The sequence below is a fragment of the Bacteroides mucinivorans genome (genome assembly GCF_034654355.2).
Classification (GTDB): domain Bacteria; phylum Bacteroidota; class Bacteroidia; order Bacteroidales; family Bacteroidaceae; genus Bacteroides; species Bacteroides nordii.
The window spans coordinates 2,076,177-2,133,847 of sequence record NZ_CP178179.1; the positions used below are offsets into that span (position 1 = coordinate 2,076,177).

54 protein-coding genes and 3 pseudogenes (1 of these 57 only partly in view) are annotated in these 57,671 nt (G+C 38.1%); 47 read left to right on the forward strand and 10 right to left on the reverse strand.

The features are described from left to right. Positions 1 to 113: 113 nt before the first annotated feature. A complete protein-coding gene (locus VCM39_RS07380; RefSeq protein WP_025867616.1) occupies positions 114 to 578 on the reverse strand; it encodes an HU family DNA-binding protein in 465 nt (154 codons plus the stop codon). A gap of 232 nt (positions 579 to 810) precedes the next feature. Here VCM39_RS07380 and VCM39_RS07385 point away from each other — a divergent pair, with 232 nt between their 5' ends. After that, positions 811 to 1,047 (forward strand): DUF4248 domain-containing protein, encoded by a 237-nt coding sequence (locus tag VCM39_RS07385; RefSeq protein ID WP_221649412.1) that lies wholly within the window; start codon positions 811 to 813, stop codon positions 1,045 to 1,047. Between the two features lie 263 nt (positions 1,048 to 1,310). On the opposite strand, the gene VCM39_RS07390 is transcribed toward VCM39_RS07385, so the two are convergent. Both VCM39_RS07390 and VCM39_RS07395 read right to left on the reverse strand, forming a co-directional pair. After that, the gene (locus VCM39_RS07390; protein ID WP_322933483.1) at positions 1,311 to 3,536 is read right to left on the reverse strand and encodes a VapE domain-containing protein; all 2,226 of its coding nucleotides are present in this window, start codon (positions 3,534 to 3,536) and stop codon (positions 1,311 to 1,313) included. Between the two features lie 140 nt (positions 3,537 to 3,676). Continuing rightward, positions 3,677 to 4,024 carry a hypothetical protein gene (locus VCM39_RS07395; RefSeq protein ID WP_321028665.1) on the reverse strand — a complete coding sequence of 116 codons (348 nt, stop codon included), beginning with the start codon at positions 4,022 to 4,024 and terminating at the stop codon, positions 3,677 to 3,679. Positions 4,025 to 4,778: 754 nt separating this feature from the next. On the opposite strand from VCM39_RS07395, the gene VCM39_RS07400 reads away from it, so the two are divergent. The 20 genes from VCM39_RS07400 to VCM39_RS07495 all read left to right on the forward strand — a co-directional run bounded on the left by VCM39_RS07400 (position 4,779) and on the right by VCM39_RS07495 (position 23,736). Further along, positions 4,779 to 5,315, forward strand: coding sequence for a UpxY family transcription antiterminator (locus VCM39_RS07400; RefSeq protein ID WP_321028664.1), 537 nt, complete (start codon positions 4,779 to 4,781; stop codon positions 5,313 to 5,315). Positions 5,316 to 5,334: 19 nt separating this feature from the next. After that, the gene (locus VCM39_RS07405) at positions 5,335 to 5,823 is read left to right on the forward strand and encodes a UpxZ family transcription anti-terminator antagonist (protein WP_322933482.1); all 489 of its coding nucleotides are present in this window, start codon (positions 5,335 to 5,337) and stop codon (positions 5,821 to 5,823) included. Between the two features lie 170 nt (positions 5,824 to 5,993). Further along, positions 5,994 to 7,445: a lipopolysaccharide biosynthesis protein gene (locus VCM39_RS07410; RefSeq protein WP_322933481.1), complete on the forward strand. Its 1,452-nt coding sequence runs from the start codon at positions 5,994 to 5,996 to the stop codon at positions 7,443 to 7,445. 4 nt (positions 7,446 to 7,449) lie between these two features. Beyond that, entirely contained in the window at positions 7,450 to 8,829 is a 1,380-nt protein-coding gene (locus VCM39_RS07415; protein ID WP_322933480.1) for an NDP-hexose 2,3-dehydratase family protein, read from the forward strand. A gap of 4 nt (positions 8,830 to 8,833) precedes the next feature. Then, the gene (locus VCM39_RS07420) at positions 8,834 to 9,811 is read left to right on the forward strand and encodes a Gfo/Idh/MocA family oxidoreductase (protein ID WP_322933479.1); all 978 of its coding nucleotides are present in this window, start codon (positions 8,834 to 8,836) and stop codon (positions 9,809 to 9,811) included. Then, a complete protein-coding gene (locus VCM39_RS07425) occupies positions 9,801 to 10,889 on the forward strand; it encodes a DegT/DnrJ/EryC1/StrS family aminotransferase (protein WP_322933478.1) in 1,089 nt (362 codons plus the stop codon). Before VCM39_RS07420 ends, VCM39_RS07425 begins: the two co-directional genes overlap by 11 nt. Positions 10,890 to 10,913: 24 nt before the next feature. Next, positions 10,914 to 11,558 (forward strand): NeuD/PglB/VioB family sugar acetyltransferase, encoded by a 645-nt coding sequence (locus VCM39_RS07430; protein ID WP_322933477.1) that lies wholly within the window; start codon positions 10,914 to 10,916, stop codon positions 11,556 to 11,558. 232 nt (positions 11,559 to 11,790) lie between these two features. Next, positions 11,791 to 13,038, forward strand: coding sequence for a hypothetical protein (locus VCM39_RS07435; protein ID WP_322933476.1), 1,248 nt, complete (start codon positions 11,791 to 11,793; stop codon positions 13,036 to 13,038). Positions 13,039 to 13,060: 22 nt separating this feature from the next. Further along, entirely contained in the window at positions 13,061 to 14,068 is a 1,008-nt protein-coding gene (locus VCM39_RS07440; protein ID WP_322933475.1) for a glycosyltransferase, read from the forward strand. Next, the gene (locus tag VCM39_RS07445; RefSeq protein WP_321028655.1) at positions 14,065 to 15,417 is read left to right on the forward strand and encodes a hypothetical protein; all 1,353 of its coding nucleotides are present in this window, start codon (positions 14,065 to 14,067) and stop codon (positions 15,415 to 15,417) included. Before VCM39_RS07440 ends, VCM39_RS07445 begins: the two co-directional genes overlap by 4 nt. Further along, positions 15,414 to 16,517, forward strand: a complete 1,104-nt coding sequence (locus VCM39_RS07450; RefSeq protein ID WP_322933474.1) for a glycosyltransferase — start codon at positions 15,414 to 15,416, stop codon at positions 16,515 to 16,517. Before VCM39_RS07445 ends, VCM39_RS07450 begins: the two co-directional genes overlap by 4 nt. After that, a complete protein-coding gene (locus tag VCM39_RS07455) occupies positions 16,517 to 17,539 on the forward strand; it encodes a polysaccharide biosynthesis protein (protein WP_322933473.1) in 1,023 nt (340 codons plus the stop codon). The genes VCM39_RS07450 and VCM39_RS07455 overlap by 1 nt, the downstream gene beginning before the upstream one ends. Then, complete coding sequence (wecB, locus tag VCM39_RS07460; protein ID WP_322933472.1) at positions 17,527 to 18,657, forward strand: non-hydrolyzing UDP-N-acetylglucosamine 2-epimerase; 1,131 nt, start codon at positions 17,527 to 17,529, stop codon at positions 18,655 to 18,657. The genes VCM39_RS07455 and wecB overlap by 13 nt, the downstream gene beginning before the upstream one ends. A gap of 20 nt (positions 18,658 to 18,677) precedes the next feature. After that, entirely contained in the window at positions 18,678 to 19,541 is an 864-nt protein-coding gene (locus VCM39_RS07465; RefSeq protein WP_321028651.1) for an SDR family oxidoreductase, read from the forward strand. Continuing rightward, the gene (locus tag VCM39_RS07470) at positions 19,538 to 19,855 is read left to right on the forward strand and encodes a hypothetical protein (RefSeq protein WP_322933471.1); all 318 of its coding nucleotides are present in this window, start codon (positions 19,538 to 19,540) and stop codon (positions 19,853 to 19,855) included. Before VCM39_RS07465 ends, VCM39_RS07470 begins: the two co-directional genes overlap by 4 nt. A 26-nt stretch (positions 19,856 to 19,881) precedes the next feature. Continuing rightward, a complete protein-coding gene (locus tag VCM39_RS07475) occupies positions 19,882 to 20,748 on the forward strand; it encodes a glycosyltransferase family 4 protein (protein WP_413544833.1) in 867 nt (288 codons plus the stop codon). Between the two features lie 22 nt (positions 20,749 to 20,770). Next, on the forward strand, positions 20,771 to 21,790 hold the full coding sequence (locus tag VCM39_RS07480) for an NAD-dependent epimerase/dehydratase family protein (protein WP_322933469.1): 1,020 nt from the start codon (positions 20,771 to 20,773) through the stop codon (positions 21,788 to 21,790). Positions 21,791 to 21,848: 58 nt separating this feature from the next. After that, positions 21,849 to 22,799: a glycosyltransferase family 4 protein gene (locus VCM39_RS07485; protein ID WP_322933468.1), complete on the forward strand. Its 951-nt coding sequence runs from the start codon at positions 21,849 to 21,851 to the stop codon at positions 22,797 to 22,799. A 74-nt stretch (positions 22,800 to 22,873) separates the two neighbouring features. After that, positions 22,874 to 23,179, forward strand: coding sequence for a DUF6922 domain-containing protein (locus VCM39_RS07490; RefSeq protein ID WP_322933467.1), 306 nt, complete (start codon positions 22,874 to 22,876; stop codon positions 23,177 to 23,179). Next, a complete protein-coding gene (locus VCM39_RS07495; RefSeq protein ID WP_044158310.1) occupies positions 23,134 to 23,736 on the forward strand; it encodes a nucleotidyl transferase AbiEii/AbiGii toxin family protein in 603 nt (200 codons plus the stop codon). Before VCM39_RS07490 ends, VCM39_RS07495 begins: the two co-directional genes overlap by 46 nt. A 98-nt stretch (positions 23,737 to 23,834) precedes the next feature. On the opposite strand, the gene VCM39_RS07500 is transcribed toward VCM39_RS07495, so the two are convergent. The 5 genes from VCM39_RS07500 to VCM39_RS07520 all read right to left on the reverse strand — a co-directional run bounded on the left by VCM39_RS07500 (position 23,835) and on the right by VCM39_RS07520 (position 29,898). Beyond that, positions 23,835 to 24,866 (reverse strand): GNAT family N-acetyltransferase, encoded by a 1,032-nt coding sequence (locus VCM39_RS07500; RefSeq protein WP_322933466.1) that lies wholly within the window; start codon positions 24,864 to 24,866, stop codon positions 23,835 to 23,837. 249 nt (positions 24,867 to 25,115) lie between these two features. Beyond that, on the reverse strand, positions 25,116 to 26,615 hold the full coding sequence (locus tag VCM39_RS07505) for an L-lactate permease (RefSeq protein ID WP_322933465.1): 1,500 nt from the start codon (positions 26,613 to 26,615) through the stop codon (positions 25,116 to 25,118). Positions 26,616 to 26,822: 207 nt separating this feature from the next. After that, positions 26,823 to 28,280: a DUF3868 domain-containing protein gene (locus tag VCM39_RS07510; RefSeq protein ID WP_122200626.1), complete on the reverse strand. Its 1,458-nt coding sequence runs from the start codon at positions 28,278 to 28,280 to the stop codon at positions 26,823 to 26,825. A 23-nt stretch (positions 28,281 to 28,303) separates the two neighbouring features. Beyond that, entirely contained in the window at positions 28,304 to 28,891 is a 588-nt protein-coding gene (locus VCM39_RS07515; protein ID WP_322933464.1) for a DUF3575 domain-containing protein, read from the reverse strand. 86 nt (positions 28,892 to 28,977) lie between these two features. Then, the gene (locus VCM39_RS07520) at positions 28,978 to 29,898 is read right to left on the reverse strand and encodes a DMT family transporter (RefSeq protein ID WP_322933463.1); all 921 of its coding nucleotides are present in this window, start codon (positions 29,896 to 29,898) and stop codon (positions 28,978 to 28,980) included. Positions 29,899 to 30,345: 447 nt separating this feature from the next. On the opposite strand from VCM39_RS07520, the gene VCM39_RS07525 reads away from it, so the two are divergent. The 13 genes and pseudogenes from VCM39_RS07525 (at position 30,346) to VCM39_RS07585 (ending at position 42,149) form a co-directional block, all read left to right on the forward strand. Next, complete coding sequence (locus VCM39_RS07525) at positions 30,346 to 31,215, forward strand: AraC family transcriptional regulator (RefSeq protein WP_322933462.1); 870 nt, start codon at positions 30,346 to 30,348, stop codon at positions 31,213 to 31,215. Positions 31,216 to 31,312: 97 nt separating this feature from the next. Next, positions 31,313 to 32,743 carry an L-fucose/L-arabinose isomerase family protein gene (locus VCM39_RS07530; RefSeq protein WP_322933461.1) on the forward strand — a complete coding sequence of 477 codons (1,431 nt, stop codon included), beginning with the start codon at positions 31,313 to 31,315 and terminating at the stop codon, positions 32,741 to 32,743. A 175-nt stretch (positions 32,744 to 32,918) separates the two neighbouring features. Then, a complete protein-coding gene (locus VCM39_RS07535; RefSeq protein WP_322933460.1) occupies positions 32,919 to 33,794 on the forward strand; it encodes an AraC family transcriptional regulator in 876 nt (291 codons plus the stop codon). Between the two features lie 92 nt (positions 33,795 to 33,886). Beyond that, positions 33,887 to 34,228: pseudogene (locus tag VCM39_RS07540) on the forward strand (pyridoxamine 5'-phosphate oxidase family protein); the annotation flags it as partial. A gap of 443 nt (positions 34,229 to 34,671) precedes the next feature. Then, on the forward strand, positions 34,672 to 35,574 hold the full coding sequence (locus VCM39_RS07545) for an IS1595 family transposase (protein ID WP_322933458.1): 903 nt from the start codon (positions 34,672 to 34,674) through the stop codon (positions 35,572 to 35,574). Positions 35,575 to 35,576: 2 nt separating this feature from the next. Next, complete coding sequence (locus tag VCM39_RS07550) at positions 35,577 to 35,741, forward strand: hypothetical protein (RefSeq protein WP_007483851.1); 165 nt, start codon at positions 35,577 to 35,579, stop codon at positions 35,739 to 35,741. A 385-nt stretch (positions 35,742 to 36,126) separates the two neighbouring features. After that, positions 36,127 to 36,498 carry a hypothetical protein gene (locus tag VCM39_RS07555; RefSeq protein ID WP_322933457.1) on the forward strand — a complete coding sequence of 124 codons (372 nt, stop codon included), beginning with the start codon at positions 36,127 to 36,129 and terminating at the stop codon, positions 36,496 to 36,498. 121 nt (positions 36,499 to 36,619) lie between these two features. Then, positions 36,620 to 36,727, forward strand: a pseudogene (locus VCM39_RS07560) (pyridoxamine 5'-phosphate oxidase); the annotation flags it as partial. A gap of 366 nt (positions 36,728 to 37,093) precedes the next feature. Further along, positions 37,094 to 37,666: a hypothetical protein gene (locus VCM39_RS07565; protein WP_322933456.1), complete on the forward strand. Its 573-nt coding sequence runs from the start codon at positions 37,094 to 37,096 to the stop codon at positions 37,664 to 37,666. Then, positions 37,663 to 38,535 carry a nucleotidyl transferase AbiEii/AbiGii toxin family protein gene (locus tag VCM39_RS07570; protein WP_289293468.1) on the forward strand — a complete coding sequence of 291 codons (873 nt, stop codon included), beginning with the start codon at positions 37,663 to 37,665 and terminating at the stop codon, positions 38,533 to 38,535. Before VCM39_RS07565 ends, VCM39_RS07570 begins: the two co-directional genes overlap by 4 nt. After that, positions 38,528 to 38,692: pseudogene (locus VCM39_RS07575) on the forward strand (serine/threonine protein phosphatase); the annotation flags it as partial. The gene VCM39_RS07570 and the pseudogene VCM39_RS07575, both read left to right, overlap by 8 nt. Before the next feature lie 224 nt (positions 38,693 to 38,916). Further along, positions 38,917 to 41,193 carry an outer membrane beta-barrel family protein gene (locus VCM39_RS07580; protein WP_322933454.1) on the forward strand — a complete coding sequence of 759 codons (2,277 nt, stop codon included), beginning with the start codon at positions 38,917 to 38,919 and terminating at the stop codon, positions 41,191 to 41,193. Positions 41,194 to 41,300: 107 nt separating this feature from the next. Beyond that, complete coding sequence (locus VCM39_RS07585; RefSeq protein ID WP_322933453.1) at positions 41,301 to 42,149, forward strand: alpha/beta hydrolase; 849 nt, start codon at positions 41,301 to 41,303, stop codon at positions 42,147 to 42,149. Here the strand turns inward: VCM39_RS07585 and VCM39_RS07590 are convergent. After that, the gene (locus tag VCM39_RS07590) at positions 42,146 to 42,655 is read right to left on the reverse strand and encodes a 4-fold beta flower protein (RefSeq protein ID WP_322933452.1); all 510 of its coding nucleotides are present in this window, start codon (positions 42,653 to 42,655) and stop codon (positions 42,146 to 42,148) included. The genes VCM39_RS07585 and VCM39_RS07590 overlap by 4 nt on opposite strands. Before the next feature lie 153 nt (positions 42,656 to 42,808). Further along, a complete protein-coding gene (locus VCM39_RS07595; protein WP_323674012.1) occupies positions 42,809 to 45,178 on the reverse strand; it encodes a HAMP domain-containing sensor histidine kinase in 2,370 nt (789 codons plus the stop codon). Between the two features lie 342 nt (positions 45,179 to 45,520). Between VCM39_RS07595 and VCM39_RS07600 the strand changes: the two genes are divergently transcribed. The 13 genes from VCM39_RS07600 to VCM39_RS07660 all read left to right on the forward strand — a co-directional run. Beyond that, positions 45,521 to 46,282 (forward strand): GNAT family N-acetyltransferase, encoded by a 762-nt coding sequence (locus tag VCM39_RS07600; protein WP_221649385.1) that lies wholly within the window; start codon positions 45,521 to 45,523, stop codon positions 46,280 to 46,282. Between the two features lie 94 nt (positions 46,283 to 46,376). Continuing rightward, a complete protein-coding gene (locus VCM39_RS07605) occupies positions 46,377 to 46,985 on the forward strand; it encodes a type 1 glutamine amidotransferase family protein (protein WP_322933450.1) in 609 nt (202 codons plus the stop codon). A gap of 68 nt (positions 46,986 to 47,053) precedes the next feature. Further along, positions 47,054 to 47,623, forward strand: coding sequence for a DNA-3-methyladenine glycosylase I (locus VCM39_RS07610; protein WP_221649383.1), 570 nt, complete (start codon positions 47,054 to 47,056; stop codon positions 47,621 to 47,623). A 37-nt stretch (positions 47,624 to 47,660) separates the two neighbouring features. Then, a complete protein-coding gene (locus tag VCM39_RS07615; RefSeq protein WP_322933449.1) occupies positions 47,661 to 48,191 on the forward strand; it encodes a GNAT family N-acetyltransferase in 531 nt (176 codons plus the stop codon). Positions 48,192 to 48,312: 121 nt separating this feature from the next. Further along, a complete protein-coding gene (locus VCM39_RS07620) occupies positions 48,313 to 48,837 on the forward strand; it encodes a GNAT family protein (protein WP_322933448.1) in 525 nt (174 codons plus the stop codon). 698 nt (positions 48,838 to 49,535) lie between these two features. Next, on the forward strand, positions 49,536 to 49,943 hold the full coding sequence (locus tag VCM39_RS07625) for a hypothetical protein (protein WP_221649380.1): 408 nt from the start codon (positions 49,536 to 49,538) through the stop codon (positions 49,941 to 49,943). A 4-nt stretch (positions 49,944 to 49,947) separates the two neighbouring features. Continuing rightward, positions 49,948 to 51,153 carry a site-specific integrase gene (locus tag VCM39_RS07630; protein ID WP_221649379.1) on the forward strand — a complete coding sequence of 402 codons (1,206 nt, stop codon included), beginning with the start codon at positions 49,948 to 49,950 and terminating at the stop codon, positions 51,151 to 51,153. A gap of 282 nt (positions 51,154 to 51,435) precedes the next feature. Next, positions 51,436 to 52,020, forward strand: coding sequence for a DUF3575 domain-containing protein (locus VCM39_RS07635; RefSeq protein ID WP_322933447.1), 585 nt, complete (start codon positions 51,436 to 51,438; stop codon positions 52,018 to 52,020). A gap of 11 nt (positions 52,021 to 52,031) precedes the next feature. Beyond that, the gene (locus tag VCM39_RS07640) at positions 52,032 to 53,465 is read left to right on the forward strand and encodes a DUF3868 domain-containing protein (protein WP_221649377.1); all 1,434 of its coding nucleotides are present in this window, start codon (positions 52,032 to 52,034) and stop codon (positions 53,463 to 53,465) included. 18 nt (positions 53,466 to 53,483) lie between these two features. Next, positions 53,484 to 55,235 (forward strand): Mfa1 family fimbria major subunit, encoded by a 1,752-nt coding sequence (locus VCM39_RS07645; RefSeq protein WP_322933446.1) that lies wholly within the window; start codon positions 53,484 to 53,486, stop codon positions 55,233 to 55,235. A gap of 146 nt (positions 55,236 to 55,381) precedes the next feature. Continuing rightward, entirely contained in the window at positions 55,382 to 56,446 is a 1,065-nt protein-coding gene (locus VCM39_RS07650; protein ID WP_221649375.1) for a FimB/Mfa2 family fimbrial subunit, read from the forward strand. A 25-nt stretch (positions 56,447 to 56,471) separates the two neighbouring features. Further along, positions 56,472 to 57,629 (forward strand): hypothetical protein, encoded by a 1,158-nt coding sequence (locus VCM39_RS07655; protein ID WP_221649374.1) that lies wholly within the window; start codon positions 56,472 to 56,474, stop codon positions 57,627 to 57,629. A 21-nt stretch (positions 57,630 to 57,650) separates the two neighbouring features. After that, a protein-coding gene (locus VCM39_RS07660; RefSeq protein ID WP_322933445.1) for a hypothetical protein crosses the window boundary here: on the forward strand, positions 57,651 to 57,671 show its 5' portion. It continues 3,015 nt past the right edge of the window; the window shows 21 of its 3,036 coding nt (coding positions 1-21); it begins with the start codon at positions 57,651 to 57,653; the stop codon falls past the right edge of the window.

Genomic DNA, 57,671 nt, shown 5'->3' on the forward strand with positions numbered 1-57,671 from the left:
CGCAGTGTAGTTGCATTATACCTGCTTTCTTAATTTTCTAAGCACTCTTTTCTTAATTGATCATTGCTTTTACACTGCATAGCCATTTTCAATTTTCAACTTTCAATTTTCCATTAAACTGAAGGGTCTTCTCCCTCTCCTTCGCCCCCTTCTTCCTCTTTCTTCTTCAGCAAGGCTTCCAGGTCATAGAAGTCTATTTTTTCTCCGGCGCGTGTGGTTGTAATATCCGGTCGGATGCTGGTTGAAGGTCGGAAATTTATTTTCACCGCTTTGATGTTCTTGGCGGTGCACTCTTTTACATCTTCCGTCCCTAAGGTCCGTGCTGAGAGGCTGAACACGCCGAAGTTCTTGATATTGACTGACTGTCCGCTGTACAACACTTCCCTCATCGCCTCTACGAAGTTGGTCAACACACTCTGTATGTCTCCTAATGTAAGCGAACTCTTCTCTTTCATTTTGAACGCTACTGCGTCCAGATCCGCATTGGGCCCCGTGGTCACCAATTGCGGGTAGAACTTCTCCACCGCATCCGCTTTTCTCGGGTCTTTTCTTGCAATCTTTTTAAAAGGTACTCCCATGATTTTTTAGTTTTAAAATTTGATTTACCGGTTAGGAAACAGCGCTTCTTTTCCTTTCCGATGTGACAAAGATAACCTCTTCCATAAGAGTGGGTGAACGTACTTTTTTGTAGATTATTCTGTATTGTAAACACTTTGATTCATAGTCGTTTATATTGTTTTATAGCTTGCTGATGTCCGTAATATTTGTTATATTTGAAGAACAAAAAAAAAACCATAAAAACATACTGTAATGAATGAAAATGAAGAAGAAACGAAGTTTATCGTCAAGTCCTACCTCAAAGCCGACCTTGCCCATCTGTATCACCCCAACCTGCCCATTCCCTATGCCATGTGCAAACTCCGGGGTTGGATCCGTAAGAACAAAGAACTCCATAGCCTCCTTTATCAGGGTGGGGAAGGGAAGAACGACCACTCCTATACCCGCCGTCAGGTCAGCCTGATCGTCCGCTACCTCGATGCCCCCTGATAAAATATTTGTAAATAAAACGCCCTAATATGTCATGCCCCGTGACAATATATTCCATGCTACATTAGAATATACGTTACGGGGCATGATATGTATACTTATCTAATTGAAACGCAGATTAACACAGATTTTCGCAAAGAAAAACAGGTATAAGATAAAGAATAACAGGATTTTAATCTGCGATCATTCGCGTTAATCTGCGTTTTATCCGGATAATAAAAACTCAGTGAAACTCCGTGTTACTCTGTGGTGAATCCCCTTCCTCAAAACGGCAGCTCCTCCTGTCTCTCCCCCTTTCCTTCTCCCTTCTCCATTCTCCCTTTTCCCTTCTCTTCAACTCTCCTGCTGTTTGCACTCACCTGATCAGGTGTGAACTCTATCACCGCGTATTCCGTTATTCCGCTTTCGTTCATCCTTTTAGGGAATCCGTCCCTCTCCAACACCTGTACCAGTACCTGCTGTGTCTGCCTGTTCGCCTGTATGCGTCCGTACAAACTGATAGTTCCCATCAGTGCTGCCGCCGGCCTCCATTTCACCTCAATGTCCGTGGGGGTAGCCGCCCGGTAATAGACGTACAGATTCTCCTCCACCGGCTCCTTCATGCGGTGCTGTTCGTTCCGTTTGTTCAGTCCTGTAATTTCATCTCCCTCGTACCAGTACCGGTATCCGTTCTGTAAGAGATATATTGCCTGTGCATATACCCCTTCATAGTCTACCGGTGTGTGGAAATCAATCTCCGTGAGTACGGATAGCAGAAACCTGCGGTTTCCTCCCATGTCCTGCATGCACTGTCGGTTGTTGGTGCTGGCAATGAACGATGCCCTGCGGGTGTACCGTTCCGCCTGTACGTCGTACACCTTCCGCTCCGTCACGCTCTCCTGTGTGATGATCCGTTTCAATGCCGCTATGTCTCCCTGTTTCGCCCCTTCAAACTCCTCCATGTTGATGAGCAGCCGGTTGGACAGCAGTAACAGGTCATCCTTATTTCCCGGGTCTATCATTCCGTTGCGGTAATATTCTGCGAGTTCGGGTGGCAGCAGCTTCCTGATCCAGGTGCTCTTTCCTTTTCCCTGTTCGCTGTATAGAATGAGCACATACTGGTTCACCGCCTCCTCCTTCAGTGCGCACGCCACCATACCCACGATCCATCTTCTCAGGCTCTCCTTCCAGAAGTCCGTGTCCTTTGTTTTCACCGTATCCGCTAACTGTCCGATGTAGTCCGTAGTCCTGTCCCAGGGTTTCAGCCCGTAGAAATAACTCTCGAACGGGTTGAAGTTCTTCGCGTAATTCGAGTCTATTACCGCTTTGAGATAGTTCTGGAAACAGGATATGCCCGCCATTTGGAGGTTTACGAATATCGAGTTGTAGTCCTTGTTTCTCAGTGGTCGGTATTTTCCTTTCATCCCGGACGCATGCTCCTCAAAGTCGATGAACTCCAACCGTTCCAATATCGTATTTCTGCGTATGTCATAATGTGCCTCCAGATATTCCAGTACCTGGGTGATGACCGGTTTCTTATCCTCCTTTTTCTTTTCCGCCTCTTCGGTCTTGTTCGTATAGAGGTATGCGTTGTGTATGGGGGTGGCTATATCTATCTCTGCCTCTGCGAAATCCTGCCGTACCAGCTGCTGTACGCTTTTCTCGCTCAATCCCTTCTTGTAGCATCGGTTGCCTAAGGTGTAGAGGAAGGTGTTTCTGTTTCCCGGTTCGAACTTCTCCGAGCGACGGGTGGTTTGTAATGCCTTTCTGTACTCTAACTTCTCCCAGGGTTCTACCGTGCCCGTTTCTCCCTCTTCAGAAGCCTGCCCTTTACTCTTTTCCTTTTTCCTTCCGGGCTTTTTCTCCTTCTTTTCCGGAGGAATAATGCTCGTTTCTACCATCTCTATCTTTTCCATCAGCTCTGTGTTCAGATAAGCCTGCGTATCGAACGATGTGAAGAATCCCCGTCCGATGTCCTTTCCGCTTTTGTCCACAGGTATTCCCAACCACATTTCAATGTGCTCCTGACATGCCTTGTACATCTGTGCGTGGTAATATTCCAACTGCTCGTATGTGATCTCCCGGGTTGAGAATGTTGCCTTTCTCATTTTGCAGGCCCATGCCGATTGCAGGTATACAAATACCTTGAATCCATGTCGTTTGGGAGTGAGAAAATCCGCCAGTACGTCCGGATCGCTTTCAATACGTTCGCGTAGGGGGCCTATCTGCTCGTCTTTCAGTTTGTCTATATCGATGGTGATCACCGGATTGTAGTTTTTGATGCTGTACGCTAACCTCTCCTGATGGTAATTGGCCGTCAGTGTGAGGTAGGGTAGCTGCTTCTTTGTCCGGTCTGCTTTCTCTGTCTCACCTTGCTGCACAAGCTTTTCTATCCGTTGTACGATTGCCAGGTTTTTCCCTTCCCGTATCTCTTTTATCACTTGCGTGAGGGTGGTTTCTCCCGTCACGGTGCTGTAACCGTTGTAGGTGGTGATTGTGATGTCTTTCATGGTATTCGTTTTTTTAAGCTGTTTGTTTGTGCCCAATGTTTGTTTGTCTTGAGCGGTACAAAGGTAAACAGTAGATTTCAAAAAAAAGATTAGACTTTTCCGGTGAAAAAGCCTAATCTTCCAAGGTTGTTTTTAACTTTTTATTTTTTCGGATCGTTGAGTGCCTCTTCCTCCGCTTCGGCTATGTCCCGGATGGATTTATAGATTTCCGCCTCGGCACTTTCTTCTCTCAGATTGCCTTTCCCTTTTGTTTTCGGGAACTTGAAAAACAACGATAATATCCTTGCTATTTTTCTTACATTCTGATTCTTATCCTTTTTTTTCTGTTCATGCGCTTGCCTGGCAAATGCCTCTAAGATGTTCTCTTTCTGATCTTCTATCGGTATCTTTTCCGATAATGCCAGTTTCACGCTTGCAACTAACCGTTCCGTATCTATCTCCGTTCCTTCTGTGATAATAATGAACACTTTGCCCTCTATTACCGTCACTTTTTAAAATTTGTAGTTTTAATCATAAATGTCTAATAATGGTTTTAAAATAAAACATAAATTAATATTTACGATGCGAAATTAATGGTTATTAGCATGGAATACAAGTTTTATGAGAAAAACTTCAATATTTATAAAATATATCCCCGTGTATTAAATAGAGGGTAGGGTACCCTACCCTCTATTTAATACACGGGGATTTTTCTTTTAAAAAAAGAAGAAAATACGCGTCTGTGCGCGTGTAGCACGTGCGTACATTATTATAGAGAAAAGAGTATAAAGAGGGGATAAATCTGGTAAATGCTAATGTGGTGTCGATGAAATTATAAAAGTGTTTCAATAGACGTTCGTTTAATGGCACAAAGTTAAAACGTATATCTGAAATGACAAAATATTCTTATAAATATTTTTTTGTTTTTGAAAGTTAAAGATTCAGATCCTTTATATTCAGCGGTTTATGTAATTGATAAAATTAGTTATTTGATGCATTATTCCGTAAGAATGCTCAGCCGTAAATCTCCCCAAATAGGTGTTTCATTAAACGAACGTCTATTGAAACACTTTTTGCTTTCAACTGACTCGTTTATAGCATTTTATCTGTCAGTTAATGAACAACTACAGAAAACGATCAGGAAAGAGAGATGCAAATATTGCTGTATATTACATGGATGCATCGCAAATGATTGAATATCAATAATATATCAGATATTCAAAGCCCCGAAAGAACACCCTTTTTTGAACTAATCATAGAAAAATGGAAGCGGATAAAGAGACCGAAGTCTGGTATGCCATGCGTGCCACCTACCGTAGAGAGCCTGATGCCATGCGACTGTTTGCGAAGGAACATATCGACTGTTTCGTTCCCATGCAATATAAAATAAGCATCAAAAACGGGAAAAAAGTCCGTGTCCTGGTTCCCGTCATCTACAATCTGATTTTTGTTCATGCCTGTCCTTCCGAAGTGAAACGTGTCAAGTCCATGGTCTCTTATTTGCAGTATATCACCGATACCCGAAGCGGTCAGAAGATCATCATCCCCGACAATGAGATGCAACGTTTCATTGCCGTGGCCGGTACTTATCATGAGCAGCTCCTTTACTTCCGTCCTGATGAATTGAATTTGTCCAAAGGCACTAAAGTCCGTGTCACGGGTGGTGACTTCGAGGGTCAGGAAGGCATTTTTCTGAAAGTGAAGGGTGCCCGTGATCGTCGTCTGGTCATAAAAATCCAGGGTGTCATCGCCGTTGCCATGGCGTCCATCCATCCGGATCTGATAGAAGTAATTAAATAATTCAAATTCCTAAAATAGTATGACTCTTTCCGAAGAAGCCGCCTCTCTTCAGCGCGCTGCGCATGAACTGATGTATTTGGGTATGGACGATAGTCCCATCTATAGTGATGATTTGTCCCGTCGTAACAGTGAGGTTTACCGTTTGACTACCGCTTTGTATGATTCCGGTGCCAAAGGTTCCACCCTTGAAGAACAGGCCAATGTCTGCTTAGCTCTCCTGATGGGTTACAATGCCTCTTTCATCGATTACGGTGAAAAGCAGCAACACATTCAGGAAGTTCTGGACCGTTGTTGGGATCTTCTTGATGCCCTTCCCGCTTCCTTATTGAAGCTCCGTCTGCTAACCGTCTGCTATGGTGAAGTATTCGATGAGCCTTTGGCGGATGAAGCCCGTGCTATTATCGCTTCCTGGGATTCCGCGTCGCTTACTACTGAGCAGCAGGAAGCCATTGCAGAATTTCAGAATGTGGTGGACAATCCTTATCCGTGGGAATATATTGAGGAGTGAGATAGAGGAGTGGTAGAGTAAGCGGGATGATTTTCATTCGGTTATACTTTTGTTGAACTACAGGATTATTTTGAATTCTGAACAATAAAAGGCTAAAGATGTGCTTCTGAATGAATCCGGAACTTATAGGGTGGTAAAAATATTATACTTAATTGTTAATCAGCATTAATTTGTCAACTCAATCTTTAAAGAACAAGGCAGTCAAAGGTGTAGGCTGGAGTTTCATTGATAATATAGCAAATTCCGGTATCACTTTTTTGATAGGACTGGTTCTGGCCCGGTTACTCACTCCAAAAGAGTATGGCATAATGGCAATGATCACAATTTTCATTGCTATATCCAATTCGATTATTGATAGTGGTTTTTCCAGTGCATTAATTCGTAAAACAGATATAAAACGGGTAGACTATAATACTGTATTTTTTTTTAATTTGATAATTGGTGTCATCTTATATATTCTTCTTTTTCTGTGTGCTCCAATCATTAGTTCTTTTTTTAAGGAACCTATATTGATTCCTGTAACAAGAATCATAGGAATTGTTTTAATAATCAACTCTTTAGGAATTATTCAACGTACTATAATGGTGAAAGAGATTGACTTTAGAACACAAACAAAAATCTCTTTAATAGCCTCCTTATCCAGTGGTGGCATTGGTGTGGGAATGGCTTTTTACGGTTGTAGCATCTGGAGTCTGGTCGGACAGCAACTTTCCAGGCAATTCCTGAATACCCTGTTTCTCTGGATATATAATAGTTGGCGTCCGGTCTTAGAATTTTCTATAGATAGTTTTAAGAATTTATTTGGTTTTGGTTCAAAACTTCTCTTTGTGAGTTTGATAGACACTATTTATAAAAACATTTATTATATCGTGATCGGTCGTTTCTATACTCCTGTTCAATTGGGGCAGTATACTCGTGCCGAACAGTTCAATACTATATTTTCGAGTAATCTGACAGCTATTGTTCAAAGAGTCAGTTATCCTGTTTTGAGTAGTATCCAGGAAGAAAATGTACGCTTGCGGAATGCTTATCAACGGATTATAAAAACAACCATGTTAGTTACCTTTATTTGTATGCTTGGTTTGGCAGCCATAGCTAAACCCTTAATAATATTGTTAATAGGTGAGAAGTGGCTTCCGGCAGTTCAGTTTCTTCAGATTATTTGTTTTTCCGGTATGCTATATCCTCTTCATGCTCTAAACCTGAATATCCTGCAAGTGAAAGGGCGTTCTGATTTGTGCCTGAAATTGGAAATTATAAAGAAACTAATTCTGATACTTCCTATTATTGCCGGTATCTGTTGGGACATTGAGTATATGTTGTGGAGTAGTGTTTTTATTTCTTTTGTTGCTTATCTTTTGAATAGCTACTACTCTTCGGGGCTAATCAGTTATTCAACATTATCTCAAATAAAAGACATACTTCCTTCCTTTTTGATTGCTTTCTGTGTCTCCGGCTGTATTTGGAGTGTTACCTTATTAGATTTATCCAATTGGCTTTTATTACTCACTCAATTGCTTGTGGCTACAGTCTTATACTTTGTTATTCTGGAAAAATTATGTCTGGAAGAGTATATGGAATTGCGTCAACTTACATTATCCTTTCTTAGAAGGAAAAAATAGAATTATGGTTATAAAATCTTTATTAACAACGCAAAATACGTTACATTCTTTAGCGGATATCCGCGAATGGATTGCTGACCGCAACCGTACCATTCAGGTATGTGTGGAACCCATTCCTTTCTCTTTGTTAGAGAACTGGTATCAGGATCGTGATGGCTCTCTTCGCCATACTTCCGGTCGTTTCTTCTCTATAGAAGGCATTCGTGTTGAAACTGATTACGGTTCTGTTCACAGTTGGACACAGCCCATTATCAACCAGCCTGAAGTAGGCTATTTAGGCATCCTTACCAAAGAGTTTGATGGAATCCTTTATTTCCTGATGCAGGCTAAGATAGAACCCGGTAATGTGAATTGTGTTCAGTTATCCCCCACTTTGCAAGCAACAAAAAGCAATTACCGCCAAATTCATAAAGGTAAAAAACCTCTTTATCTGGATTATTTTGTGAATGCTACTCCGGAACAGATCATTCTTGATCAGTTGCAATCTGAGCAAGGAGCTCGTTTTTTGAGGAAAAGAAACCGCAATATTATCATCAAAGTAGAGGAGGAGGTAGAAGAACATCCTGATTTCCGATGGATGACCCTTGGTCAGATAAAAGAACTGATGCGGGATGATAACAAGGTCAATATGGATACCCGTACGGTACTTTCCGGACTAAAGGTTAGTGATTATTTATCACTTGCCGATGATATCAGCCATTTATCATCCTTTGGAAAAGATCTGTTTCTTTCTTCTACCACAAACCATAGTTACTATTCTATGGCTGATCATTTATCCTGGTTATCGGCTTTAAAATCCAGATATGATTTATGGGTACATCCTTATCCGTTGAATAAGATGACTGATTGGAAGGTTGGGGAGAATGAAATTTCGCGTAAGGACTCTAAATATTTTAAAGTAATAGGTGTACGGGTTACTATTTCCAACCGGGAGGTATCTTCCTGGTGCCAACCTCTGATTCAACCTATGCAACAAGGTATTTGTGCTTTTATAGTGAAAAGAATTAATGGGGTATACCATTTTCTTATGCAAGCAAAACTTGAATGTGGAAATTTTGATGTGTTAGAACTGGCTCCTACGGTCCAATGCCTTACAGGCAATATTCCTGTTGTTGGGCAAGGACGTCCGGCTTTTCTGGATACTGTATTGGGAGCATCAGCTTCTCACGTGCTCTATGATACTTTACAATCAGAAGAAGGCGGACGTTTTTATAAAGAACAAAACCGAAACATGCTGGTAGAGGTAGACGATTCTTTTCCGTTGTCAGTCCCTAAGCAATATACCTGGATGACTTTAGGGCAGATTTACCAGTTCCTCCGTTTTAATAATTACTTGAATATTCAATCGCGGAGTCTGATTGCCGCCTTAAATTATTTACGTTGATCAGATGAGTCGAGTTTATAGGGTAGGGGTATTAGGATGTGCTCATATCGCGATACGTTCTTTATTGCCTGCTTTCGCAAAGTCTTCCCGTTTTGAACTCTCAGGTCTCGCCAGTCGTGATAATCACAAAGCTGAGTCAGTTGCTTCTGTCTATCATTGTACGGCATATGACAGTTATGAGGCATTGTTAGATAACAGGGATATTGATCTTGTTTATATTCCGCTTCCTACGGGGCTTCATTACGAATGGATTCTAAGAGCTTTGAATAAGGGCAAACATGTCATGAGTGAGAAATCTTTAGCTTGTTCTTATAAAGAGGTTTGTGAGCTTACAGAATTGGCTCGTGAGAAACATCTGCTTCTGATTGAGAATTTCCAATTTCGTTTCCACTCCCAACATCAGTGGGTAAAAGAGCTACTATCGGGGAAAGAACTTGGCGAGCTTCGCTGCTTCCGTAGTTCATTTGGTTTTCCTCCCTTTCCTGATGTCGGAAATATCCGTTATTCCCAATCTTTAGGCGGTGGCTCCTTGCTCGATGCCGGAGCTTATACATTGAAAGCGATGCAATTCATCCTTCCCACTTATTCATTCACCTTGCGTTCCGCTTCATTGTATCAACCTGCAGAAATGGAAGTTGATCTCTATGGCGGTGCTTATCTGGATAGCGAGGAAGGTGTCATAGCTGAACTCTCTTTCGGGTTTGATAATTATTACCAATGTAACTACGAGCTTTGGGGAAGTCTGGGCAAACTAACCGTTACCCGTGCTTTTACGGCTCCTTCAGATCTTCGTCCGGTAGTGATACTGGAGAAACAGGGTTTCCGGGAAGAAATATCCTTAGATTCAGATGATCCTTTCTATAATATGCTGACACATATTGCTTCTTGTCTGGATTCAGGTGACTTCTCAGAAGAGTATGTGCAAAATTTGAATCAGTCCCGGTATCTCGGGCAAGTTAAACAATATTGTTATGGTAGATAAAAATATTTATGTAACGATGCCTACGTTGGCACCGTTGGATGATGTAACCGAATTATTAAAAGGTGTCTGGGAGCGTGGAATAATGACTCATAATGGCCCTTTGGTTCAGTGTTTTGAAAAAGAAACTGCAAAGTTTCTTGGTTTAAGAAATATTGTATCCGTAACAAACGGTACAATAGCTATCCAAATGGCTATTCGTGCTTTAAAGTTGAAAGGTGAGATCATTACCACTCCTTTTACTTTTATAGCTACTGTGAGTTCTATTATTTGGGAAGGCTGTACACCCGTTTTTGTGGATATAGATCCTGAAACTTTAAATATAGATCCTTCAAAAATTGAAGAAAAGATAACGGAACATACCAGTGCAATTCTTCCAGTTCATGTTTTTGGTAATCCTTGTGATATAGAGTCTATACAATCTATCGCAAAACGTCATAACCTAAAAGTAATTTATGATGCTGCCCATGCAGTAGGAGTCACTTACAAAGGAAAGTCCATTTTTGAATATGGTGATATTTCTACTACCAGCTTCCACGCAACTAAGATGTTGAATACTGCAGAGGGAGGTGCCTGTTTTGCTACTGATGATGATTTGCATGAGAAGCTGAAACGTTTGCGCTTTTTCGGTTTTGATGACCATAAAGATGTGGTGGATGATGGGACAAATGGTAAAATGACAGAAGTACATGCTGCTATAGGTCTTGCTAACTTAAAGTATTTACAATTGGCATTAGATGATCGTAAAGAGAAATACATGCTTTATAAAGAACTTCTTTCTCAGTGTCTGAGTTTGAAATTCCAGCGTATTAATGGAGATTGTAATTATAGCTATTTTCCGGTAATCTTTCCTACGGAGGAGATTCTGCTTGAAGTAGAGCGTAAACTAAATGAGGAAGGTATTTATCCCAGGAGGTATTTTTATCCCTCGGTGAATACATTTACTCAGATTCTTCCTTATGTTGAAATGCCTGTTTCCGAAGATATAGCGAAAAGAATACTTTGCTTGCCGTTATACTATAATTTGGATTTATGTGATTTGAATAGAATCTGTAGTATGATATTTGATATGAAAATATGATTGGTATTTAAAATAAACAAAATTATGAATAGAGAAATCTATGTATTGGGGGTTGGCCATAATACTTCTGTGTATTTGGATTTGGTAGAAGCTTGTGGATATACTATTAAAGGGTTGTATCATTATAATGACGAAAGGGTGGGAGAATTAGATCATGGTTATCCTATATTAGGCTCTTTTGATGATTTGTTTTCATTAAACTCATTGGAAGGAATGAATTTTGCATTGAGTCAAGGTGATAATAAAATCCGAGCAAATATTTTTGAGAAAATTATAGAGAAGAAAGGGAATGTACCTACTTTGATTCATCCTTCTGCAATTGTATCCAAATATGCGCAAGTAGGTAACGGGGTGATTATTCATGCAAATAGTGTAATATCGCCTGATGTAGTTATTGGAGATGATAGCGTTATTTCTTCAAATGATCTGATTACCCATGGTAGTAAGATAAGAACACATTGTTTTGTCGCGAGTAACGTAGTATTGGGAGCTAATGTTGATATGCATGATTTTGCTTTTATAGGTTCTGGAGCAGTTGTTATTTCAGGGAAAGTATCGAGTATTGGTAGGAGGGCTCTTATTGGTGCAGGAGCCGTAGTGACAAAAAATGTAGGAGCTAATGAATGTGTCGCTGGAAATCCTGCAAAATTTATAAAGACACTCAAATGAAAGAACCTTTAGTCCTTTTTGATTTTTCTTGGCATTTACGTCGATCAAGGCATTTTATTGTTAAATTTGATAGATAGCCATATTGTTTGATCCGTCTGTTCGGTTATGACAAGTGTTTTTATAGTTTGTATGCAAGAATAATAATGGAATAAAATTACTCGAAGTAAGCCACAAGGCTTTAAAAAGTGGAGTAATCTGGCAATGAGCGCTTACAATAGAATGGTTTTGTATTATGAAAAAATATGTTTTCTTTACGTTTTCAATATACAATGTTGGTGGTTCTCAGATTTATATTAGAAATAAAACAAACTATTTAATCCAAAATGGATGGCAAGTTTTTGTTTTTAGTTTTCAAACAGGAGAATCTGTTATTCAAGAACTCATGAAATATAGTGATTTCTGTTTTAAAGAATTAAGTTATCCACCGTACTTACAATCAGAAAAGAAAGTAGAAAAAATATGTAATAAAATTGCGGATATTGTTTCTTGCAATGAAGCTGATGAGGTAATTGTAGAGTCTAATGATCTTTATTTAGGTGTTTGGGGAGAAAAGGTAGCATCTATTTTGCATGCAAGGCATTTGTTGTACTCTTTACAAGAAAAAAATATTATATTGTTCGACTCTTTCTATCATTTTTTGAAATTTAAGTTAGATAGAAAAGAATTGGTTGGGATTGATGATAAATCTTTGCGATTTTTATTTTCTTCTTATTTACCTTTGAATAATATTCCTATTTATACATTACCAGCTTTAAGCACAAATGTTATAGAGAATGTTTCCTGTAATTTTCCTATTGGCAATGTAGAGGCTGATCATACGATTTTGGTCATGTCAAGAATAGATAAAACATTTATTTATCCATTGATGATAGAACTTTTTAAGTATGTAAATGAACATTTGGATTTTGTTTATAATATTTGGCTATTAGGAGGTGGAAGTCAGAATCAATTAGCGAAGATTGATGAAATTTTTCGAACATGTAAAAATGTGAATTTTTATTGTTCTGGTTTTATTTATCCAATACCTTTTAGTTTGTTACAAAAGGCTGATGTTGCTATTGCTTCATCGGGTTGTGTGAAAATTATATCAAGGGCAGGGATACCTACTATTTCAATAGATGCGAATGACCTTATGCCAATAGGTGTATTTGGTCATACGACTATAAATTCATTGTATCGCAACGGTGAAGAAATAGTTCCATTACAGGTTTTGCTTGACGATATTGTAATAAAGAAAAAGTATAAAAAGAAAGAAGTTGAATGTGAAAATCCGATTGTAGACTATTCTTCTCATTTAGCTTTTGTATCTTCTATTGATAAACCTTTTGCTTATTATGACTTTTCGAAATTAAAACTGCCACTTATTGAAAAAATGAAATCTTTGATAATAAGATTTTTGGGGGTTAAAGTTTACGAATTTGTTAAATCTTTTTTTTATTTTCTATTGAGGATGATTCAAAATGATGATATTCTAATCTAACAATTAACGTTATATTATATTTATGAAAATTATAATATTGTCTTATGGGCCTTCAGGCATGTTGCATTATGCTTTGGATTTAGTAAATGAATTGTCTCATGGAAACGATATATATTTGTTTACTACAGAGAAATATGTTGAGGAGCAATTCCTTTTTTCAAAGTGTAATGTTATCTTTATTTCTCCCAATAAGATTCAAGATATAAAAATGAAGATTGACATAATTAATCCTGATATAATCCATATTACAGCTTTTCATTATTCTTTGTTTGCATTACTGTTTTTTTTGAAAAAAAGAAAGACTGTTTACACGGTTCATGATGCAAAATCTCATCCGTATTCTTCAATTTGGAAAAATATAAAATTGAAGATATTAATAAATCAATACACACAAAGATTTCTTTATTCTCATGTTTCGAAAGTTATATGTCTTAGTGCTTATGTTGCAGGACAAGTGAATATGAAATATGGAATTACTGCTCCTGTTATTTATTTGAAAAATGAGAAGGAAAAATTCAAGCAGGATATGAATATGAATATAGATAAAAAGATAAATGTTTTATGTTTTGGTACTTTGGCTGCATATAAGGGACAACTTTTTATTGAGGAATTTATTTCCTATTTGGAAACGCAGCAAGCGAGTGATATAAAACTTGTCATAGCAGGGAAACAAAATTCTGAATTTGTACAAAAATACTCAACGTTAAGTTTTGTTCATTTAATAAATAAATATGTTGATGATCGTGAAATTTTTTCCCTGTTTTCTACAGTGAATATCGTTCTACTTCCCTATACAGAAGTTAGTCAATCTGGTATTTTAGCTTTAGCTTTATCTTTTCGGAAAATGTGTATCACTCCTAATTTGGGGTCTTTTAATGAATATGCGTTAGCTTATCCTAAATTGGTAAGGGTTCTTGAAGAATTTACTCCTGAAATAGTATATCATCAATGTATGGTTTATAATCATAATGACTTTTACCTTCCAAAGAGGTATGAGACATTTTATTCAATGTTGTTGAACGATAAATGAGCAATATTACATATGCAGGCTATATTGCCATTTTTATCATGTTTTTGCAGTTAATAAAATTGCGTGGAAAATTTTATCTATTACCAACTTTTCCATTAGCTGTTATTTGTTTCTCATTTTATAATTTTTTTGGACATTTTTCTACAATACAAATTACATTAAAAACAGAGTTACTATTACTTACCTCTTTTGTTGTATTTCTATGCGCGTATTCTGTCTCTCGTAAGTGGAAATATCGTAAAGTAGTTACTTTCATAAACTGTTTTATTAATCGAAAAAATACTTCCTCTGAGTTATTGACTACTTCCAAGGCCATATATATATATATAATTATAGTTATATTCTACTGTTGCTTTGATTTATGGTTAAATACATACATCTATGGCTCTTTAGAATCTGCTTTAACACGGTTTTACGTAAAGCGGCCTGTTGCTGAAGTACCTAATATTTTGATTACTTTTCAACTTTTCTTTTATAAAGCAATTGTCGCATTTGTTTTTATATTTAGGTATTATTATAATTGCAATGGAAAAAAGTCAAATTTATTGTATGTCGTTGTATTATTATTAGTGCTAATTGCTTTTCCGAAAGGTTCTCGTGGCGCAGTAATTTCTCCTATAATGATTCTTCTTACTGCTGATTTGTTCGCCAAAAGGTTTCTCTTAAACTTTATACTAACAAAAAGAATTCGAGAATATATAATTCTAGGTAGCTTTGTTTTTGCTCTTTTTTTTACATTGACATTTATTCGGGGAATTGATTTAGAAGATTTATCATCTGCAATAGAGGTTTTAGAAGATTTTAAATTGGATCAAGGCACAGAAGAATTTAGTGAGCATGAGAAGGATTTAATGATAAGAGATTTACAATTTACATTTGATTCTTTTGGAGAAAAATACTCATTTATTGGACCTTTTTATACATTATATGCTATAGCAGTTAATCCTATTCCACGTTTTTTGTATGTGGGGAAACCAGTCGGTTTTGGCATTTTCCTTACGGAAGCAAAATTTGGAACAGGAGACTTTAGTATAAAACATCTGGAAGCATTGAATACTGGATTTGCAGTAGGAGTTGCTGGGGAGGGATGGGCTAATGGAGGCCTGATAGGTTTACTTTTTTATTCTGTAATATTTGGATTTTATAGTGGTTTCTTTTCTAGACTATTTTCCGTGTATATAAAGTCGCAAGCTAATTTTGTTGCTTTAGTTTTTGCTTTACTTTTCTTTCAAGCCTCGTCTAGCTTTATTAGGGGGGATTTACAATCAGGTGTTACGCAAGGTATATATCCTATTGTTATAATGTTTTTTGTAATTAAAATATTCTTTCGTAAAGTACATTCAAAATGAGATTCATGATCAATGCCTCGTTAAACTATGTCGGAGGTGGGCTACAGGTTGCTCTTTCTTTTATAAGAGAATGTATTACAATACCGGGTAACATATATTATGTTCTTATTAGTGAAGATGTTTCTGCACAAATAGTAAAAACGGAATATCCGTCTAATTTTATTTTTTATGATATTCCTTCATTGAAATTTTATCAATATAATAGTTACTTAACTCGCATTGAAAAAAGAATTCATCCAGATATTGTTTTTTCTATATTTGGCCCTGTATATTGGAAACCTTCAGTACCCCATGTAATGGGTTTTGCTATTGGACATTATATTTATGACGATTCTCCATATTGGAATATTATTTCGAAAAAAGAACAGCTCTTATTGAAAATACGAAAGTTTTTTCATGTATATTATCTAAAAAGGGATGCATCTGTTTTGGTTTGTGAAACAGATGATGTAAGAAAAAGGGTTTCATATCTTATTCCGGGAAAGCAGTATTTTACAGTGTCTAATACATGTAGTTCTTACTTTTTTGATGAATCGTTGAGAAGTAAATATCTAAAATTGGATAAAACTTCTAAGTTTCGCTTTTTGATGGTAGCTAAATATTATCCACATAAGAATATAGCTATAATAAAATCTGTTATTGATGAATTAAAAAGAAGAAAGGTCGATTTTGATATTCAGTTTGTTTTAACAATTACTACCTCCGAATATAATGCACTGTTTGGAGAGGATTATAAAAATGATATAATAACAGTCGGTCCTATTCCAGCCCAGGAATGTCCTTCTTTGTATAATGAGTGTGATGCAATATTTCTACCTACATTATTGGAATGTTTTTCTGCGAATTATCCTGAGGCCATGATCATGAAAAAGCCTATATTAACTTCAGACTTAGGTTTTGCTAGAACAGTTTGCCAGAATGCTGCATTGTACTTTGACCCAACTAATGTGAGAGATATTGTTGATAAAATAATGCTATTAATAAATAGTCCGAAACTCCAGAATGAACTGGTTTCAAGAGGACTGATCAGGGTAAATGAACTACCTACTGCCAGAGAACGTGCTCAAATGTATTTAGATATATGTAAAGAAATATTGTGATGTCCCTATTTAAAGACAAAATCCTTTTGATTACCGGTGGAACAGGTTCCTTCGGTAATGCTGTGTTGAAAAGATTTCTTGATTCCGATATCAAAGAAATCCGTATCTTTTCCCGTGATGAAAAGAAACAAGACGATATGCGTCATCATCTCCAGAATAAGAAAGTGAAGTTTTATATCGGTGATGTACGTGATAAACGTTCAGTAGATGGTGTAATGGATGGTGTAGACTATATTTTCCATGCTGCCGCCTTGAAACAAGTTCCTTCCTGTGAATTCTTTCCCGTTCAGGCAGTGCGAACAAACGTATTAGGAACTGAAAATGTACTTGATTCAGCTATTGCACATGGAGTTAAGAATGTAGTTGTTCTATCGACGGATAAGGCCTGCTACCCGATTAATGCGATGGGAATCAGCAAAGCGATGATGGAGAAAGTAGCTATTGCCAAAGGAAGGCAGATGGGAACAGATGGTGGAACAACTGTCTGTTGTACCCGTTATGGGAATGTCATGGCAAGTCGTGGTTCGGTTATTCCCCTATGGGTAGAACAAATGAAGGTTGGTAATGATATAACGATTACCGATCCCAATATGACGCGTTTTATGATGACATTGGATGATGCAGTTGATCTGGTGATCTACGCCTTCCAACATGGGCATAATGGTGACCTGTTTGTGCAGAAAGCACCTGCTGCCACTTTGGATGTTTTGGCACAAGCTTTAAAAGAACTTTATAAAATAGATACGCCCGTCCGTATAATCGGTACGCGTCATGGCGAAAAATTATACGAATCGTTGGTAACCCGTGAAGAGATGGCAAAAGCCGAAGATATGGGCGATTATTACCGCATTCCTTGTGATGCCCGCGATCTGAACTATGACAAGTATTTTGTTGAAGGGCAAGAGAAAGTTTCAAAGTTCGAAGACTATCATTCGCATAATACTCACCGGTTGAATGTGGAAGAGATGAAACAGTTATTGTTAAAACTGGATATGGTAAAGGAGGATGTATGCTTAAAGTGATGACCATTGTGGGCACTCGCCCCGAAATAATCAAGTTGAGCCGTGTTATGGCCGAACTGGATAAGTATACGGATCATATCATCGTACATACAGGACAAAATTATGATTATGAGCTGAATGAAATATTCTTTCAGGAGCTACATATCCGTAAACCGGACTATTTCCTGAACGCTGCAGGTAAGAATGCTGCTGAAACGATAGCAAATGTTATCCAAAAGTCGGATGAGCTGATGGAACAAGTTGAGCCGGATGCTTTGTTACTTTATGGAGATACCAACAGTTGTATTTCGGTGATCTCTGCAAAGCGCCGTAAGATTCCTATTTTCCACATGGAGGCGGGTAATCGTTGCTTTGACCAGCGTGTACCTGAAGAGATCAATCGTAAAATCGTTGATCATTTGAGTGATATCAATATGCCCCTTTCAGAACATGCCCGTAAATATTTGCTGGCTGAAGGGTTGCGTCCTGAGACTGTGATAAAGACCGGATCTCCAATGACAGAGGTTTTGAATTATCATAAAGCTGAGATTGAGAAGAATGATGTTTTGGAAAAGGAAGGGTTGAAGAAAGGGGATTACTTTATTGTGAGTACACATCGTGAGGAAAATGTAGACTCTGAGAAGAATTTCTCGGATTTACTTTCTTCTCTCAATGCTATTGTGGATAAATATCATAAAAAAGTGATCGTTTCCACTCATCCCCGTACCCGTAAGAAATTGGAAGCAATCGGCTTTGTTAATTCTAATCCTATGATTGAATTTATGAAACCTTTTGGTTTTATGGAATATATAAAGTTGCAACAAAATGCTTTTTGTGTTATCTCTGATAGCGGTACGATAACGGAAGAATCGTCTATACTTTACTTTCCTGCTATCACCATTCGGCAGGCACACGAACGTCCGGAAGGTATGGATGAAGGTACCCTGATTATGACCGGATTAAATAGTGACCGCATCCTCGATTCAATTGACATAGTAACTTCTCAGTATGCTGAAGGACAGGATCTGATTCATTCTATTCCTGATTATGCAGCAGACAATGTATCTAAAAAAGTAGTTCGTATTATCCTTTCTTATACAGATTATATCAACCGTACGGTTTGGCATAAAGAAATCTGATTTCCGCTTTTCATTATTTTATGATTAAAAAGAAGATTCTGTTGTTCGGCGCCACAGGTATGGCTGGACACATGGCTTATTATTATCTGCGAAGTACCGGACGGTATGATATTGTAAATGTGGTTTATCGTACAAAACTGACAGATGATAGTATTGTAGTAGATGTGACAAATAAAGAGGCTGTTGCCCGGATCGTTTGTGAGTCCCGTCCTGATATTATCCTTAATTGTATCGGAGTTTTAATTAAAGGTTCCAAAGAACATCCAGACAATGCTATTCTGATTAATGCCTGGTTTCCTCATTTACTGAAGAAACTATCGGATGAGGTAGGAGCAAAACTGATCCATATCAGTACGGATTGTGTCTTCTCTGGTAAGAAAGGAAATTATACGGAAACTGATTTCCGGGATGCTGATGACGTTTATGGACGGAGTAAGTCGTTAGGAGAGATTATAAACAATAAAGATCTTACTCTTCGTACTTCTATCATCGGTCCGGAACTGAAGGAAAATGGTGAAGGTCTGTTTCATTGGTTTATGCGTCAGCATGGTCAGGTAAATGGTTTTAATACAGCTATATGGGGAGGTGTGACTACTTTGGAGTTAGCAAAGGCTATTGATGTGGCTATTACCCAGGGAATCACCGGTCTTGTACAACTAAGTAATGGAATAGGGATAAGTAAATATGATTTATTACACTTGTTCCGTAAAATATGGAATAAGCAGGATATTGAGATTTTGCCATTCGATGGGAATGGCATTGATAAATCAATCGCAAAGTCAGAGAAGTTTGATTATGTTGTGCCGGGATATGAAGAGATGCTTCGGGAACAATATGACTGGATGTGGGATAAACGTGAATTATACCGGACTTTATATCTATGAAAATATTATTGGTTTCCCAATATTTCTGGCCGGAAACATTTCGTGTTAATGATTTGGCGCAAGAGCTTGTATTAAGAGGTAATGAAGTCACTGTACTGACTGGAAAACCTAATTATCCTCAAGGAAAGATTTATAAGGGATATTCTTTTTGGGGGTATAAAGAAGAATCTTATCAAGATATCAAGCTGATTCGTGTTCCTTTGATTCCTCGTGGTAAAGGTTCAAAGATAGGCTTAGCATTGAATTATTTGTCTTTCGTTTTTTTTCTTGCTTATACATACTGTTTCATAAACATAAGTATGATGTATCTTTGACTTTTGCAATTTCTCCTATCACTCAGGTGTATGCTGCTTTGCTGAATAAAAAGATGTTTGGCAGTCGTGCTTATCTTTGGGTTCAGGATTTGTGGCCGGAAAGTGTAGTCGCTGCAGGTAATATGAATTCTGGTTTTGTGTATCGGATGCTAACTCAAATGGTACAAGGTATTTATCAAAAAGTGGATGGCATTTGTGTACAATCCGAAGCTTTTAATCAGTCAATCTTACAAAAAGGAGATTATGAATATAAGATGAGTTATGTTCCTAATTGGGCAGAAGATTTGTTTTCCAATGATTCTTTGATTAATAAAGAACGTTTCAAATCGTTGATTCCGGATGGGTTTATAATAATGTTTGCTGGTAATATAGGTGAGGCGCAAGACTTTGAATCCGTATTACAGGCTGCAGTCCGGACAAAAGATACTAAAGACATAAAATGGGTAATTGTTGGTGACGGGCGGAAAAAAGATTTTGTGGAACAACAAATAAAAGAGTTAGATTTATGTGATACTGTTTTTTTGTTAGGCCGTTATCCTTTGGAAGATATGCCGGATTTATTTATTCATGCGGATGTAATGCTTGTTTCCTTGAAAAATCAAGAGATTTTTTCTTTGACAATTCCCTCTAAAATACAATCGTATATGGCATTTGGAAAACCCATAGTCTCCATGATAAATGGTATAGGAAATGAGATCATCAAGGAGGCTGGATGTGGCAATACAGCTGTTGCAGGAGACTTTGAAATGTTGGCGAACAATGTAACAAAATTATCCCAATCGAGTAGAGCGGAATTGTTAGCTAAAGGAAAAGCAGGGCAAGAGTACTATCAGAGGTTCTTTTCAAAGAAAAAGATAATAGATCATTTAATGGAAATATTTCACTCAGAGTAGCTTATTTAAATAATAGAGTTTGATGAATATTCTTATTACTGGAGCTTATGGATTTGTAGGTTCCAATCTCATTAATAGTTTAAAAAATGGATATAGTCTTTATGGACTTGATATAATATCTCCTGCAAAGGAGGGAGTAATAAAAACTTTTTTGTGGAAGGATATTGAGTCGGCCGATTCTATTCATGAACTACCTCATTTTGATGCTATCATCCATCTTGCCGGTAAAGCGCATGATACCAAGAATCAATCGGCTGCACAAATCTACTTTGATATCAATACCGGTTTAACTCAAAAGATCTTTGATTTTTTTCTGAAGTCATCAGCTAAGAAATTCATTTTCTTCAGTTCTGTAAAAGCTGCTGCCGATAGCGTAGTAGGGGATATACTCACCGAGGATGTTATTCCAACTCCTATTGGGCCTTATGGAGAAAGTAAGATTAAGGCAGAAGAGTACATTATTAATAAATTGACAGTTGACAGTGGACAATGGACAGTTGCTATGCAGCATGATAGCGTAGCTAATTGTCAATTGTCCACTGTCCACTGTCAATTGAACAAGCAAGTTTATATATTAAGACCTTGTATGATACATGGACCGGGGAATAAAGGGAACCTGAATTTGCTTTATAATGTGGTGAAGAAAGGCATTCCGTGGCCTTTGGGAGCTTTCGAGAATCGTCGTTCGTTTACTTCGATAGATAATCTTTGCTACGTGATAGAAGGGTTATTGACGAAGGACGTTCCGGGAGGTATCTATCATATGGGGGATGATGAAGCGATGTCTACTAATGAGTTGATAGCTACTATGTGTGAGGTGATGGGAAAGAAACCGCATATTTGGAAGATGAATAAAGGTTTGATGGAAGGTTGTGCCGGGATTGGCACTTTGTTTCATTTGCCATTGAATACAGAACGTCTGCGGAAGTTAACAGAAAATTATGTAGTTAGTAATGACAAGATAAAAAGGGCACTGGGCATTGATAAAATGCCTGTTACAGCAAAAGAAGGGTTGATAAAGACAGTAAAGTCCTTTGAATGATTTACAATTGGACAATTTACGACTTACGATTGAAGATACTTTTTAAATAGATAAAGTTGTGTATTATTTAATAGTCTTAGTTCTGCTCTTCTCAGCAGAACTTTTTTATTTCCGTATTGCTGATAAATGTAATATCATCGATAAACCCAATGAACGTAGTTCGCATACCCGGATCACTTTGCGGGGTGGGGGAATTATCTTCTATTTCGGTGTATTAGCTTATTTCCTTACGAACCATTTTGAATATCCGTGGTTCATGCTTGCTTTGACACTGATCACCTTAATCAGTTTTATAGATGATATCTGCTCTACTTCTCAGGCATTACGATTGGTGTTTCATTTTTCCGCTATGGCTTTGATGTTTTATCAATGGGGATTATTCTCTCTTCCCTGGTGGACAATCCTTGTAGCGTTAATCATTTGCACAGGTATTATCAATGCTTATAACTTTATGGATGGCATCAATGGGATCACGGGAGGGTATTCTTTGATCATACTTGGAGCTTTGGCATTTATTAATCATTCGGTTGTTTCGTTTGCTGAGCCGAATCTTATTTATACAATGCTGTGTGCTGTGCTGGTTTTCAATTTCTTTAATTTCCGAAAGAGGGCGAAGTGTTTTGCCGGAGATGTGGGGGCGGTTAGTATTGCATTTACCATTCTTTTTTTGATTGGGAGGTTGATTATTCAAACCGGGGATTTTAGCTGGATTATACTGTTAGTAGTGTATGGGATAGATAGTGTGTTAACTATTGTTCATCGATTGATGTTGCATGAAAACATTGGTTTACCTCACCGGAAACATATGTATCAGATTATGGCTAATGAACTGAGAATGCCTCATGTGGTGGTGGCATTGATTTATATGATGGTGCAGGCAATTGTTGTAATAGGGTATTTGATATTACGGGAATATGGATACTGGTATTTATTGGGTAGTGTCTTTTTATTAAGCATGCTATATCTATTATTTATGAAGAGGTTCTTCTGCTTACATAAATTCAATTAATCCTTATTATCTGAGAAAGAAAGATTTGTAAATTGAATAAAATGCATTACCTTTGTTTTCAAAGAAAAATTTCTATGTCAGCAAATGAATGTATAAATGCGTTTTCCAGTCATCTTTTTTGGGATATACGGAAAGAAGATATTGACCTAGAACAGTATCCTAAATACATAATAAAAAGGGTGCTGGAATATGGGATGTGGAATGATTGGATAATAATTCGCTCATATTATGGTTTGCCGAAAATTGTAGAGGAGGTAAAAAAAATGAGGGAATTGGAACCTCGTGCTTTGGCTTATGTTGCTGCAATATCAAATACTCCTAAAGAAAAGTTCAGATGTTACACTTATCAACAGTCGATTCCACAACACTGGAACTTCTGAAAAAGTTGCAGAGTATACCTATACTTCATAATACTCGTTTGGTGGGAGGTACTGCGTTGGCTTTACAAATAGGGCATCGAAAGTCTGTCGACTTAGATTTCTTTGGTACAGTGGATGCAAGTAAGGATGAGTTGACGATGGCTCTGGAACAAATCGGCTCGCTGGTTGTTCTGAAAGAATCACCGCATATTCATATATATCAGTTGAATAATGTTAAGATTGATGTCGTTGATTATCAATATTCCTGGATTGACGATGCAGTGGTGATGCAAGGTATCCGAATGGCAAGTTTAAGGGATATAGCAGCAATGAAGATTACGGCTATCATTGGTAGGGGAACTAAGAAAGATTTTATTGATATTGCTTTCTTGCTGCAGCGCTTTTCTATAAATAAGATATTAGATTTCTATTCTCAGAAATATCCTGATGGTTCCACTTTTATGGCAATGAAAAGTTTGGCATATTTTGATGATGCCGAAGAAGATATAATGCCGTATATGTTGACTGATATTTCATGGGAGAAGATCAAATCCCAGATACTATCTGAAATTTTCTAAGGTATTTTACTAATACGATACAAGAAATAATAAGCCGATACATCTCTTTTCACAAGAGACATATCGGCTTTCTTTTTCATCCTATCCGGAAATTATAATTATACGAGCTTTGCTATCCCTGTAACATGATCCAATGCACCAGCTTCCAGTTCGTATCCCATCACGTATGGTTCGGGAATATCAGGATTAGTGAGTCCGAATTCACTAATTGATTTAAAACCGAACCGATGATAGTAATTAGGATCTCCACAGAGGAATGCAGCTTTATATCCCATTTCACGTCCGCGCTTCAGGCCCTCTTTGATTAGTGCGGAACCTACTCCCTGGTCCCGGTATTCAAGCAGGACGGAAAGGGGAGCGATTAATAAAGATTCAAATTTATTTCCGTCTTCCTGTATGACGTACATACGTGTCAGCAAGATATGCCCGATGAGTTTACCGTTTTGTTCGGCTACTAATCCTAATTCCGGGATATAATTCTCGCTGTTCCATAAGCGTACGGTAAAGTCCTGCTCATCTCCGTCAGCTACTTTGGCCGTCTGAAAGGCTGTTTGGACTAAATTATATATCTCCTGATACTCTTCTTTTGTCTCTTGTCTGATAATCATTGCTTTATTGTTTTCCATTTTTTCTTTATTTAATTTCCACCAAATACTGTTTGTTGATTTTTTGTATTGCTTCATTCCGTTTTTTTGCAATACGCGTTGAGAAGCCACATTCTTTTCTTCTGTTTCTGCTATAACGGATTGTATTCCTTGCTGAGTGAATGCCCATTGGCACATGCCTTCTAAAGTTTCGGACATATACCCCTGATTTCTGTAAGCCTCATATATACCATATCCTATTTCAACATTTCCCTCTTTATCCGGAAGATTTTTGAAACAGGCGGAGCCAATGGCTTTGTTTTCTGATTTCAGGATGATTTGCCAGCTTGTCAGCAAAGGGAAACTCTCCGGATATTTTGTGGCAAGTTGATACTGACAGGTCATAGCCTCCTGAGTATGGGCGTCTAATGTTTCACCCGAAGGAGTTAACTTTAATACATCTTCCATAAAGTTGATTCCATTTAGAAATAGTGCGAACTGTTCCGGAGTAAGCGGAATAACTCTTAATTGTTTTGTTTCAATCATTTTATTTTTTTGATAAAATTCTGAATATAAAGGACAACTTCGTTATTTGTCCCGATAAAAAAATATAATAATTTTCTCTTCGGATAGAATAACCCGAATAGATTTAGGAAGGGATAGCCTGAGTGGGCAAATAAAACCAACAGGCTATTTAGCGCACAATTATATACAAATATGAAAGAGTTGTTTTCAAAAAATGATTTTTAAAATTTCGTTGGCAAATATAAGTCTTTTCTTCCGTAACTTAAATTTTTAGCTGAAAATAAATACGATGATTCCTGTTATCACTATATAGGCAAGTGCATAAGGGATGGCTGCTTTTAGAATTTCGCCCTCTTTTCCCTGTTGATTACTTGCTGAAGTAGCTATGGCGATACTTTGGGGAGAAATGATTTTTCCTCCGGTAGCACCTACCGTATTAGCGGCTGATAGCCAGTCGGGGTTTACATTGATATGCCCGGCAACGCTGGCTTGCAGTTTTCCGAAAAGAATGTTGGATGAAGTATCACTACCGGTGATGAATGTACCTAAGCATCCGATAACCGGTGCGAAAAGCGGATAAAGACTACCTGTGGCAGTAGCTAAAGCAGTAGCAATAACCGAGATCATTCCGGCAGTATCCATGATGGTTGACAGGCCGACAAGGCAGATTACTGTGATGAATGTTTTTTTCAACTGCTTCACAGTATTCCAAAGTACGATGAATAGGTCTTTGACTTTTGCACCTTGTATTAGTCCGCCAATAAAAGTACCGACAAAGAGAAGTATACCTGCATGGGTAAGCCATGAGATGGTATAGTTCACTGTAGAGTCATTGATAGGAAGGCTGATACGTGTTATCCAGTTGTTCTCAAGTGTATTGCGCAGTCCCGGGAATAGAGGACTGGTCAGGATTATCAGCAAGAGAATGAGCAGATAAATACTCCATGCATTCAGGATATCTTTTCCGCGAAGAGAATTTTTGCGTGTTTTCTCTTCTTTAGAAGCTGTGAGTTTACCATAAATCACGATTACGATAATAGAAAGAATACTACCGATAATGGCCGGGGATTCTGCTCCCATATAACGTGCGGCTACATATTGGCTGACAAGGGATACACCACCCACTAATAGTGCGAGGAACACATTCTTCGGAAGTGATTTCAATTTGGGATCTGTGAGAAAAAGCAGTACCAATGGGATGAGGAACATAAGTACGGAAAGCTGTAGTACGACATTGGTGCTTAAGGTTAATACATCCAGATTGGTTTCTTTAGCCAGTACAAGTACCGGTGTGCCGATAGCTCCAAAAGCCGTGGCCACGCTGTTGGCTATTAAGCTTACTACTGCCGAGAAAACGGGTTTGAAACCAAGGCTGATAAGTATGGCAGCAGGGATAGCAACTGCGGTACCGAAGCCCGCCATTGCTTCAAGTAACCCTCCGAATCCCCATGTCAATAGTAACACCTGAATGCTTTTGTCGGTAGAGATAGAGGAAAATTGTTGCTTGATGATTTCCATTTTTTGGGTCTTTAGTAATACGTTATAGCTGAAAATAGCCATTACGATAATGATCAGGATGGGAGAAACTGCTTTCAATGCACCATAGAGGAATGAATAAGCAAGATCGTCCACTGCAAAATGGAAACCAAAGATGGCTATCAGCATCGTTACAATGAGAGATATGACACTACTTTTATCGCCTGGCATTTTTAAAAAAGCCATTAATACAATAAGGAGTAAAACCGGAATAATAGCAAGAATCAGTGTCATAATCGTCAGATTTAATAATGTATAATATTCTTATAACAAAACTGGAGATCGTTTTGACTGCCCGAAAAGCAATTTTTTTATGATTTTATCCGTGATATGCCGGATTTAAACAAAAAACGATAAGTTACATTATGGAGTTGAATAAAAAGTCCGGATATGATTTATTTAGTTAACCATATCCGGACTTCTTTTTATTAGATGGGATGTCTATTTGTTAGGCATCTTCTTCATATCCAGTATTTTTTGCAGTTGCTTCAAGTTGGCTTTTGCTGCTTCATTACCCATGTGGGCAGCTTGCGTGAAAGCTGCAATGGACTGATTTATATCCCCGTTAAGGAAATCGTATACACCACTATTATTGATGTATTCGGCAGTCTGTTTGTTTGCCTTTTCCATAAACTTTATGGCAGTTCTCACGTCTTTCTTACTTAATGCTACGGCAGCGGCATTCAAGTTGGCTACTTCATCGTTCGGGTACATGCGTACGGCAATATCGAACACGTTTACAAAGTCGTCACTTCCTTTCGGATAGCTGTTGGCTACCTGGTACATCTCGTTCAGACTCAGGTATTTCGGATTTGTTTTGATAACGATACGTCCTTGTTCAACATCGAAGTTTACTACAGTATAATCTATCTTGCAATCTACTTTACGTAATCCCGGATAGATATCTTTCAACATGGCACGATAAGGAACACCACCTGCTACACGCATAATTTCTTTTTTGCGCAAAGCATCATCACTGGTATTTTTAATGATATTGATAAACGTCTCTTTATCTTTCATGGAAGAAGCTTCCAGGGCTTTCACCAATCCATCCCAGTTTTCACCGCCAAAGGATACCTTATAGAGGTTGGCCGGAACTTTTTCATTCTCACTCAGGTATTTCTTCAGTGCTTCGGCACGTTTCTGAGAAAGCTGTTCGTTGAATTTCAAAGGACCTTCGGGAGAAGCAAAACCTTCAATACTGATACCGGTTATGGTGAGGTTCTTATCATTCTGCACTTTATCGAACATAGAGTGAATGTTCATCAACTCTTTATGATTGTTCATGAAATCGGTCAGGATAACAGATTTGCTTACCGGGAAATCCAGATGAGCCTCGTATTGTTCGCTACGGGTTTTTACTACTTCTACAGCTGGTTGAATATAAGCGACTATCGGAGACATGGCTGCCAAACGTTTCGCCTCGGTAGATACATCGTTGGTAATGAGTTCCTGTGCAATCATCTCTTCATTATTGCCACAGCCGCAGAGGTTTTCAACCAGATTCAGTGCTGCATTTTGCATCCATGGCTGATAAGGGATTACCTGCGTATAGTTTAGTACTTCTCTTTTATCATAAGGGATAACGATACCTGCAGGCTTTTCTTTTTCTATTGCCAAACCCCGTATATATGCTTTCTGACGACGACGACCGTTGATTATAATATCCTGTAAGGGTACATTGTGCTGGCCGTCTGTCAGCAGCGGAGTCAACGTAAGTGAACGTTGAGGACTAACTACAAGATTCTTCATATCGATCGTCATGCTGATATAAAGAGAGTTGCCCTGTTGCCACAGTGATACGTCAGATAAACTGATGGCATCATTGTAAAGTTTCTGGGCACTGGCGGGAAGTGCTATGACAAGTGCCAGCAGGAGATATATAACATTTCTTTTCATTGTTACAGTTGGTTTATAGGTTATTATTTAATAATGTAGATGAAGCTAAGGCCTACTTTGGTAGGACCGAAATAATCTTTAGTACTATGACCTAATTTCTGACCGTTGTCTCCCGGTTCATATTTGTCATATTTGATGTGAGCGTAGCCAAGTCCGATGGTGGCTTCCATACTCCAGCGTTTGTTTAATATCCACTGATAGCCGTAAGATATACCAGCACCGTAAAGTTTACCATCATACCGGTCATGCCCCAGGCCGAACATGTTAAGGTTACTAATGTCCATATCGGCATAGTGTCCGTGCAGGCCGAAGAAACTACCATTAAAACGTTCGCAGAGCCAGTAACGTAGTTCAGGCTGTACTAACCAATGCTTGAACTGTTTGTTGTCCGAAAACTTCCAGGGGTTGTAATTGCCCGATACATCAAGAGTTAATTTCTTTGCCAGTCCTATTTCAAATCCCAGATTGGGAGTACTTGTGGCCCAGTAAAGGGCATTTGTTTTAATGGCAAATTTGGGTAGATAGGTTTGAGTTCTTTGCTTTTGGGCATATGTACCCGTAGCAAAGGCGAGCAGAAATCCTACTGCTAAAATTAATTTAATTGTTTTCATTTCCGTTTTGGTCTAGGTTTTATTATTTACTGCCTATACCAACACCTGCCGGAATGGATTTGTTTTCGATTGATAAAGATATTTTTTTACGGTAAATAATTTGCAGTGGATGATGAATGATCGTTTATCGCTGATCGCTTTTCTCTAAAAACCACGATAGTAACCGCTGTTACTATCAGAACAATTCCTATAACACTCTTTGGAGTGAACAATTCCTGAAAAACGAGCGTCCCTATGATGACAGCTGTTAGCGGTTCCATGGCTCCGAAGATAGAAGTAAGGGTAGGACCGATGTGTTTGATTGCTTTGATCAGAGCCATGTTAGAGATGGCGGTGGCAGGTAAGGCAAGTCCTAATATATACAGCCATGTATTCCAGTCTGTCACGATCCGGATACCGCTGGTGAAACAGCCGCATATAATAAAAAGGAGAGCGCCTATTCCCATTACATAGCAAGTGAGTACAGTAGAGTTGATCTGTACTGCACGGCTTTTTCGTACTCCTATGATATAGCCTCCATAAGAAAATACAGAGATACAGGCGGCTATGATTCCTACGGTAGTGTTACCTCCACTGTGACTGATGTCTCCCGATGAAAGAAATACAGCTCCGGCGATAGATGCCAGGATAGCTGTAATAGTCCATAGTGACTTCTTTTCATGGAAAAAGAGCATCATGGCCAGAGCTACAGCCAACGGGTACATGAAATGAATGATAGAGGCCACTCCACTGGCTATATTCTGATAAGCAATCACCAGACTCAGTGATGTGGCTGCCAGGAATAAACTCAATAAAAACACAGTACCGAAATCCTTTTTATTTAATCGGAAACTGCATCCGGATATTAAACCGAAAAGTATTAATGTAGCGGAAGCGACTCCCCAACGGTAGCTCAGTACTTCAAATGAGGAGAATCCTGTTGTGAGAAGCATGATGGAGAAGAACGGTGCCAGTCCAAAAGTAGAGGAGGACACTGCTGCATATAAAATACCTTTTGTTTTGCTCATTGCATCGACTAAAATAATAGGTCTAAAAAAAAGTTTTGCAAAAGTACATATTTTTTGTTGTAGGTATTGTTTGTATTGCTTAAAACTGAATCTATTTACGATTAGACGATTTACTATTTACGATTGAAGTTACTCTTTTAGCCTGTTTCAGCGATGTTAGAGACAGAGTAATGTTCTTCTGTCTAAAAACTCTGTGCCCTCTGTGGTGAAATACCAGATATGAAAGAAAAAGCGAAAAAGATCAGCGTATTTCCTAACAGGTGATAAATTGCCTGAAATGTTTTCAACGTATTTTATCGGGCAAGCCTATTGGGCTCCATATGCAGAAGCTACGAAGGAGGTGGAAGCATAAACGAATCATCAGTATATCTGTTTGTTAAATCCCGGATTTTATTTTATTTTTGTGGCAGAGTAGTACTTTTACTGATGCTTCAAAAGAATTAAACTATGAATAATCCCATTAAATATATAGTAGAGAATGAGCGAGATCCCCTGTGGGGATTATCTATTAGTACGGTGGGATGTGAAGTGATAGGTAAGAAAGAGAAATATCCTACAGATAAACATCAGTCCGGATATTATTTTTCTCCGGAAAGAGGTCGTATTTTGCAAGAGTATCAGTTGGTTTATATCACTGAGGGGCAAGGAGTACTTCAAACAGAAAGTATAGATAAAACGGTTATTGAAGCAGGAACTATGTTTCTGCTTTTTCCCGGTGAATGGCATACCTATGTACCGAATGAACTAACCGGATGGAAACAGTATTGGATAGGCTTTAAGGGAACAAATATGGAACATCTGGTGAAGAACGGATTTTGGCATAAAAAGTCTCCGGTGTTTCATATTGGTATGAATGAAGAAATTGTGTGTTTGTACAGACAAGCTATAGAAGTGGCCGATAAAGAGCAGGCCTATTTTCAACAGGTATTGGGGGGGATAACAAATCACTTGTTAGGATTGCTATATAGCCTGGACCGTAATAACCGGTTGGGAAAGAATCAACACTTGGTCGAACAGATAAACCGTGCCCGTGTGTTGATGCAGGAGAAGATAGAAACTTCTCTCTCAGTACAGGAAATAGCAATGCAACTTGGTATGAGTTATTCTTCGTTTCGTCAGTTGTTTAAAGAATATACAGGGTTGTCTCCTGCCCGTTATTTTCAGGAGATCAAGTTACAACGTGCAAAAGCACTATTATGTACGACCTACCTTTCCGTTAAGGAGATTGCATACTCTCTTAATTTTGAATCTCCTGATTATTTTTCTACTTTATTTAAAAAGAAAACCGGAAAGAAACCAAGTGACTTTCGCAGGTAGTTTTCTCAAAAAGTAAACTTCTCTCAGCAAATAATGAAGGGATAATTGGGTTGTTTCTCATACTTTTGGCAGCGTATATAAATTAAAAATAATGCGTATGGAAACAACAAGAACAAGTGTAAAAGTGGGTCTTATCGGAGTGGGACTCAATACTTACTGGGAACAATTTGAGGGACTTCTTCCTCGTTTGATGGGATATCATAAAGAAATTAGAGACAGGATGACAAACCTGTGTGCTGAAGTAGTTGATGCCGGTATGGTGGATAGTCCCCAAAAGGCAGCTGCGGCAGCCGAATTGATAAAGACGAATGATGCGGAAATTATTTTTATATTTATTTCTACATACGCCCTTTCTTCTACTATTCTGCCTATAGTTCAACGTGTTAAAGTTCCGGTTGTTTTATTGAATGTTCAGCCGGTTGCTGCCATCGATTATAGTTATATCAATGCTATGGGAGATCGAGGGCAGATGACCGGTGAATGGCTGGCTCATTGTCAGGCATGTTCGGCCCCTGAATTTGCATGTGTGTTTAATCGTGCAGGTATTCGCTACGACATTGTGACGGGATATTTGCAGGAAGAATATGTATGGAAAGAGATCGGAGCCTGGATAGATGCTGCTCGTGTCATGAAAGGAATGCGAGAGAATCGTATGGGAATTCTAGGGCATTACTATTGTGGTATGTTGGATGTATATACAGATACAACCCTGCAATCTACCCTATTTGGTACGCATATCGAACAGTTGGAGATGTGTGAGTTGAAAGCATATCGTGATACAGTGACCGAAGAAGAACTAAGGACAAAGCGTGCTGAATTTGAACAAAAATTTGATGTTGTACCGCAGTGTGAAGAGTACGAACTGGATCGTGCTGCCCGTACTTCTGTTGCATTGGACAAATTGATAAGGGCACATAACCTGGGTTCGATGGCTTATTACTATGAAGGTTTCACGGGAAATGATTATGAAAATATAGTCACTTCTGTTATAGCAGGAAACACTCTGCTGACTGGTAATAATATTCCTGTAGCCGGAGAGTGCGAGGTTAAGAATGTGCAGGCTATGAAGATCATGTCGTTGTTGGGAGTAGGAGGTTCCTTCTCCGAGCCCTATGCAATGGATTTTAATGATGATGTAGTGATGTGGGGACATGATGGGCCTGCTCATTTTGCCATTGCCGAAGGAAAAGTAAAACTCGTACCTCTTCCGGTTTATCACGGTAAGCCAGGCAAAGGATTGTCTGTTCAAATGAGTGTGAAGCAGGGTAGTGTAACTTTTCTTTCTGTATGTGAAGGCAAAGATGGTATCTTTTTGTTGGTAGCAGAAGGAGAATCAGTAGAAGGACCTACCTTGCAGATTGGTAATACAAATAGTCGTTATCGCTTTTCTTGTGGTGCACGTACTTTTATGGATAGATGGAGCAAAGCGGGACCTTCACATCATTGTGCAATTGGAATAGGACATATAGCGGATAAACTGCAGAAAGTTGCTTTCTTATTGAATATTCCGTGTGTCAGAGTCTGTTGATATAGAGAGATCCTTAATAGATGAGTATAAAGAAAGTATATGGAGTGATAAAAGTTTCGTGAGATTCAATATCTTTGCTGGATATTTAGAGCCTGTTTAAATTTTGCTCAGAAGCTGATAAAAACCTTTAGAGGAAAATTAAAACAGGTTCTTATTCAGAAGTTAAATATAGAATATGAAGAACCCGATTCCTCAATATACTTTTTACAAGACTAAGTATGGAAGTGAATTATTAATTGACGTTGTAGAATTAAAATACATAAAAAGGTTTTTATCCGAAAACCCTATTCATAGATTGACATATTATGATATCACTTTCGTCACTGAAGGGGAGGGGACTTTTTCTATCGATAATAAGAATTATGAAGCGACTTCTTGCGACGTGTTTTTTTCTCAACCGGGGGAAATACGGAGTTGGGATACGAATCATATAACAAACGGCTATGCGCTGATTTTTGAAGATCGGTTTTTATCTTCCGTCTTTAAAGATTCTTTGTTTGTGCAGCATCTTTCATTTTTTGGATGGGATAAATCATGCTCCAAGCTACACCTGTCTGATGAACTTTATAAATGCATGCTCCGGCTTTTACAGAATATTAAAGCAGAAATAGACGGGTATAAACAAAATGATATACATGTATTGAGAGCACTGCTTTATGAAGCACTCATGTTGCTGGACAGAACCTATCAAAATGAGATACCTGTAGGAACAATGAATAAGGAAAGCCGTAATATTCATATCAGTGGATTTATAAAATTAGTTGATATTCATTTGAGAGAGCACCATTCTGTTCAATTCTATGCAGATAAACTTTGTGTTACTCCCAACTATCTGAATGAGTTGATGAACACTGTTATGAGCATTAGTGCCAAGCAATATATACAGGATAGAGTAATAGATGAAGTCCGGGGATTGCTCGTTTATACAAATACTTCTATCTCTGAACTTGCATTTGAATTCAACTTTTCGTCCGTCTCTTATTTTATTCGTGCTTTTCGTCAGTGTACAGGTTACACTCCCTTGGCTTATCGTAAAGAGCATAAACCGTAAAAAGTACTATTTTCCCCTTTGTTTCTATTACATTACTTCTTTTCTATCCCTTTATCTTTGTGGTACTTATTAAACCATAAAACAGTAAAATCATGAAAGATGTAGAAAAAACAGTAGGAAATATGATAGACAAACAGAAAATCGCTTTTATCGGTTCTGTTGATACAGAAGGCTTTCCTAATATAAAGGCAATGTTGCAACCTCGTAAACGGGAGGGAATCAGTGTGATCTATTTAACAACAAATACTTCATCCCTGCGCGTCTCTCAGTTTTTAAAGGAGTCTCGTTCTTGTCTTTATTTCTGTGATACACGTTTCTTTAAGGGAATAATGCTAAAAGGAAGAGTGGAAGTCCTGACAGATCATGTAAGTAAAGAAATGATATGGCGGGAAGGGGATACGATGTATTATAAAGAAGGTGTAACGGATCCTGATTAGGCACTTATATACGACCTGACACCTTATAACAAAAAGTAATAGCCCGGAAAATACGGGATTTAAAAAAACAGGGCATTTATACTCTGCCCTGCAAGAGTTGGAAAGTTCCCTAATTAGGGGTAGATCGGTAATGTACTGGCACAAATACCTTTACACCTTTTCTATAATAAGAATAGGAATGTACATACACTTTCTTCTTTCCTTTTTTTGTTTTACTCATAATATTAATTATTAATTAAACATAAAATGACCCTATCTAATGAGCCATCTTCAAATCCCATTGATAGGGTCTGAGTAAAACTTTTCAAAGTTAACAGTTTACAATTGAGAATTATAAATTAGGACATATGTTTTACAGCATATTTTCTAAAATATTTTTTGAAATATTTGCATATATTGCTGATAATTAGTATATTTAGGCAACTTAAAAGACAAGCATTATGGAAAGTAAGAGCGGATTTTTAAACTTCTCTACATCATTTCCTGATGAAGAAAGTTGCATAAAGTATTACGAAAAAATCAGATGGGGAAATGGAGTTGTATCACCGTTTGATTCTACTTCTAAAGTGTATAAATGTGCTAATGGAAAGTACAAATGTAAGAATACAGGGAAATACTTTGACGTTAAAACAGGAACAGCATTTGCCAACACTAAATTACCGTTCAGATATTGGTTTTATGCTATGTTCCTGTTTATGTCCCATAAAAGGGCTGTATCGTCTTGTCAGCTTGCAAGAGACTTGGGAATCACACAAAAGACCGCTTGGAATATGTTGAAAAAGCTAAGAGATAATATAGGTTTTGAAAATGAACACACTCTTAGCTCTGATGTTGAAATAGATGAAACGTTTGTCGGAGGTAAGAATAAGAATCGCCATAAAGATAAGAAAGTAGAAAAATGTCAGGGACGTAGTTACAAGGATAAAGTTCCTGTATTTGGAATGTTAGAAAGAAATGGTAATTTAATAGCTAAGGTAGTTCCTAATACGCAAGCCAAAACTTTAGCGCCAATTATTAAGAAATACGTGAAAGAATACAGTGTTATTTATACAGATGGATGGGATTATGGAGGTCTTAAAGATAAGTATGAGCAAAGATCAGTAGACCACGAAAAGCATTTTTACGGAACGACTTACGCAACCGAATTTGGAGAGATTATAGAAATTAGTACGAACGGTATTGAAAATGCATGGTCACACCTTAAAAGAATGATATTTGGGACGTATTACAATGTGAGTAAAAAGTACATGCAACTATATATAGATGAATTTGTTTTTAGATTTAATACTCGAAATTTTACGGATTCTCAAAGATTTAATCTATATTTGCGTAACATAGCTTGATTATGGCAAAGAAAAAAGACATAGAAAAAGATAAACCTAAAGAGGACAAGCCACAATTTGAAGTAAAAGGCTTCGTTCTTTCTATTCCCATAGAGGAACTTGATCGGATGCTTCGGGATATGAGTAAGCCGAAAACTAAAAAAAACAAGAGTCGCAAAAATAGATAAACTCTCTAAATATCAAGTTTAACATACCATGTTGACATTTCACACCTTCCATACTAATTGTTAAATATTTTGCATTTATAATTTTTATTTCAAATTATTCAGTATATTTGCAGTGAATATAGAAATATTATTCAGTATTTCAAAATATATACTGTTTAAATAGCCTAATCGTCGTCAAACTCCTACACTTGATATAAAAGGCTATCTATAAACTTATCCATTAGGCGAGCGTTCCCGTCTAAAGACGCGGTGCGTTGCCATTGGATAAGTGAGCTGTAGGAGGCTTGACGACGTATGGCAATAGCTCTGCGTCTTTTTTGTGTCTTTACGTATGGTTATTGCTATCAGAAAGAATTTTAGTATTAACCAATAAACACATAAAGTTATGAGTAAAAAATGTCTTAAATGTGGAATTTCTATTACAGATGGTAGTTTTGATTATTGTTACCAATGTGGTAAAGATATGCAGCTTCCTCCCCCAAAAAGTGCTCCCAAAAGAATAGATAAAGAAACTACAGGGAAAGCCGAAATCGTTTTAAGTATAATCGCTAAAGCAACTCTAATTTTAGGAATTATCACAGCTATCATTTTGTTTTTTGTAGGAGTAAAAAAATATCCAGATTATGAAATAAGTGAAATGCTAATAGTTTGGTCAATTGTCATGTTGACATCATCTGTTATCACATGGGCTGTATTGAAGGTATTGTGTAATATTTCAAATAATCTACATAAAATAAATCAGAAAATAAAAGGATAAAAGAAAAATAATTGCTACTTTAGCAGTCGATTTAAAAACATATGCGCCAGCTTACTTATCCGAAGTTGGCGCATTATTTATAACTAAAGGTTATTACGAAAGGGATAGGGTAAAGTCGTATATAACTGCCCCTGATTATTGTGTCTTAAAGTTTACTGCTGTTTCTGGAAGATACTATAGCAATTTTAAATCAGAGAATTTTGTGATTGAAAGCTCCACAGGCGAATGATAGGGATACTATGTGAAGGCAGCATGTTTACACTATTGACTATTAGCGTTTTGCTCTTTTAAATGGTACAAACCTCATTTTTACAATTACATTGAAAGTAGGCACAAATGCAATGTGTTTATTTTCAGTGTTTTAGATATACGTGTTGTACCGCACTTTTTTAACCCTGTTTGTACAATTGGTAGGAGTTAATTTCAGAAGATTGATTTACTGCCATTTACCGCTCTTGGGTACAAATGGTTTTGCAGGGGCAAAGATATGAAAAATAAGGCAAATAGAATAAAGAAAGTACATAACTTTTGTACAAACATACTGCATATTTGATTATTTGTAGTACTTTTGTACAGTGATAAAAGAATTGCAGAAATGAATTCAGAAGAAAGTAAAAATCGATTCATCTCTTCTTCAGAAGTAAAGGAAAAGAGCCGTAATGCATACTATAAGCTCCTCAAGAGTGCCCGTGAAGGAAATATGGTCTGCATCCGGCGAGGTGTGTACGCTACAATGGAACAGTTGGCCGATACCATGATAGACCTTGATGTTGTGGTGCCGGCTGGTATTCTATGCTTGTTTTCTGCATGGAATATCCATGGACTTACCACTTCTTTGCCTCAGGCCTATCATGTGGCCATCAAAAGAGGAAGAAAGATACAGCTACCCGAATATCCCCCGATAGAACTACACTCCATTACTGAGCCACTATTGGAGCTTGGTGTTGAGGACCGAATTGTAAGTGGTTATCATGTTAAAGTATATAATGTGGAACGCTCTGTTTGTGACGCTATTAAGTATAGAAATAAGATTGGTATGGATGTATGTTCCGAAGTAGTTAACAGCTATTTAGCACTTTCTAATCGTAACCTAACTCTCCTGATGGACTATGCAAGCAAACTACGTGTTACAAAGACTCTTGAAAAATATCTCGAAATAAAGCTATGAGTGAAGAAATAAAGAACTACGGAAAATCTATAAGAGCTCGTTTGCTTAATATAGCCAAACAGGAAAATATCTTTTTCCAAACGATATTGACTCGCTATTTCCAGGAACGGCTACTTTATCGTATGTCACAGACACACTACAAGAATAACTTCTACCTGAAAGGTGGAGCACTTATGTATGCTTATGAACGTTTTTCAGCTCGACCTACCTTGGATATAGATTTCTTAGGAGCTGACATTAGTAATGATCGCGAAAAAATAGTCAATGTATTCAAAGAAATATGCGCTGTACCTTGCGATGAAGACGGTGTATGCTTTGATCTTACTCGCATCTCAGCACAGAATATCACAGAGTTCAAAGATTATCATGGTGTCAGATTGAGTATTTCTGTTACTATGGATACCATTGCACAGGTAATGACAATGGATATTGGATTTGGCGATGTGGTAACTCCCGGGGCTATACCTCTTGATTACCCTATTTTACTCAAGCATCTCCCAACTGCTAACATCTTGGCATATTCCATCGAAACAGTCATTGCAGAGAAAATGCATGCTGTAGTTGATTTGGTAGACCAAAGTAGCCGTATGAAGGACTACTACGACCTTTATCAGATTTTATCAGCCAGTCAATATGATGCTGAAGTACTTAAAAAGGCAATTAAACGAACCTTTGAGAATCGGCATACGGAATATATGAGCGACACAATGTTCTTCCGAGCAGAGTTCCCTGACAATATAGAAATGCAAACCAGATGGAAAGCATTCATCCGCAAGATAACGAGTAAAAGTGAATTGTCATTTTCAGATATGGTTCGCTACTTACAAATTGCATTAAAACCCTATTGGGAGAACTTAAAGCATGAATAAAAGCGATAGTGAGTGTTTCACACTTTCCTTTTTCGAAGCAAAAGATCTTGTCATTTCGGGTGATGTACATGGCGACTTTAATCAGTTGGTTTTAAAACTTTGTGTACAATATCAGATGAAAGATACTCTGTTGATTGTAGCCGGTGATTGCGGATTTCACATTATGACCCCAAAATAGTAGAGTATTTGGTAGGATTGGGTAAATGATAGTATAAAAATAAGGGCATAGTCTGATTTTAAGGTTATGCCCATCTATCCGATTCATTAGTTTTGTTATATGTTCCATAATCTTTCATAATTAGTTTCTAAGAACAGGACTAAATTCGATACCTTTACCGACAAATATAGTGTAGCACTTTTTGCTTCCTAAAAGAACAAACGATGACACGAAAACTATTTGTCTCAATTTCATTTATATTTATTGCTGCTGTAGCACTAAAAGCCCAGACAATAACAGGAAAGATTGTAGATAGTAATCAACAACCAATAGATGGAGCAACTATTGTGTTACAAACGATGGATTCCATTTATATAGGCGCTTCGATATCGAATACGGATGGAGTGTTTCTGCTGAATCATCAACCGGAACAATATCGTTTGATCATCCAACATCTGTTATATAAAACCAAATTGCTGTCAGACGTGAAGAATGACATCGGGATTGTCACATTAGAACCCGAAGATTATGCTTTGGATGAAGTAGTCATAAAGGCTGAGCGCCCTTTTGTGAAAGTGGAGGAGGGGCGTTTGGGGTATAATCTTGCACAATTGGCTGATGGTAAGGTGGTGAATAATGCTTATGAGGCTTTAACAAAGTTACCGGGTGTACAAGAAGATAAAGAGGGATTGACTTTGGCAGGAGCCGGAAGTGTTACTGTTATTTTGAATGGCAAACCTATGACGATGAACGCTGCTCAGCTGGAAACTTTATTGAGAAATACTCCTGTTGATCGTGTGGAAAAGGCAGAGGTAATGTATAGCGCGCCACCCCAATATCATGTAAGAGGGGCTGTCATTAATGTAGTGTTGAAACGTTCGAATGATTATTCTTTTCAGGGAGAAGTAAATGCTGATTATACGAACCATTATTTCAATAGTGGAAGTATGAACGGTAATTTTCGGTTGTCTACTCCCAAAATGGCTTTTGATGTAATGTATGGTTCAAGTGATGTAAAACAGATGGAATATATGAATATTTATTCCAGACATACATTGAGAAACAAAATATACGAGATTAATCAGAATAACCGGATAAGTACCAAATATTGGAATCATAATTTGAGGACAGCGTTTGAATATAATTTTAATGATAAAAATAATCTGAATGTGTCTTATACAGGGAATTTTAGCCCCGATCAACACAATAACAGCCGGACTGTCGGAAACTACCAGACCAGTAATACTGATAAGTACATAGATACCCGTATGCATAACATATCACTGCAATATCATTCAGGATTCGGATTGGAAATAGGAGGAGATTATACCCGTTATACTTCAGATAATGAACAAAACCTGAACGTCAATTATGAAGATAATAGTCAGAGTCATTTTAATTTGTCAGCCGGGCAGAAAATAGACCGTTATTCTATTTATGCAGACCAGAGCCATCAACTAACCAGAGGCTGGAACTTTGGTTATGGAGCTTCCTACAGATTTGCCAATGACCATGACTATCAGATTTATAATGAAGTCGGTGGTGGTATTCAGACACAAAATACGGATTCAAAGTTAAAAGAGCAGACTACTAATTTTTATGTGTCGGTGAGCAAGGAGTATGAAACAGGGACTTCGTTTTCAGCTTCAGCTACGGGAGAATATTATACCATTGGCAATTATCATAAATGGGCTGTTTATCCGCAAGCAACATTCACTTATATGAAGACACCTAAGCATATTCTCCAGTTTTCACTGTCAACGGATAAAACTTATCCGAGCTATTGGGATATGCAATCATCCGTCAGTTATATAGACGGATATACCGAATTGTGGGGAACTCCGGGAATAAGGCCTATGACAACATACAATCTGAATGGTAATTATATTCTGAAGCAAAAGTATATTTTCGGTATGTTCTTTATGCACACGGCAGATTATTTCGTACAAGCAGCCTATCAGTCAACAGACAGGCTTGCTTTGATTTATAAAAATACGAACTGGAACTATATGCGCTTGTGGGGTGCAAATGTCATATTACCTTTTAAAGGCGGGAGTTGGCTGGATTCCCGGCTGACTTTGACAGGAATGCAAATGCATCAACGCTGTGACGATTTCTTTGATATACCTTTCAACCGGAAGAAATGGCTGTTCAGCGGATCACTTGATAATACATTTAAAGTTTATAAGGGTTTGTCTTTAGAACTGAATGGGAATGTGCAGACACCTGCCATACAGGGGACGTTTGATGTAAATAGTGTTTTTAATCTGACGGCTGGTTTGAAATGGAGCTTTGCCAAAGACAAGGCGACTGTATCTGCTCGTTGCAGTGATATTTTTGAAACCGGAATGCCTAACATTAAAATCCGTTTTAAAGGACAACATTTAGATATGGATAATGCTTTTTATTCACGGGCATTTACAGTACATTTCTCTTATCGCTTTGGTGGATATACAAAGAAAGAAAGTAAATCAGTAGATACGTCACGATTTGGCATGTAAGTCTTTGGGATGATTTCTGTGTAGTTACTCTTTTGGAAATAAATACCCAGAAGTGGGGATTGATAAACTCAATATTTTCCATGAACTTTGCACCAAAAATCCGATAAATGAAATATGTTTATATAATAATATTGCTTGTTGTGATAGGAGGGTTAACTCCTTTTTCAGTGCAAGCACAGGATTCTATCCATATAGGAACCCGGCATACCCTGTTTTCGCAGATATTAAATGAGGAGAGGGCTTATTGGGTTTATGAACCCGAAAGACAGGCCGGGGACTCGATTAGAAACCTTCCTGTTCTTTATTTACTGGATGGGGATGTTTTTTTTCATTCAGTAGTAGGATTTACCCGTTTTTTCTCTTCTTCCAAAGTTTCTTCTTTGCCTCCATGTATTGTTGTCGCGGTACTAAATACGGACCGTACCAGGGATTTTACTCCCACTTGTTCGGCTGCACGACGGGACGGAACTATTCATTCCGGAGATAAACCGCAGGGAGGAGGGGCTGAGCAATTCTATCGTTTTCTGACGGAGGAGTTACGTCCTGAAGTGGAAAAAGAAGTGTCTGGTGGCGGTAGTAAAATTCTGGTAGGACACTCATATGCAGGTCTGTTCACTTTAGAGATGCTTCTTCAGCACCCCGGATCATTTGATACGTTTATGGCAATAGATCCCAGCTTATGGTGGGATCGGGGAGTTTTCCTAAGGCAGTGGAGGCAAAAAGCGTCAGGACAGGATTTTTCCGGTAAACAGTTATATGTTGCTTTTGCCACTCAGCAACGTCCCGGAGTGAAATTAAATCAGTTCTCGCTGGCAGATAGTTTGAAAATAAAGATTGTTCCCGATATGGAAAACCGGCATCTACGGGTTGTTTATAAAAAGTTTCCGGAAGAGATGCATGGTACTGTTGCTCTTCCGGGAATATTTGACGGTTTGAAGTCTCTGTTCCGACACTAATATTGTTTCTCTTTTATTGGAGAATCTGTAGAGGTATTGTCTTCCTGAAGAAGTAGCTGGGATAGTGAACGGGTACTCCATTTATCTTTAAAAGACGGAGTTATCGGTTTTAATGAATGAATATGGGGAACAGGTTTTATGTGCTTAACTCCTTTAACTGATTCCAAGTGAGTGTTACTCATTATGATTTCTCCTCTTACAATCCCTTTTTGGGCTGCAACAGCATAACCATCTGTGTCATATAGTACACCATTTATATACCATCCCAAAAAGCGGCCATTGAAATGATAAATGTCTTCTTTTCCATCAAAATAAGCTACTGGAGTGCCATCCCACATATAAATTGTAGAATCTTTGTCCACATAGTTTATGTAGGCAATAGGCTGGGTGCTTTTATCGAATAAGGTCACTTCTGACTCTTGGGGGATAACAGGTTCGTTTTCATCATCACCACATCCGGTCAATAATCCGATTGTGGCACATAAAACTAAGAGTAATTTTTTCATTTGATGTATTATTAATTAATATATAAATGTTTATAAGAAGTTATAGATTACCTTATTTATTCAAGGGAATGTTAACCTTCTCATATAAAAAGACCGGGATATATAAAAATATCCCTATCGAGGAATCCTTAATTTTTCCAAATAAGTGCATTTTTAAGAGAGGGTGGCTAAAGGTAAAATTGTAGCGAAACAACTGCCTATACCTACTTCCGACTGTACTTCTATGCGCCCCGAAAGTTTTTCGATAATAACCTTACAGATAGATAGCCCCAGGCCACTACCTTGTTCAAATTCATCGGCTTTATAGAAACGGTCAAAAATCATCATGAGTTCTTTTTCATCTATTCCTCTGCCTGTATCTTTTACATACACGCAAACTGCATTATGTTCTTTGTCTATTTTGCATCCTAATGTAATAGAGCCATTTTGGGTAAACTTATTAGCATTACTTAAGAAATTGGAAATAACTTGTGTAAAACGAATACGATCTATGTTGACTGGCAAAAAGAGTGAGTCATCTAATTCAAGATGGAACTTTAGGGAAGGTTGGATTAATGGTTGATAGTTATTATATATTTCTCTGACAATATCCGTTATATTATAGTTCTTTATGTCAAAGTCCATGTTACCGGAGTCTAAATTGGATATTTCCAGCATATCGTTAATGAGTTTCAAAAGTAGTTCATTATTAAGATTGATTATTTCGAGCATACTTTCTTTTTCCTCCTGGTCTATTTCGTCGGCATATTCACTCGCCAGTATGTTAGTAAAGCCTACAATGGCATTGAGCGGAGTACGAATCTCGTGACTTATATTATTTAGGAACGACTGTTTTAATTCTGCTTTTTCAGCCATTTGTTTGGCTAAAATCAGTTGTTGTTCATGTTCTACTAATTTTTGGATGTTTTGCATGATACCTGCCAACATCATTTCACCCTTTGCATTTTTCAGGCTGCGGCATCGTAGTTCATACCATTGGTAGTTGCTTTCGGTTTTTCCGAAGTCAAAACGTGCACGCTGTATTTCCATACCTGGAGATTGATACAGAGTTTCATAAAATGAGCTCAGCAATTGTTTATCATCGGCGTGTGTGTATTGCAAGAAATCATCTTTGGTAAATGAACGTTGTTTTAAACCCATTAAACGTGTATAATTGGTATCGAACTCGATTGTATTTCCTTGCATGTTCCACAATGATATCTGGCCTCCGTCTGTAGAAAGTGTTAAGCGTTTATGGGCTTCTTCAAGTATTTGCAGATTTTTGCGCTCTATCTGCGAGCGTTTTCGCATTCTCAGCAAACTGAGTGATATAAAAATGAATGCGAAGATGAATAGCACTGCAAGGAGATATAACTCAACACGGTAGTGGTCATAAAACGGATAGTTGACAAGGCGTACATTCTTTGGGATCTGTTGGGTGACCTGGCTGCCATATACAGAAATATTGCCCCAATCGAGTATATATTCTTTAGGTAAATCACTTATTTGGGGTACGCCTGTCTTTTCTTTATTCATTAATCGTATAGATAGGTTAGCGGCAATTTTAGCTGAAATTTCTTTTGTAGCCATATAACCACCCACAATCTTGGTTCCTTCGTCGAACCCCTCGCAAATACAACTGAAAGAAGGTATATTAACAGCATTTACTATTGGGAGCGACATTGAATCAAATTTATCTAGTAAAAATGCTTTTTTCTTCTGTTCACTTTTCGATTTTTCCATCATCACAAGTAAAGAAGCTCCTTTTATATAACGGAAAGGGCAGAGGCTTACGGTTAACTTATCTTTTTTTACTTTGATACGTTGGTTTGCTACAGCCGCCATAAGATTGTAATACTCCATCATTTCGCTCATTTCCTTGTATTCATATTCCATAGAATATGCTGACTTGTGGCCTAAAATTTGTACATTTCTCCTATCCACAACCTTAGTCAATAAATCATAAGATTTACGTCCGAGTGTAGTCAGATCGATATTGTATACAATTTCTATTTCTGCTTTAGGTTGCAGTGATTGTATGAAATCTATGTTGCTTTTGAAATCCGGACTGTCTCTGAGGATATAAATTTCTTTAGTACTGTATTCTTTTATAAGTCTCTCATCGGGAAAATGTACATTGCAGGCTATTACCGGGGTAGAAGACAAGAGGTGGTGGCGGGTCGATAATAAAGAACTGGTAGCCTGATCTCCTATAGCCAGAATAAGATCCACTGGTTTACTTTTAATAACATTGAGATATTTATTCATGTTATCAAGACAAACTTCTGGATTGAATTGATTACAGTCGAGATAAAATTGATTGAATAGAGGTTCTATACCTTTTCTTCTGAGTTCCTGTGTTATGAGCTCTTCAAAATTTCCGTAGCCAATACTATTCTTTGAAAAAGAATATATAAGATATATATGTTTTTGCACCCGGTGATTTGTAACATACCACTGTTTGAAATTATATCCGCATAAGAAAGTTCCTAATAAGAGAATAAAGCCAATAATATATTTAAATTGGGGGACAATGATTTTCATATATTGATTTATATCATGCAAAAGTAGTATAATTTCAGCAAAGTAGGGATGGCTTTATATAAAATATTTTATATTTTTCTTCTGTGGCGGATGTCCTTTTGTAATATATTGATTACATGAAATAAAACCAGGCTAATTGGAAAGGTTAGATTCAGACCTTTCGGGTGATAAGGAGCAGAAAGAAATACAGGATGAGGTGTTGTGGAAAAATAGTTTACACAAATAGAGCTGATCTGCATAAATTTACTATATTTGTACTTTACAATCTACCTGTAATGGTAATAAATCGGTATGATTGTGGCCAGTTATATTGATAATATCTAATTTAAAGCAAGGGTACACATGGATACTGATTTTGTAAACTTAACAACAGAAAACCTTGTCAATGAGCATTTGTGCTGCATTATTCGCAGTAAGAAAGTCCATCCTGGTATTGATGCAAAACGGCAATGGCTTTCTGATCGGCTAAATGAAGGTCATGTCTTTAGGAAGTTAAACGTAAAAGCTACGGTTTTTATTGAATATGCACCTCTTGAAACAGCTTGGGTTCCCATAGTCGGCGACAACTATTATTACATATATTGCTTATGGGTTTTGGGCAGCCACAAAGGAAACGGATATGGGAAATCACTGATGGAGTATTGCTTGGCTGATGCCATAGAAAAGGGTAAATCCGGTATTTGTATGCTTGGGGCAAAAAAACAGAAGAACTGGCTTTCCGATCAATCATTTGCAAAGAAATTTGGCTTTGAGGTTGTTGATACTACCGATAACGGATATGAATTGCTTGCTCTTTCTTTTGACGGAAATGTACCGACATTTGCGCAAAATGCTAAAAAGCTGAAAATAGAAAATGAAGAACTGACGATTTATTATGATATGCAATGCCCTTACGTCTATCAAAACATTGAGATGATAGCACGGTATTGTGAGATGAATGACCTTCCTATATCTTTAATTCAAGTAGATACGTTGCAGAAGGCCAAGGGATTACCTTGCGTTTTCAATAATTTTGCTGTGTTTTATAAAGGAGTTTTTGAAACAGTGAATTTGTTAAATATCGACTATTTAAAAAGGATTATTACAACGAGGCGGAGGGTGTGACTTATTAAAGCGAATAGGCTTTAACGAAGTACGAAATGGTTGAAGAGGGTGTATTACTAAAAGATATGATTTACTTTAAACAAAAAATATAAGGATGAAACAAAAAATTTTATTTGTACTGCTCGATAACTTTGCTGATTGGGAAGGAGCCTATATTGCTCCGAGCCTGAATTGGGGAGTTGAACCCGGAAGTGAAAATAAATATGTAGTTAAAACGGTATCGGTAGCGGAAGGCTTTGTTGTCTCGTGTGGTGGATTCAAGGTATTACCCGATTACAGCATCAATGATATTCCTGCCGATTATGCCGGAGTAGTATTAATAGGAGGTATGAGTTGGTTTACTCCAGAGGCCGAACTTATTGTCCCGTTAGTAGAAGATGCCATTAAGAACAAAAAACTGGTTGCAGGTATCTGCAACGCTTCGGTTTTTCTTGGAATGCACGGATTTCTAAACGAGGTGAATCACACCAGTAATGGATTGGATTATCTGAAAGAATATGGTGGAGCGGGCTATAAGGGCGAATGCCACTATATCGATAAACCAGCAGTGAGAGACGGCAACATTGTAACAGCTAACGGCTTTTCTGCTTTGGAATTTGCCCGTGAAATACTCTATGTTTTAGAGGCAGATACTCCGAAGAAGATAGAGAAAAGTTATCGAATGAATAAAACAGGTGTTTGGGAAGCGCCTGAAATTGAATAATCGTATTATTAACATTGAAAACTTCTTTTCTAAAACTCAAACGGGGGTAAAATAAAGAATATATGCTTATGGAAGATATAACAAATGGACGCTGCGGTTGGTGTGGGACCGATGAATTGTATGTAAAATACCATGATGAAGAATGGGGAAGATTGGTGACTGACGATAAGATACTGTTCGAGTTTCTTGTGTTGGAGAGTGCCCAGGCAGGACTGAGTTGGATCACCATTCTTAGAAAACGAGAGGGGTATCGCAAAGCCTTTTGTGATTTTGATGTTGAGAGGGTGGCACAGATGACCGATGAAGATGTACAACGATTGGTCCAGTTTGATGGTATTGTGAAAAACCGCCTGAAAATAAAATCAACCATCACTAATGCAAGACAATTTCTCGTTATACAAAAAGAGTTTGGTAGTTTTTACAACTATACGCTCTCATTCTTTCCCGACAGAAAACCGATTATCAACACCTTTAGTTCATTGAGCGAAATTCCTGTATCTTCTCCCCAGTCCGATGCGATGAGTAAGGATATGAAAAAGCGTGGATTCAAATTTTTCGGATCTACGATTTGTTACGCTCACTTGCAGGCTTCGGGGTTTATTAACGATCACCTGATGGGCTGTGTATGCCGGAAATAAGGAAAAGTAATTGGAATTATACAAAAAGCAAAAACAGATGAAACGATATATTAAAACCCAGCACCTCATTCTCCGCTCCTGGCAAGAGGAGGATATTCCACACCTTGCCAGATTGAACAGCGATGATAGGGTTATGGAATATTTTTTGAATAAATTGTCTTATCAAGAGACGATTGCTTTGTACAATCAAATACAAGAGGAGTTTGCCGAATGTGGATTTGGTGCATATGCTGTTGAGGAGAAAGAGACTGGCGTTTTTATTGGTTTTGTCGGATTGCACAATGTTACATTTGAAGTAGACTTTGCTCCGGCTGTTGAAATCTTATGGAGACTGTTACCCGAGTTTTGGGGCAAAGGGTATGCTACGGAAGCTGCTATTGCTTGTTTGAATTATGCAAAAGATGAATTAAAGCTAAAAGAGATAGTCTCTTTTACTTCATTGCTAAATAAACGTTCAGAGCATGTGATGCAAAAAATAGGTATGGCACGCATAAAAGAGTTCAATCATCCGTTAGTGGAGCCCGAACATCCTCTGTACAGACACATTTTGTATAAGATAGTATTGTGATTTTGGAATGTATCTTCTTTTCAGTAATTTCTTCTGAGTGGCTTTGAGAGTTTCTTTGCGAAGGATTTTGAGTAGTTTCATTGCATATTTTATTAACCTGCAATAATACATATTTTACACTATGGGAATAAATAAGGAGGAAATTACATTAAAGCAGCTGACAGACAAAGATATACCATTGTTTGAAAGTTGGCTTGACAAAGAATATATCAAAAAATGGTTTGGTGACAAAGAGGATTGGTTGCATGAGATAAGCGAAAGAAACGGGAAATACAGTTTCTTAACGCATTTCATTGTTTATCACAATGACCGGAAAATTGGATATTGTCTCTATGGCGATTGTTTTTATATCAAAGATTTAGAGGAAGAAGGTCATGACTTTAAGTCATTGTATGGCGATGTTACAGCGAAAAATCATACTTATGAAATAGGTTACCTGATTGGCGAAGAGGGGTATTTGAACAAAGGTATCGGTAAGATTATCATTCAGTTGCTGGAAGCAAAACTTATTGGAATCGGAGCTAAAGAGGTGGTGGCAGATCCCTGTGAAGAGAATATTATCTCTGTAAAAACACTTCTTGGTAACGGTTTCAGGAAAAAAAGTGATGGGGACTATCGAAAAGTAATTGTGAGTATAGAACCATAAATATGAAAGAGTAATTCATCGTATAGCTAAAAGAGAAAAGACTATCAACTCAGATCGAACATAGCAATGTAATTTGTTCTCGTAAGTTTCGATAAGATATTTTTAACTTTGGGATCATACTGGTTCACAGTAAGTATAATGGCTGTATAGTAGAATTGTAATAAACACTTTAATTTTTTTTATTTCATTGGTAACGGCATCTGTCACTTCAAATCGGTCTTTTGCGAGGTCAATGTACATCTGTTCTTCATATCTTCTATGAACCCATGTACTGAGGCGTTTTTTTCTGTATGGGTGCTTTCTAAATCAACCCGATGATGTGAGGGTTGCCTAAGATGCGTGCCTACTTCCGTATACCTTTTATTCCCATACCCATTGCATAGCTATGGAGAACATTTTTTAATTTTGTCATTGTATTTTGAGTTTTATATCGTCGGCCACGACGAAAACCGAATTTACATCAAAATCCCCTGTCAGGCATAATACTTAGCAGGGGTATTTTTGTTTGGGTACAAAGGGGGAAGGATAAAATAGTTGATAAAGGCAGCGACACTTGTGGAATGGGGGGCAATATGCTATCGATTTTCCATGATGTGTTATTAAGCAAATGGAAGAAAAAGAAATGCAAAAAAGGTTAGGATTATACTTTTACCTATAATAAGTGATTATTAAAATGTTATATCTAAAAATAATATAATATGAAACCTGAAGATTTTATGGAAAACATTTGCAGATGTTTGGAAAGAATAAAGAATGAGGTAAACAGATTATCTGATTTTCAAGTGATCGACGGAAGATACGAAGTAGATAACAGTACTAATAAAACAATGCAGTCGGATCAAACTCATAGTAACAGCAATTTGAAGTATTGCTATACAGAGATGAAAGATGAGATACTTCTCGGTCAGATAACTCTTTTTGAAATAAACCGTGATATTGTTCGAATTAAGCAGATATGCAAAAAGGAGGGCTGTACATATACTGTCATAGGACAATTAACCTTTGCCGAACAAGCACAACTGAAAGAGAAGGCTATAAAGGGGCTGGATAGCATGACGAAGTCCATCGAAGGTAAAACCATTCAAACAGACGAATCTGAGGAGTGAGCCTATGGCAAGTGTGAAGATTAAGTTCCGTACCTCTACCGTAGAGGGCTGCCAAGGAACCATATATTATCAAGTGATTCATAACCGTGTCGCTCGTCAGGTAAAAACGGAGTACCGAATTTATGAAAGTGAATGGAACAGTAGTTTATCGGAGATTATATTGTCCCGTTTCGATGAAGAGAGAAGAGCTTATTTGTCTAAGATAAGAGACAATATACAGAGTGATATACGCAAATTCCAACGAATTATCACATCATTAGAGCAGCAGGGTGTAGACTATGATTCCAATAATGTAGTATCAGATTTTGTATCTCTAAATCCACAGAATACTCTTTTCGGATTTATGGAGGAGGTAATTGTCAATCTGAGAAAGTTGGGAAAGATACGAATTTCTGAGACCTATACCGCTACGCTTAACAGTTTCTGTCGTTTTAGAGAGGAGAAAGATGTGGCATTGGATAAGGTGGATTCTGATATAATGATAGCATATGAAGCCTTCCTGAAAGCAAGTGGTGTTAGTCTCAACAGCTCATCGTTCTATATGCGAAATTTGCGAGCTGTTTATAATCGTGCAGTGGAAAAGGAACTTACACCACAGCGATTTCCGTTCAAGCATGTTTATACAGGAATAGGCAAGACCGTAAAACGGGCCGTTCCGATAAAGGTTATCAAGCAAATTAAAGAAATGGACTTGTCGTATCGTTCATCATTGGATTTTGCGAGGGATATGTTTCTCTTTTCGTTCTATACTCGTGGGATGTCACTCGTGGATATGGCGTATTTAAGGAAGAAAGACCTTACCAATGGTATTCTTTCCTATCGTCGTCGTAAGACAGGACAACAACTGTTTATAAAGTGGGAAAAACCAATGCAGGAGATTGCGGATAAATACGATACGAAAAATTCGCTTTACCTGTTACCAATTATCAAGCACTCTTCCATAGAGGAACGGACGCAGTACATTTATGCCGGTCATAATATAAACCGTAACCTGAAAATTATCGGTCGGGAGTTAGGACTGTCTATACCCTTGACAATGTATGTCGCACGACACGCATGGGCCAGTATCGCCAAGAGCAAGAATGTTCCACTGTCGGTTATTAGTGAAGGAATGGGGCATGATTCAGAAGCTACAACACGCATCTATTTAGCTTCGTTGGATAACATGGCGATAGACAAGGCGAATAGTCTGATATTGAAATCTTTGTAAGAAAAGAATTGTTGAGCGAATTGTGTGTCTCTTTGCAAGAGATTATTATCTCTTTGCAAGAGAAGTGATTAACGACGCAAAAATACGAAAAAATCTGCAAATGACTCAATATATGTATAAAAAAAGTTTTGCGAATGAATAATTTTGTTGAGTACGATAAGGGGATTGTTGAGTAAAAGAGGTAAACGTAGTTAAGTATAGTTCTCGTTTTCAGATAGCCTGTCTGTTATCACTCTCTCTTGCAAAGAGAGGGTGATTTTGAGTGTTAAAATAATAAAGGTAATGAAACGTATAATCTTATTGTTGGCAATTGCTGTGGCAGGTATTTCACAAGAACTTCAGGCACAAAAGGCGGCGATAAAAACGAATTTGCTTTCCGATACTTTCATGAATGTCAATCTTGGGATAGAGATTGGTCTTGCCCCCAAATGGACACTTGATTTTACGAGCGAATTCAATGGTTGGACGCTTTCGCATAATCGGCGATGGAAACACTGGGCCGTACAACCTGAGACTCGTTATTGGTTCTGCGACCGTTTTTCCGGACATTTTCTTGGGGCACATTTGCATGGGGGGCAGTATAACATAGGAGGCTTCAATGGACAAGTTAACTTTTTGGGAACGAATGCGCGGAAACTGAAAAACGCCCACTATCAGGGTTGGTTTTTAGGTGCGGGGGTAGCATACGGTTACGCATGGATACTGAATCGTCATTGGAACTTGGAAGCGGAAATCGGTTTCGGATATTCTTATACTCGTTACGACAGGTTCAGATGTTCCGGGTGCGGAAAAAAAATTGAAGCAAGCAAACCGCATCATTATGTGGGGCCTACAAAGGTAGCCATTAACTTAGTTTACTTGTTTTAAAGCGGATGGACATGAGAAGGACAATATTTCTATTGGCAGCCCTGTTAGGGTTTGGAGATATGATGGAAGGTGTGGCACAGAGTGTAAAAAATATCATTCCCGATGTTTCCGTTAGTCATTTCAAAATGGATCGTAACGGCAAGTACCTTACTGTGGAGATGAATATAGATTTAACGGGACTTGACGTGGACGCTAACCGTGCTGTATTACTTACGCCGCGTCTTATTAATGGAATAGATTCACTTGACTTACCATCGATAGGGATTTATGGACGCAGGCGATATTATTATTACGTGAGAAATGGAATAAGTAATATTTCAGGAGAAACTGAAACGGCTTGCCGGGCTTTAAGAAAACCGGACAATTTAGACTATCATCAACCTGTTGTTTACAAGGAGTGGATGAATGGGGCGACTCTTAAGTTTTATCGCAGTGACTGGGGATGTTGCCATGAAATATTGGCAGAATATGAAGGCATACTGGGACGGCATAATGAAGCATTCTTTCCGGAACTGGTATTTGTGCGTCCTGAAGCTGAGACCATGAAAAGCCGTTCGTTGTCAGGATCGGCTTTTATAGACTTTCCGGTAGATCAGACAGTGATTTATCCTGAATATCGCCGAAACACGGTAGAACTTGGCAAAATACAAGCTACTATAGATTCTGTGAGGAACGACAAAGATGTGTCTATTATTTCGGTATGGCTCAAGGGATATGCCTCACCCGAAAGCCCGTATTCGCATAACAAAGATTTGGCAATAGGGCGTACTGAGGCGCTCAAAAAGTATGTACGACAGTTGTATAATTTTGGCGATGACATTATTGTTACGGAATATGAACCGGAAGACTGGGAAGGACTGCGTCGATATGTGGAACTGTCTAATATTGAACATCGTAAGGAAATTTTGGAGATGATAGACAGCAGTATCGAACCGGATGCCAAGGAGGAGAAAATAAAACGAAGCTATCCCCAAGAATACCGTTTTTTGTTACAGCATTGTTATCCGGCATTACGTCACACGGATTATCGTATAGATTACAATATACGTAATTACAACGACGTGGAGGAAATCAAATGTATTATGGCGGAGCAGCCACAGAAGTTGAGCCTGAATGAATTCTACCTCGTGGCAAGAATGTACGAACCTGGTACAGTGGAATTTACCGATGTGTTTGAAACGGCGGTACGTATGTTTCCCCATGATGAAATAGCCAACTTGAATGCAGCCAATGCCGCTATACGTCGGGGCAATCAGGATGCCGCGCGCAAGTATTTGGCAAAGGCGGGTAATTCGGCAGAAGCTGTTTATGCACGAGGTTCGCTTGCCATACGTGAAAAAGATTATAAGATGGCGGTACTACATTTGGAGAAAGCTCGCGAAATGGGACTTCAAATGGCAGAAATCACACTTGTGGAATTGACAAAAAGAGGATATACGGAATGATTAAATAAGTTAAAAAAAATGAAGCTATCAAGTTTATTATGGAGTTTGTTCGGAATAATGGCACTTAGTGCTTGTTCCGAAAATGAAATGTCGGAAGAGAACGATTTGGAAGTTAAAAACGGCGGTCGTTTTTTAGCTGTTGAAATTGCAAATCCGGCCACGACAAGAGCTGAAAGTGTATTAGATGGTGACTACGAGGCTGGTTTGGATGGTGAGAACAAGGTCAATTCTTTAAGATTCTATTTCTTTGATGGTACAGGGGCACCAGTTTCTGTAAATGTTGTCGGAGATAAAAATTATGTGGATTGTACGGAAATTATATCGGAAGGTCAGAATGATATGCCGAATGTGGAGAAAAAACTACAGGCAATTGTTGTGATTAATACGAAAGATGGTAATAATGCCAACGTTAGTTCCATGGTTGCTGTGGCCAATCATGAAACGGTAGAACTTGGAGAAGGGGCTTTATCTCTTACGGAAATCTGTAAAAAAATAGGCGATTATAGCTCTGTAGAAAAAGAAGAGAATAATGGTAGTAAGATTCCACATTTCCTGATGACAAGTTCATCTTATGCAGGAACAGACGGACAAATTACTGTGGCAACGATTAATCCTGTAAATCTCTGTAAATCTGAGGAGGATGCCAAAAATAATCCTGTAAATATTTATATAGAACGTGTGGTTGCAAAAACGAAATTGAATGCTGAATGGAATACTGAGAAGGTAACAGTCAAAGAAAATGTTACCTATCAAGGTAAAACCTATACGGCAGTCGCATTGAAAGACCACAAGGGTAATGATATTAAAGTTAATGAAAAACAAATATATGTCATTTTCACAGCTTGGGATATTACCGGTACTGTAGACAAGTCATATCTTTTCAAAAAGGTAAATTCTGTAACTGCATGGAATTTGGGTTGGATATGGAATAATTCCGACTTTTTCCGTTCTTTTTGGGCAATGAATCCCGAAGATGTAAAGCTGGGATATATCAGTTATAACGATATCGATTGTGAAGTTGGAGAAAACGGTGTAGCATATTGTCTGGAAAATGCAGCGGATAATTTTGATAATGGAACCAAGAGCGCTTATAATCCTGATGCACAGGTTTGTAATCGTACTCAGGCAATCATTGCTGCAGTATTGGTTACTGTTGATGGAAGTCAAGCATCTCCTATCGATTTGGCAAAATGGGCAGGAAGGGATTATACAGAAGAGAGTGTGAAGGTAGCCATGTTGAATACAATGACAAATCAGATTTACATAAAAGAAACAGATGGTGGTGGAAATGAAAAATTTGTTTCGATTAAGCCTGAACATGTATTATTGGTTACCGGTACAAATGCAGGAGAGGCTGATGATAAAAGTGAAAACAGTGCAAGGTATTTAAGTTATTTACAATTGACAGAGGAAGCTAAAGCTTTAGATTTTTATTCAAGTACCTCAGAAGATGCGAAATTGACAGTAGATGCTGTGAACACTATTCTGAAAAGTATACCTGGCGCTAAAGTATGGAAAACCGGAATGACTTACTATTACACAGATCTCAGACACTTGGGAACAGAAGCAACGAAAGGGTTGTATGGCGTAGTGCGCAATCATATTTATGATGTCAACGTTCAGTCTGTAGTAGGTCTGGGTACTCCAGTCTATAATCCGGATGAAGTGATTGTTCCGCAAAAACCGGGTGAAGATGAAACATATATTGCTGCAAAAATAAACATCCTGTCATGGCGAATTGTGAATAATGATGTTGATTTAGTGTGGTAATGATTTTATTCTAAAAACACCTCGTAATTGGTATAATAAGGTATAACCTTGAGACTGCGGCTTCTTATGTCGCAGTCTCTTCACTTGATTTTATTGTAATAGTGACCAGCAGATTGTAGGTTGACATAACATATACATAATATACGATGAACACATTGTTTTATATCAGACGGTTTGGGATAGTACTATTGATACTGTTTCTGATTACGTCCTGCGACAGCTTGATTTATGAGCACGAGGGGGATTGCCTGGTGAGTTACCGTCTGAAGTTCCGCTATGACATGAACTTGAAGTTTGCTGATGCCTTCGCACATGAGGTGAAATCGGTAAGGCTTTATGCGTTCAATATGGAGGGAGAGTTGGTGTGGCAGGCATCTGAACAGGGAGAGGTTCTTGCGTCTGAAAATTATGTCATGGCATTGGATCTCGCACCCGGTAAGTATCGGCTGGTAGCATGGTGCGGACTGGGTAATGAGGAGTCTTTTTGTTTGCCTGATGTGTCACCCGCATGCGGCCCCGAAGGCTTACATTGCTGCCTGAATTGTATTTCCGGAACATCGGTCGGAACTTCAAGTGGTGGAGAATCTCCTGCCTGTTCCGATAAAGATTTACAGCCACTGTTTCATGGTATGATGGATGTGGAACTGCCGGTGAATGACGATGGAGGAGAATATACTTTCGAAATGTCGCTTACCAAAAATACAAACGTGTTCCGTGTCGTGTTACAACATCTGTCCGGTGAAGATATAGATGCTGACGATTTTGAATTCAGCATAGAAGACAACAACGGCTGGCTGGCTTATGATAACTCGATGTTGAGGGATGTTCCTGTCGTATATCGTCCATGGGCTGTCTATTCTGGTGAAGCGGGCGTGGAAACCACCCCAAAGCGTGCCATAACCTCTGTCAAAGTAGCTGTGGCGGAACTGACCGTAAACAGGTTGTTCATGAGGGATTGGACAAAATATAAACGTTCTGTGTTGACAATACGTACTGTTGCAGATGGTAAGCTTGTAGCTTCAATTCCGATTATTGATTATGTCTTGTTGGTGAAAGGTGAACATCACAGGCAAATGGATGATCAGGAATATCTGGACCGGGCTGATGAATATAATATGACATTTTTTCTTGATCAGGACAACAACTGGATAAGCACTGTGGTACAAATTCTTTCCTGGCGGGTAGTGGTTAATAATTCGGATTTGAATTGACAAACAGTTTTTTCAAAGAGATAAAATGAAATGTACATTGCGACATATCTTATGGATGGTTTCGGTGTTTTGTCTTGCCTTGATGCAGACGGCCTGTAACAAAGCCGCCGGTTTTATGGACAAGTCATCCAGTGATGAAGGTTCGGTTATGCTCGTATTGAATACTGAGATTATAGGTTCGTTGTATGCCGGAGAGGCTGAGTCGGGTAGGGACAAAATGCACACGCTTCGTATTGTTATCCTGCATCCGGATGGCACGGTGGAACATAACCAATTCATGGATTTTGGAGATGGGATGCTGTCAGAGTGTACACGGTTTATCCAGGTAAAGCAGAACGAAACGAAAACGATTTATCTGATAGCCAATGAAAGGAGCGTACATGATGGCCTGCATAATACTTTAGATGAATTTACGGTGGGTACAGACGGTTTTAAGGATGCGATTGACGGTCAATCTTTTAGTCCTGACTACCTCAAACCCATTCCTATGAGTTCCGTGTACGAGGTTGAGATTAAAGATGAACCGCGGAAAGAATGTCAGTTCTATTTGGTGCGTGCCGCTACGAAATTTACATTCCGCTTCACGAATATGCGTAGTGGATCTGTTACACTGAACAGTGTCACAGTTTCAGATATAGCCGATAAGACTTACCTGATGTCTCACAAAAAGAATCTGACGATGAAGTTTCAGGAAGAGGACGGAGGTGAAACCGAACTTTTCTGGATAGATTGGTTGAAAAAAATATCGGACGAATCGCAACTGAATCCGGATGACAAGGAGCTGGCGGATAAGAGAGGCTGGATACAAGACTATGATATTCCTGAGGAAACAACATCCGGACAAGTCACCGTGAAGGCACCGGATGATTTTCAGATACCGGGGCTTGCTTATGATATGGGAGTACCGAAACCGGGTCGGAAGGTTTATCCGACTTTTTATCTTCCGGAAAGCAAGGACTTGAAGAATTCTCAAGAAATGTATGGTGAGCAAGAATACACCATGATACTCAGTCTGACGGATGACAAAAATGAAACGAAAAATTTTACTTGTCTTTTTGACAACTTAAAAGCCCTTTTCCGCAATACCCATGTAGTGGTAGATGTTACTTTTCTGGAAAAGGGAATACAGGTAGATGTGATACCTTACAGTGAGGTTGTTCTTAAACCTGAATTTGGATTGTAAACCCGTAAAAAACATGTAAAGATGAAACTTTGGATATCATAT

Excerpts from the sequence above, each read along its gene's own strand:
- VCM39_RS07380 (WP_025867616.1), bottom strand. The coding sequence starts at position 578 with ATGGGAGTACCTTTTAAAAAGATTGCAAGAAAAGACCCGAGAAAAGCG.
- VCM39_RS07385 (WP_221649412.1), top strand. The coding sequence starts at position 811 with ATGAATGAAAATGAAGAAGAAACGAAGTTTATCGTCAAGTCCTACCTC.
- VCM39_RS07390 (WP_322933483.1), bottom strand. The coding sequence starts at position 3,536 with ATGAAAGACATCACAATCACCACCTACAACGGTTACAGCACCGTGACG.
- VCM39_RS07400 (WP_321028664.1), top strand. The coding sequence starts at position 4,779 with ATGGAAGCGGATAAAGAGACCGAAGTCTGGTATGCCATGCGTGCCACC.
- VCM39_RS07405 (WP_322933482.1), top strand. The coding sequence starts at position 5,335 with ATGACTCTTTCCGAAGAAGCCGCCTCTCTTCAGCGCGCTGCGCATGAA.
- VCM39_RS07415 (WP_322933480.1), top strand. The coding sequence starts at position 7,450 with ATGGTTATAAAATCTTTATTAACAACGCAAAATACGTTACATTCTTTA.
- VCM39_RS07420 (WP_322933479.1), top strand. The coding sequence starts at position 8,834 with ATGAGTCGAGTTTATAGGGTAGGGGTATTAGGATGTGCTCATATCGCG.
- VCM39_RS07425 (WP_322933478.1), top strand. The coding sequence starts at position 9,801 with ATGGTAGATAAAAATATTTATGTAACGATGCCTACGTTGGCACCGTTG.
- VCM39_RS07430 (WP_322933477.1), top strand. The coding sequence starts at position 10,914 with ATGAATAGAGAAATCTATGTATTGGGGGTTGGCCATAATACTTCTGTG.
- VCM39_RS07435 (WP_322933476.1), top strand. The coding sequence starts at position 11,791 with ATGAAAAAATATGTTTTCTTTACGTTTTCAATATACAATGTTGGTGGT.
- VCM39_RS07440 (WP_322933475.1), top strand. The coding sequence starts at position 13,061 with ATGAAAATTATAATATTGTCTTATGGGCCTTCAGGCATGTTGCATTAT.
- VCM39_RS07445 (WP_321028655.1), top strand. The coding sequence starts at position 14,065 with ATGAGCAATATTACATATGCAGGCTATATTGCCATTTTTATCATGTTT.
- VCM39_RS07450 (WP_322933474.1), top strand. The coding sequence starts at position 15,414 with ATGAGATTCATGATCAATGCCTCGTTAAACTATGTCGGAGGTGGGCTA.
- VCM39_RS07455 (WP_322933473.1), top strand. The coding sequence starts at position 16,517 with ATGTCCCTATTTAAAGACAAAATCCTTTTGATTACCGGTGGAACAGGT.
- wecB (WP_322933472.1), top strand. The coding sequence starts at position 17,527 with ATGCTTAAAGTGATGACCATTGTGGGCACTCGCCCCGAAATAATCAAG.
- VCM39_RS07465 (WP_321028651.1), top strand. The coding sequence starts at position 18,678 with ATGATTAAAAAGAAGATTCTGTTGTTCGGCGCCACAGGTATGGCTGGA.
- VCM39_RS07470 (WP_322933471.1), top strand. The coding sequence starts at position 19,538 with ATGAAAATATTATTGGTTTCCCAATATTTCTGGCCGGAAACATTTCGT.
- VCM39_RS07480 (WP_322933469.1), top strand. The coding sequence starts at position 20,771 with ATGAATATTCTTATTACTGGAGCTTATGGATTTGTAGGTTCCAATCTC.
- VCM39_RS07490 (WP_322933467.1), top strand. The coding sequence starts at position 22,874 with ATGTCAGCAAATGAATGTATAAATGCGTTTTCCAGTCATCTTTTTTGG.
- VCM39_RS07495 (WP_044158310.1), top strand. The coding sequence starts at position 23,134 with ATGTTACACTTATCAACAGTCGATTCCACAACACTGGAACTTCTGAAA.
- VCM39_RS07500 (WP_322933466.1), bottom strand. The coding sequence starts at position 24,866 with ATGATTGAAACAAAACAATTAAGAGTTATTCCGCTTACTCCGGAACAG.
- VCM39_RS07505 (WP_322933465.1), bottom strand. The coding sequence starts at position 26,615 with ATGACACTGATTCTTGCTATTATTCCGGTTTTACTCCTTATTGTATTA.
- VCM39_RS07510 (WP_122200626.1), bottom strand. The coding sequence starts at position 28,280 with ATGAAAAGAAATGTTATATATCTCCTGCTGGCACTTGTCATAGCACTT.
- VCM39_RS07515 (WP_322933464.1), bottom strand. The coding sequence starts at position 28,891 with ATGAAAACAATTAAATTAATTTTAGCAGTAGGATTTCTGCTCGCCTTT.
- VCM39_RS07520 (WP_322933463.1), bottom strand. The coding sequence starts at position 29,898 with ATGAGCAAAACAAAAGGTATTTTATATGCAGCAGTGTCCTCCTCTACT.
- VCM39_RS07525 (WP_322933462.1), top strand. The coding sequence starts at position 30,346 with ATGAATAATCCCATTAAATATATAGTAGAGAATGAGCGAGATCCCCTG.
- VCM39_RS07530 (WP_322933461.1), top strand. The coding sequence starts at position 31,313 with ATGGAAACAACAAGAACAAGTGTAAAAGTGGGTCTTATCGGAGTGGGA.
- VCM39_RS07535 (WP_322933460.1), top strand. The coding sequence starts at position 32,919 with ATGAAGAACCCGATTCCTCAATATACTTTTTACAAGACTAAGTATGGA.
- VCM39_RS07545 (WP_322933458.1), top strand. The coding sequence starts at position 34,672 with ATGGAAAGTAAGAGCGGATTTTTAAACTTCTCTACATCATTTCCTGAT.
- VCM39_RS07550 (WP_007483851.1), top strand. The coding sequence starts at position 35,577 with ATGGCAAAGAAAAAAGACATAGAAAAAGATAAACCTAAAGAGGACAAG.
- VCM39_RS07555 (WP_322933457.1), top strand. The coding sequence starts at position 36,127 with ATGAGTAAAAAATGTCTTAAATGTGGAATTTCTATTACAGATGGTAGT.
- VCM39_RS07565 (WP_322933456.1), top strand. The coding sequence starts at position 37,094 with ATGAATTCAGAAGAAAGTAAAAATCGATTCATCTCTTCTTCAGAAGTA.
- VCM39_RS07570 (WP_289293468.1), top strand. The coding sequence starts at position 37,663 with ATGAGTGAAGAAATAAAGAACTACGGAAAATCTATAAGAGCTCGTTTG.
- VCM39_RS07580 (WP_322933454.1), top strand. The coding sequence starts at position 38,917 with ATGACACGAAAACTATTTGTCTCAATTTCATTTATATTTATTGCTGCT.
- VCM39_RS07585 (WP_322933453.1), top strand. The coding sequence starts at position 41,301 with ATGAAATATGTTTATATAATAATATTGCTTGTTGTGATAGGAGGGTTA.
- VCM39_RS07590 (WP_322933452.1), bottom strand. The coding sequence starts at position 42,655 with ATGAAAAAATTACTCTTAGTTTTATGTGCCACAATCGGATTATTGACC.
- VCM39_RS07595 (WP_323674012.1), bottom strand. The coding sequence starts at position 45,178 with ATGAAAATCATTGTCCCCCAATTTAAATATATTATTGGCTTTATTCTC.
- VCM39_RS07600 (WP_221649385.1), top strand. The coding sequence starts at position 45,521 with ATGGATACTGATTTTGTAAACTTAACAACAGAAAACCTTGTCAATGAG.
- VCM39_RS07605 (WP_322933450.1), top strand. The coding sequence starts at position 46,377 with ATGAAACAAAAAATTTTATTTGTACTGCTCGATAACTTTGCTGATTGG.
- VCM39_RS07610 (WP_221649383.1), top strand. The coding sequence starts at position 47,054 with ATGGAAGATATAACAAATGGACGCTGCGGTTGGTGTGGGACCGATGAA.
- VCM39_RS07615 (WP_322933449.1), top strand. The coding sequence starts at position 47,661 with ATGAAACGATATATTAAAACCCAGCACCTCATTCTCCGCTCCTGGCAA.
- VCM39_RS07620 (WP_322933448.1), top strand. The coding sequence starts at position 48,313 with ATGGGAATAAATAAGGAGGAAATTACATTAAAGCAGCTGACAGACAAA.
- VCM39_RS07625 (WP_221649380.1), top strand. The coding sequence starts at position 49,536 with ATGAAACCTGAAGATTTTATGGAAAACATTTGCAGATGTTTGGAAAGA.
- VCM39_RS07630 (WP_221649379.1), top strand. The coding sequence starts at position 49,948 with ATGGCAAGTGTGAAGATTAAGTTCCGTACCTCTACCGTAGAGGGCTGC.
- VCM39_RS07635 (WP_322933447.1), top strand. The coding sequence starts at position 51,436 with ATGAAACGTATAATCTTATTGTTGGCAATTGCTGTGGCAGGTATTTCA.
- VCM39_RS07640 (WP_221649377.1), top strand. The coding sequence starts at position 52,032 with ATGAGAAGGACAATATTTCTATTGGCAGCCCTGTTAGGGTTTGGAGAT.
- VCM39_RS07645 (WP_322933446.1), top strand. The coding sequence starts at position 53,484 with ATGAAGCTATCAAGTTTATTATGGAGTTTGTTCGGAATAATGGCACTT.
- VCM39_RS07650 (WP_221649375.1), top strand. The coding sequence starts at position 55,382 with ATGAACACATTGTTTTATATCAGACGGTTTGGGATAGTACTATTGATA.
- VCM39_RS07655 (WP_221649374.1), top strand. The coding sequence starts at position 56,472 with ATGAAATGTACATTGCGACATATCTTATGGATGGTTTCGGTGTTTTGT.